The organism is Silanimonas lenta DSM 16282 (genome assembly GCF_000429065.1).
In the GTDB taxonomy this organism is placed as follows: domain Bacteria; phylum Pseudomonadota; class Gammaproteobacteria; order Xanthomonadales; family Xanthomonadaceae; genus Silanimonas; species Silanimonas lenta.
Genome location: NZ_AUBD01000013.1, coordinates 1 through 45810, shown reverse-complemented (window position 1 = coordinate 45810; position 45810 = coordinate 1). Strand labels below are relative to the sequence as shown.

46 protein-coding genes, 1 tRNA gene and 1 rRNA gene are annotated in these 45810 nt (G+C 70.8%); 39 read left to right on the top strand and 9 right to left on the bottom strand.

Annotated elements, in window-relative coordinates:
• Nucleotides 1-12: 12 nt before the first annotated feature.
• The 20 genes from rrf to G408_RS0107720 all read left to right on the top strand — a co-directional run bounded on the left by rrf (nucleotide 13) and on the right by G408_RS0107720 (nucleotide 18429).
• Nucleotides 13-125 (top strand): 5S ribosomal RNA (gene rrf, locus G408_RS0107815).
• A gap of 297 nt (nucleotides 126-422) precedes the next feature.
• Nucleotides 423-815, top strand: a complete 393-nt coding sequence (locus G408_RS0107810; protein ID WP_028770646.1) for an ATP synthase subunit I — start codon at nucleotides 423-425, stop codon at nucleotides 813-815.
• Entirely contained in the window at nucleotides 805-1602 is a 798-nt protein-coding gene (gene atpB / locus G408_RS0107805; RefSeq protein ID WP_028770645.1) for a F0F1 ATP synthase subunit A, read from the top strand. The genes G408_RS0107810 and atpB overlap by 11 nt, the downstream gene beginning before the upstream one ends.
• A gap of 73 nt (nucleotides 1603-1675) precedes the next feature.
• The gene (atpE, locus tag G408_RS0107800) at nucleotides 1676-1954 is read left to right on the top strand and encodes a F0F1 ATP synthase subunit C (protein ID WP_028770644.1); all 279 of its coding nucleotides are present in this window, start codon (nucleotides 1676-1678) and stop codon (nucleotides 1952-1954) included.
• A gap of 106 nt (nucleotides 1955-2060) precedes the next feature.
• Nucleotides 2061-2531, top strand: coding sequence for a F0F1 ATP synthase subunit B (locus tag G408_RS0107795; RefSeq protein WP_028770643.1), 471 nt, complete (start codon nucleotides 2061-2063; stop codon nucleotides 2529-2531).
• A 10-nt stretch (nucleotides 2532-2541) separates the two neighbouring features.
• On the top strand, nucleotides 2542-3069 hold the full coding sequence (locus G408_RS0107790) for a F0F1 ATP synthase subunit delta (RefSeq protein ID WP_028770642.1): 528 nt from the start codon (nucleotides 2542-2544) through the stop codon (nucleotides 3067-3069).
• A 48-nt stretch (nucleotides 3070-3117) separates the two neighbouring features.
• Entirely contained in the window at nucleotides 3118-4662 is a 1545-nt protein-coding gene (atpA, locus tag G408_RS0107785; RefSeq protein WP_028770641.1) for a F0F1 ATP synthase subunit alpha, read from the top strand.
• A 45-nt stretch (nucleotides 4663-4707) separates the two neighbouring features.
• Nucleotides 4708-5571: a F0F1 ATP synthase subunit gamma gene (gene atpG / locus G408_RS0107780; RefSeq protein WP_028770640.1), complete on the top strand. Its 864-nt coding sequence runs from the start codon at nucleotides 4708-4710 to the stop codon at nucleotides 5569-5571.
• Between the two features lie 42 nt (nucleotides 5572-5613).
• A complete protein-coding gene (gene atpD / locus G408_RS0107775; RefSeq protein WP_028770639.1) occupies nucleotides 5614-7017 on the top strand; it encodes a F0F1 ATP synthase subunit beta in 1404 nt (467 codons plus the stop codon).
• Nucleotides 7018-7045: 28 nt separating this feature from the next.
• A complete protein-coding gene (locus tag G408_RS0107770) occupies nucleotides 7046-7471 on the top strand; it encodes a F0F1 ATP synthase subunit epsilon (protein WP_028770638.1) in 426 nt (141 codons plus the stop codon).
• A 121-nt stretch (nucleotides 7472-7592) separates the two neighbouring features.
• Complete coding sequence (gene glmU / locus G408_RS0107765; protein ID WP_156890099.1) at nucleotides 7593-8960, top strand: bifunctional UDP-N-acetylglucosamine diphosphorylase/glucosamine-1-phosphate N-acetyltransferase GlmU; 1368 nt, start codon at nucleotides 7593-7595, stop codon at nucleotides 8958-8960.
• A gap of 177 nt (nucleotides 8961-9137) precedes the next feature.
• Nucleotides 9138-9815 (top strand): tonB-system energizer ExbB, encoded by a 678-nt coding sequence (gene exbB / locus G408_RS0107760; protein ID WP_051282771.1) that lies wholly within the window; start codon nucleotides 9138-9140, stop codon nucleotides 9813-9815.
• 3 nt (nucleotides 9816-9818) lie between these two features.
• Complete coding sequence (locus G408_RS0107755) at nucleotides 9819-10244, top strand: biopolymer transporter ExbD (protein ID WP_028770635.1); 426 nt, start codon at nucleotides 9819-9821, stop codon at nucleotides 10242-10244.
• The gene (locus G408_RS14795; RefSeq protein ID WP_028770634.1) at nucleotides 10244-11035 is read left to right on the top strand and encodes an energy transducer TonB; all 792 of its coding nucleotides are present in this window, start codon (nucleotides 10244-10246) and stop codon (nucleotides 11033-11035) included. Before G408_RS0107755 ends, G408_RS14795 begins: the two co-directional genes overlap by 1 nt.
• A 17-nt stretch (nucleotides 11036-11052) precedes the next feature.
• Nucleotides 11053-13494 carry a TonB-dependent receptor gene (locus G408_RS0107745; RefSeq protein ID WP_028770633.1) on the top strand — a complete coding sequence of 814 codons (2442 nt, stop codon included), beginning with the start codon at nucleotides 11053-11055 and terminating at the stop codon, nucleotides 13492-13494.
• Between the two features lie 3 nt (nucleotides 13495-13497).
• Entirely contained in the window at nucleotides 13498-14631 is a 1134-nt protein-coding gene (locus G408_RS0107740) for an alpha-hydroxy acid oxidase (protein ID WP_028770632.1), read from the top strand.
• Complete coding sequence (locus tag G408_RS0107735; RefSeq protein ID WP_028770631.1) at nucleotides 14619-15302, top strand: Fe2+-dependent dioxygenase; 684 nt, start codon at nucleotides 14619-14621, stop codon at nucleotides 15300-15302. Before G408_RS0107740 ends, G408_RS0107735 begins: the two co-directional genes overlap by 13 nt.
• A 106-nt stretch (nucleotides 15303-15408) precedes the next feature.
• Nucleotides 15409-17235 (top strand): glutamine--fructose-6-phosphate transaminase (isomerizing), encoded by a 1827-nt coding sequence (gene glmS, locus G408_RS0107730; RefSeq protein WP_028770630.1) that lies wholly within the window; start codon nucleotides 15409-15411, stop codon nucleotides 17233-17235.
• A 111-nt stretch (nucleotides 17236-17346) separates the two neighbouring features.
• A complete protein-coding gene (locus G408_RS0107725; RefSeq protein ID WP_028770629.1) occupies nucleotides 17347-17787 on the top strand; it encodes a hypothetical protein in 441 nt (146 codons plus the stop codon).
• 42 nt (nucleotides 17788-17829) lie between these two features.
• Nucleotides 17830-18429 carry an LOG family protein gene (locus G408_RS0107720; protein ID WP_245584288.1) on the top strand — a complete coding sequence of 200 codons (600 nt, stop codon included), beginning with the start codon at nucleotides 17830-17832 and terminating at the stop codon, nucleotides 18427-18429.
• Nucleotides 18430-18437: 8 nt separating this feature from the next.
• On the opposite strand, the gene G408_RS0107715 is transcribed toward G408_RS0107720, so the two are convergent.
• Nucleotides 18438-18920: a GAF domain-containing protein gene (locus tag G408_RS0107715; RefSeq protein WP_028770647.1), complete on the bottom strand. Its 483-nt coding sequence runs from the start codon at nucleotides 18918-18920 to the stop codon at nucleotides 18438-18440.
• A gap of 122 nt (nucleotides 18921-19042) precedes the next feature.
• Between G408_RS0107715 and bioD the strand changes: the two genes are divergently transcribed.
• Nucleotides 19043-19729 carry a dethiobiotin synthase gene (gene bioD / locus G408_RS0107705; protein ID WP_245584287.1) on the top strand — a complete coding sequence of 229 codons (687 nt, stop codon included), beginning with the start codon at nucleotides 19043-19045 and terminating at the stop codon, nucleotides 19727-19729.
• A 22-nt stretch (nucleotides 19730-19751) separates the two neighbouring features.
• On the opposite strand, the gene G408_RS0107700 is transcribed toward bioD, so the two are convergent.
• Nucleotides 19752-20123 carry a 6-pyruvoyl trahydropterin synthase family protein gene (locus G408_RS0107700; RefSeq protein WP_028770626.1) on the bottom strand — a complete coding sequence of 124 codons (372 nt, stop codon included), beginning with the start codon at nucleotides 20121-20123 and terminating at the stop codon, nucleotides 19752-19754.
• 88 nt (nucleotides 20124-20211) lie between these two features.
• Nucleotides 20212-21057: a TlpA disulfide reductase family protein gene (locus G408_RS13740; protein ID WP_037412787.1), complete on the bottom strand. Its 846-nt coding sequence runs from the start codon at nucleotides 21055-21057 to the stop codon at nucleotides 20212-20214.
• 38 nt (nucleotides 21058-21095) lie between these two features.
• Here G408_RS13740 and G408_RS13735 point away from each other — a divergent pair, with 38 nt between their 5' ends.
• The gene (locus G408_RS13735) at nucleotides 21096-21416 is read left to right on the top strand and encodes a hypothetical protein (protein WP_037412785.1); all 321 of its coding nucleotides are present in this window, start codon (nucleotides 21096-21098) and stop codon (nucleotides 21414-21416) included.
• A 13-nt stretch (nucleotides 21417-21429) separates the two neighbouring features.
• Here G408_RS13735 and G408_RS15315 read toward each other — a convergent pair whose 3' ends face one another.
• The 3 genes from G408_RS15315 to G408_RS0107675 form a co-directional block, all read right to left on the bottom strand.
• Nucleotides 21430-21567 (bottom strand): hypothetical protein, encoded by a 138-nt coding sequence (locus G408_RS15315; RefSeq protein ID WP_156890098.1) that lies wholly within the window; start codon nucleotides 21565-21567, stop codon nucleotides 21430-21432.
• Nucleotides 21568-21756: 189 nt separating this feature from the next.
• Complete coding sequence (locus tag G408_RS15310; RefSeq protein ID WP_156890097.1) at nucleotides 21757-22047, bottom strand: hypothetical protein; 291 nt, start codon at nucleotides 22045-22047, stop codon at nucleotides 21757-21759.
• A 282-nt stretch (nucleotides 22048-22329) separates the two neighbouring features.
• Nucleotides 22330-22406, bottom strand: a tRNA-Met gene (locus tag G408_RS0107675).
• 138 nt (nucleotides 22407-22544) lie between these two features.
• On the opposite strand from G408_RS0107675, the gene acnD reads away from it, so the two are divergent.
• The 8 genes from acnD to bfr all read left to right on the top strand — a co-directional run bounded on the left by acnD (nucleotide 22545) and on the right by bfr (nucleotide 30616).
• Nucleotides 22545-25172: a Fe/S-dependent 2-methylisocitrate dehydratase AcnD gene (gene acnD / locus G408_RS0107670; RefSeq protein ID WP_028770624.1), complete on the top strand. Its 2628-nt coding sequence runs from the start codon at nucleotides 22545-22547 to the stop codon at nucleotides 25170-25172.
• Between the two features lie 14 nt (nucleotides 25173-25186).
• The gene (locus G408_RS0107665; RefSeq protein WP_245584286.1) at nucleotides 25187-25855 is read left to right on the top strand and encodes a nucleotidyltransferase domain-containing protein; all 669 of its coding nucleotides are present in this window, start codon (nucleotides 25187-25189) and stop codon (nucleotides 25853-25855) included.
• Nucleotides 25839-26249, top strand: coding sequence for a hypothetical protein (locus G408_RS0107660; RefSeq protein WP_028770622.1), 411 nt, complete (start codon nucleotides 25839-25841; stop codon nucleotides 26247-26249). Before G408_RS0107665 ends, G408_RS0107660 begins: the two co-directional genes overlap by 17 nt.
• Nucleotides 26249-27445, top strand: a complete 1197-nt coding sequence (gene prpF / locus G408_RS0107655; RefSeq protein WP_037412782.1) for a 2-methylaconitate cis-trans isomerase PrpF — start codon at nucleotides 26249-26251, stop codon at nucleotides 27443-27445. Before G408_RS0107660 ends, prpF begins: the two co-directional genes overlap by 1 nt.
• 12 nt (nucleotides 27446-27457) lie before the next feature.
• Nucleotides 27458-29125 (top strand): cation:proton antiporter, encoded by a 1668-nt coding sequence (locus G408_RS0107650; protein ID WP_028770620.1) that lies wholly within the window; start codon nucleotides 27458-27460, stop codon nucleotides 29123-29125.
• Between the two features lie 53 nt (nucleotides 29126-29178).
• Nucleotides 29179-29730 carry an RNA pyrophosphohydrolase gene (locus G408_RS13730; protein ID WP_051282767.1) on the top strand — a complete coding sequence of 184 codons (552 nt, stop codon included), beginning with the start codon at nucleotides 29179-29181 and terminating at the stop codon, nucleotides 29728-29730.
• Nucleotides 29731-29824: 94 nt separating this feature from the next.
• Entirely contained in the window at nucleotides 29825-30016 is a 192-nt protein-coding gene (locus G408_RS0107640) for a (2Fe-2S)-binding protein (RefSeq protein WP_028770619.1), read from the top strand.
• Nucleotides 30017-30142: 126 nt separating this feature from the next.
• Nucleotides 30143-30616: a bacterioferritin gene (gene bfr / locus G408_RS0107635; protein ID WP_028770618.1), complete on the top strand. Its 474-nt coding sequence runs from the start codon at nucleotides 30143-30145 to the stop codon at nucleotides 30614-30616.
• Between the two features lie 55 nt (nucleotides 30617-30671).
• Here bfr and G408_RS0107630 read toward each other — a convergent pair whose 3' ends face one another.
• The 3 genes from G408_RS0107630 to G408_RS0107615 form a co-directional block, all read right to left on the bottom strand.
• Entirely contained in the window at nucleotides 30672-33110 is a 2439-nt protein-coding gene (locus tag G408_RS0107630) for a hybrid sensor histidine kinase/response regulator (RefSeq protein ID WP_028770617.1), read from the bottom strand.
• Nucleotides 33111-35714: an EAL domain-containing response regulator gene (locus G408_RS13725; protein WP_156890096.1), complete on the bottom strand. Its 2604-nt coding sequence runs from the start codon at nucleotides 35712-35714 to the stop codon at nucleotides 33111-33113.
• A gap of 74 nt (nucleotides 35715-35788) precedes the next feature.
• Nucleotides 35789-36382 carry a DUF4126 domain-containing protein gene (locus tag G408_RS0107615; RefSeq protein ID WP_028770615.1) on the bottom strand — a complete coding sequence of 198 codons (594 nt, stop codon included), beginning with the start codon at nucleotides 36380-36382 and terminating at the stop codon, nucleotides 35789-35791.
• A gap of 147 nt (nucleotides 36383-36529) precedes the next feature.
• Here G408_RS0107615 and G408_RS13720 point away from each other — a divergent pair, with 147 nt between their 5' ends.
• The 9 genes from G408_RS13720 to G408_RS0107570 all read left to right on the top strand — a co-directional run bounded on the left by G408_RS13720 (nucleotide 36530) and on the right by G408_RS0107570 (nucleotide 45506).
• Entirely contained in the window at nucleotides 36530-37228 is a 699-nt protein-coding gene (locus tag G408_RS13720) for a DUF6776 family protein (protein WP_051282763.1), read from the top strand.
• Nucleotides 37225-37692 carry a polymer-forming cytoskeletal protein gene (locus tag G408_RS13715; protein ID WP_051282762.1) on the top strand — a complete coding sequence of 156 codons (468 nt, stop codon included), beginning with the start codon at nucleotides 37225-37227 and terminating at the stop codon, nucleotides 37690-37692. The genes G408_RS13720 and G408_RS13715 overlap by 4 nt, the downstream gene beginning before the upstream one ends.
• Before the next feature lie 60 nt (nucleotides 37693-37752).
• Nucleotides 37753-38118: an iron-sulfur cluster insertion protein ErpA gene (erpA, locus tag G408_RS0107600; protein WP_028770614.1), complete on the top strand. Its 366-nt coding sequence runs from the start codon at nucleotides 37753-37755 to the stop codon at nucleotides 38116-38118.
• Entirely contained in the window at nucleotides 38115-39011 is an 897-nt protein-coding gene (gene nudC, locus G408_RS0107595) for an NAD(+) diphosphatase (protein ID WP_051282760.1), read from the top strand. The genes erpA and nudC overlap by 4 nt, the downstream gene beginning before the upstream one ends.
• 28 nt (nucleotides 39012-39039) lie before the next feature.
• Nucleotides 39040-39912, top strand: coding sequence for a cobalamin biosynthesis protein (locus G408_RS0107590; RefSeq protein WP_028770612.1), 873 nt, complete (start codon nucleotides 39040-39042; stop codon nucleotides 39910-39912).
• 67 nt (nucleotides 39913-39979) lie between these two features.
• Nucleotides 39980-41551 (top strand): bifunctional phosphoribosylaminoimidazolecarboxamide formyltransferase/IMP cyclohydrolase, encoded by a 1572-nt coding sequence (gene purH / locus G408_RS0107585; protein WP_028770611.1) that lies wholly within the window; start codon nucleotides 39980-39982, stop codon nucleotides 41549-41551.
• 70 nt (nucleotides 41552-41621) lie between these two features.
• Nucleotides 41622-42920 carry a phosphoribosylamine--glycine ligase gene (purD, locus tag G408_RS0107580; protein ID WP_028770610.1) on the top strand — a complete coding sequence of 433 codons (1299 nt, stop codon included), beginning with the start codon at nucleotides 41622-41624 and terminating at the stop codon, nucleotides 42918-42920.
• Between the two features lie 22 nt (nucleotides 42921-42942).
• Nucleotides 42943-43560, top strand: a complete 618-nt coding sequence (locus G408_RS0107575; protein WP_028770609.1) for a glutathione S-transferase N-terminal domain-containing protein — start codon at nucleotides 42943-42945, stop codon at nucleotides 43558-43560.
• A 32-nt stretch (nucleotides 43561-43592) separates the two neighbouring features.
• Nucleotides 43593-45506, top strand: coding sequence for an MFS transporter (locus G408_RS0107570; protein WP_028770608.1), 1914 nt, complete (start codon nucleotides 43593-43595; stop codon nucleotides 45504-45506).
• Nucleotides 45507-45810: the final 304 nt, after the last annotated feature.

The window sequence follows — 45810 nt, the reverse complement described above, 5'->3', positions numbered from 1 at the left end:
CTCCACCCTCTCCCTGGTGAACATAGCTGCGTGGAACCACCCGATCCCATCCCGAACTCGGAAGTGAAACGCGCACGCGCCGATGGTAGTGTGCAGCCGCATGCGAGAGTAGGTCATCGCCAGGGCCTTACACCAAAACCCCGCCCCACAAGGGCGGGGTTTTCCTTTGCACCACCCCAAAACCACACCAGACGACACGCACCCCAAGGGGCCCAGGGCCGATGCGTCCTCCCCGGCCGTCGGCAGCTCGGGTGCCCGGGATCAGCGGGAGCGTAACCGCCCCCAGTGCCCCGGCCAGCCATCACCCACGCATCGACAGCAAACGGCGAAGCTCCGAAGGCTTCTGGCCGTTGAGGCAGCGGCCGGGGGCATGCTAGACTTCCGCGTCTTGGCAGGAGCCACTTGCGAGTCACTCCACGGCCATGCTCTCCCCCGATGCCCTCTACGCCCTGTCCTCCCGGATCTGGTGGCGGGCCATCGTGGTGCTGGCGGCGGGCGCCCTGCTTCCGGGCGCGCTTTCCGGTCCGGCGGCGGCGCTGTCCTTCCTCGCCGGAGGGCTCGCGCTGCTGCTCGGCACGCTGGTGTCGGGGCGCATCGCCCTGAGGGGCGTGGCGCCCAGCGCCGGTGCCGCGGCTCTGGGGCTCGGCCTCGGCGTGGTGGCGAAGTGGGTGCTGGTCGGCGCGTTGCTGCTGCTGGCCATCCGCTGGCCCGGCGCGCATCCGCTGTGGGTGCTGGCCGGCCTGCTGGCGGGACAGGTGGCGATGGTGCTGGTGGTATTGACGTTCAAGAGGCGACGAGTCGGCGATGGCAAGTGAGAACGAAACGGCGGCGGGCTACATCCAGCACCACCTCGAGAACCTGAAGTTCCAGGTCGATGAGGGCAGCGCCTTCTGGACCCTGCACGTCGATACCCTCGCCACCTCGGTGGTGCTCGGCCTGCTGATGCTCTTCGGCTTCTGGCTTGCCACGCGCAAGGCCACCGCTGGCGTGCCGGGCAAGTGGCAGGCCTTCGTCGAGCTCGTCCTCGAGTTCCTCGACAAGCAGGCGAAGGATGCCTACCACGGCCCGAGCCGGCTGGTCACCCCGATCGCCATCACCCTGTTCTGCTGGATCCTGCTGCTCAACGGCCTGAAGCTGGTGCCGGCCGATTTCATCGCCAAGCCGCTCGAGTTCCTCGGCGTCGGCTACTGGAAGCCGGTGCCCACCGCCGATCTCAACGCCACGCTCGGCCTGAGCATGTCGGTGTTCCTGCTGATGATCGTGTTCGCGCTGCGCGCCAAGGGGCTCGGCGGCTGGATCCACGAGCTGTTCACCGCGCCCTTCGGCAAGTGGATGTTCCCCTTCAACCTGCTGCTCAATGCCGTCGAGCTCCTGAGCAAGCCGGTGTCGCTGGCCATGCGTCTGTTCGGCAACATGTTCGCCGGCGAAGTGCTCTTCCTCCTGATCTGGGCCCTCGGCGGCGCCGGCCTGCTCGGCATGGTGGCCTCGGGCGCGCTCGGCCTGGGCTGGATGCTGTTCCACCTGCTGGTGATTCCGCTGCAGGCCTTCATCTTCATGATGCTTTCGGTGGTCTACCTGAGCCTCATGGAAGAAGGTCACTGACCCTGCTGCACCCGGCCCCGGCCGACCCGTTTTCCTCCCTTTCCCTTCCACCTTCGTCACTTGGAGTAACACCATGGAAACCCTCGCCCTCCTCGCGAACGTCCAGGCCTCGACCGCGCTGGCCATCGGCATCATGGTCGGCCTCGCCGCCCTCGGCGCCGGTATCGGCATGGCCCTGATGGCTGGCAAGTTCCTCGAGTCGGCGGCCCGCCAGCCGGAGCTGATCCCGGTGCTGCAGGTCCGCATGTTCCTCACCGCCGGCCTGATCGACGCCGCCTTCATCATCACGGTCGGCGTGGCGCTCATGTTCGCCTTCATCAACCCGCTCGCCACCGCCTTCGCGGCCGGCTGATCCGGGACCGGGCCGGCGTGGGGCCGTTCCCGCGCCGGCCTTCGAAGCGTCGGACTTGTATGCCGGCCCCTGACGGGGTGGGCGTCTGTTCTCCCAGAGCGAATCCATGAATATCAATCTCACGCTGTTTGCGCAGGCCATCGCGTTCGCCGCGCTGACTTGGCTGATCGCCAAGACGGTGTGGCCGCCGCTGCTGCAGGCCATCGAGGAGCGCCAGAAGAAGATCGCCGAGGGCCTCGCCGCGGCCGAGCGCAGCCAGAAGGACCTGGCGCAGGCGCAGGAGAAGGTCAACGAGGCGCTGAAGGAGGCCCGGGCGAAGGCCAACGAGATCATCGCCCAGGCCGAGGCCCGTGCCGCGCAGATCGTCGAGGCCGCGAAGCAGGAGGCGATCGCCGAGGGGCAGCGCCAGAAGGCGCTGGCCGAGGCCGAGATCGAGGCTTCGGCCTTCCGTGCCAAGGAAGCGCTCCGCCGCGAGGTGGGCGCCATCGCCGTGGCCGGTGCCGAGAAGCTCATCCGCCGCGAGATCGACGCCAAGGCCCATGCGGCCCTGATCGACGAACTGGCCGCCCAGATCTGACGAAACGCCCATGAGCCTGGCCCTGACCCTCGCCCGCCCCTACGCCCGCGCCGCCTTCGCGCTGGCCCGCCAAGCCGGCGCCCTGCCGGCCTGGTCGGCCGCGCTGGCGACGTCGGCACGGATCGCCGCCGACCCGCGCATCGCCGCGCTCGTGGCCCATCCGGGCCTGGAGCGCGCCGAGGCCGCCGGCCTCGTCGCCCCGCCCGGCTGCGATGCCACCTTCCTGCAGTTCCTCGACGTGCTCGCCGAGAACGACCGCATCGCCCTGCTGCCGGAGATCGCCGGCCAGTACGAGCAGCTGCGGGCCGAGGCGGAGCGCGTGGTGCGGGCGAAGGTGACCTCGGCGGCGCCGCTCTCGGACGAGGAGAAGGCCAAGATCGAGCAGGCCCTGCGCCGCCGCTTCGACGCCGACGTGGCCCTCGAGCTGGCGGTGGACCCGGAGCTCATCGGCGGCGCGGTGATCGACGCCGGCGACGTGGTGATCGACGGCTCCATCCGCAGCAAGCTCGCGCGCCTCGAAACCGCGCTCACGCACTAAGTCTTCCCATTCCCCTAACCGGCCACGCGCCGGCAACGAGGCACCCCAATGCAGACGCTCAACCCGTCGGAAATCAGCGAACTCATCAAGCAGCGCGTCGAGAAGGCCAAGCTCTCGGCCGAGGCCCGCAATGAAGGCACCGTCACCTCGGTGTCGGACGGCATCGTCCGCATCCACGGCCTCGCCGACGTGATGCAGGGCGAGATGATCGAGCTGCCGGGCAACACCTTCGCCCTGGCCCTGAACCTCGAGCGCGACTCGGTCGGCGCGGTGGTGCTGGGTGACTACGAGCACCTGCGCGAGGGCGCGGTGGCCAAGACCACCGGTCGCATCCTCGAGGTGCCGGTCGGTCCCGAGCTGCTCGGCCGCGTGGTGAACGCGCTGGGCGAGCCGATCGACGGCAAGGGCCCGGTGAACGCCTCCCTGACCTCGCCGGTGGAGCGCGTGGCCCCGGGTGTGATCTGGCGCCAGTCGGTGAGCCAGCCGGTGCAGACCGGTTACAAGTCGGTCGACAGCATGATCCCGATCGGCCGCGGCCAGCGCGAGCTGATCATCGGCGACCGCCAGACCGGCAAGACCGCGCTGGCGATCGACGCGATCATCAACCAGAAGAATTCGGGCATCAAGTGCGTCTACGTGGCGATCGGGCAGAAGAACTCGACCATCGCCAACATCGTGCGCAAGCTCGAGGAGAACGGCGCGATGGCCTACACCACGGTCGTCGCCGCCTCGGCCTCGGAATCGGCGGCGATGCAGTACATCGCTCCGTATGCCGGCTGCGCCATGGGCGAGTACTTCATGGACCGCGGCGAGGATGCGCTGATCGTCTATGACGACCTGTCGAAGCAGGCCGTGGCCTACCGCCAGATCTCGCTGCTGCTGCGCCGCCCGCCGGGTCGCGAAGCCTACCCGGGCGACGTGTTCTACCTGCACTCGCGCCTGCTCGAGCGTGCGGCCCGCGTCTCGGCCGCCTATGTCGAGAAGTTCACCAACGGCGCCGTGAAGGGCAAGACCGGCTCGCTCACCGCGCTGCCGATCATCGAGACCCAGGCCGGCGACGTCTCGGCCTTCGTGCCGACCAACGTGATCTCGATCACTGACGGCCAGATCTTCCTCGAGACCGACCTGTTCAACGCCGGCATCCGCCCGGCGGTGAACGCCGGCATCTCGGTCTCGCGCGTCGGTGGCGCGGCGCAGACCACGATCATGAAGAAGCTCTCGGGCGGCATCCGCATCTCGCTGGCGCAGTACCGAGAGCTGGCGGCCTTCGCCCAGTTCGCCTCGGATCTCGACGAGGCCACCCGCAAGCAGCTCGAGCGCGGCCAGCGCGTGACCGAGCTGATGAAGCAGAAGCAGTACGCGCCGATGTCGATCGCGCAGATGGCCCTGTCGATCTACGCCGTCAACGAGGGCTACATGGACGACGTGCCGCTGGCCAAGATCGGCGCCTTCGAGGCCGGTCTGCACGCGCACGCCGCCAACACCCAGGGCGCGCTGATGGACAAGATCGTCCAGACCGGCGCGTGGGACAAGGAGATCGAGGCCCAGTTCAAGGCCCTGATCACCGAGTTCAAGTCGACGGGCAGCTACTAAGGCATTGATGGGCCGGGGCGCGCGGCGCCCTGGCCGGAGGACACCATGGCAGGCGGTCGCGAAATCAAAACCAAGATCAAGAGCGTGCAGAACACCCGCAAGGTGACGCGCGCGCTCGAGATGGTCTCGGCCTCGAAGATCCGCAAGGCGCAGGACAAGATGAAGTCCTCGCGTCCGTATGCGCGCCTGATGAAGCAGGTGATCGGTCACATCGCCCAGGCGAACGCCGACTACGTGCATCCGTTCATGGCCACGCGCGCGGAAGTGAAGCGCGTGGGCTACGTCATCATCTCCACCGACCGCGGCCTGTGCGGCGGCCTGAACTCGCAGCTGTTCCGCCGCATCCTCGCCGACATGCGCGAGTGGCAGGGCAGGGGTGTGGAGGTGGACGTGGTGTGCGTGGGCCAGAAGGCCGCCACCTTCTTCCGCCGGCTCAAGGTCGGGATGCTGGCCTCGGTGACCCACCTTGGCGAGAGCCCCACCGTCGAGCAGCTGATCGGCGTGGTGAAGGTGATGATCGACGGCTTCACCGAGGGCCGGATCGACCGCGTGAACCTCTGCTACAACGACTTCGTCAACACGATGTCGCAGAAGCCCACGGTCTCGCAGCTCCTGCCGCTGCCGCCCTCCGAGGCGCTCGAGGCCAAGCACGACTGGGACTACCTCTACGAGCCCGACGCCCAGACCGTGCTCGACGAGGTGATGACCCGCTACGTCGAGTCGCTGGTGTACCAGGCGGTGCTCGAGAACCTCGCCTCCGAGCATGCCGCGCGCATGGTCGCGATGAAGGCGGCCTCGGACAACGCCACCAAGCTGATCGGCACCCTGAATCTGGTCTACAACAAGGCCCGCCAGGCGGCGATCACCCAGGAAATCTCCGAAATCGTCGGCGGCGCCGCGGCTGTCTGATCGCGGCGCGCCCTCTACAGCATCCATTCGAGGAACCCCACCATGAGCCAGGGCAAAGTTGTTCAGATCATCGGCGCCGTCGTGGACGTCGAATTCCCGCGTGACCAGGTGCCGAAGGTGTACGACGCCCTGAAGGTCCAGGGCACCGACATCACGCTGGAAGTGCAGCAGCAGCTCGGCGATGGCGTGGTGCGCACCATTGCGCTCGGCTCGACCGACGGCCTGAAGCGCGGCCTCGTGGCCGAGAACACCGGCAAGGCGATCTCGGTGCCGGTGGGCCGCGCCACCCTCGGCCGCATCATGGACGTGCTCGGCAATGCCATCGACGAGGCCGGCCCGATCGCCGCCGACACCCACTGGGAGATCCACCGCCCGGCCCCGGCCTACGCCGACCAGAGCTCGGCGACCGAGCTGCTGGAGACCGGCATCAAGGTGATCGACCTGATGTGCCCCTTCGCCAAGGGCGGCAAGGTGGGCCTGTTCGGCGGCGCCGGCGTGGGCAAGACCGTCAACATGATGGAGCTCATCAACAACATCGCCAAGCAGCACTCGGGCCTGTCGGTGTTCGCCGGCGTGGGCGAGCGTACCCGCGAGGGCAACGACTTCTACCACGAGATGAAGGACTCCAACGTCCTCGACAAGGTGGCGATGGTGTACGGCCAGATGAACGAGCCGCCGGGCAACCGCCTGCGCGTGGCGCTCACCGGTCTCACCATGGCGGAGTACTTCCGCGACGACATCGATCCTGCCACCGGCAAGGGCCGCGACATCCTGTTCTTCGTCGACAACATCTACCGCTACACCCTGGCCGGTACCGAAGTGTCGGCGCTGCTCGGCCGCATGCCCTCGGCGGTGGGCTACCAGCCGACGCTGGCCGAGGAGATGGGCGTGCTGCAGGAGCGCATCACCTCGACCAAGACCGGCTCGATCACCTCGATCCAGGCCGTGTACGTGCCCGCCGACGACCTGACCGACCCCTCGCCGGCCACCACCTTCGCCCACCTCGACGCCACCGTGGTGCTGTCGCGCCAGATCGCCTCGCTCGGCATCTACCCGGCGGTGGACCCGCTGGACTCGACCTCGCGCCAGCTCGACCCGAACGTGATCGGCGTGGAGCACTACGAGACCGCGCGCAAGGTGCAGGCCACCCTGCAGAAGTACAAGGAACTCAAGGACATCATCGCCATCCTCGGCATGGACGAGCTCTCGGAAGAGGACAAGCTGGTGGTGGCGCGCGCCCGCAAGGCCGAGCGCTTCTTCTCGCAGCCCTTCCACGTGGCCGAGGTGTTCACTGGCTCGCCGGGCAAGTACGTGTCGCTCAAGGAAACCATCCGCGGCTTCAAGATGATCGTGGACGGCGAGTGCGACCACCTGCCGGAGCAGGCCTTCTATATGGTGGGCGGCATCGACGAGGCCTTCGAGAAGGCCAAGAAGATCGCGGCCTGACGGCCGGCAGCCCGACCGGAGCACCGACATGAGCACGACCATCCGCTGCGACATCGTCAGCGCCGAGAAGGAGATCTTCCACGGCGACGCGACGCTGGTCGTGGCCACCGGCGAGCTGGGCGAGCTCGGCATCGCGCCGCGCCACGCCCCGCTCATCACCCGGATCAAGCCGGGCAAGGTCATCGTCACCCAGCCGAACGGCGAGAAGCTCGACTTCTACGTCTCGGGCGGCATCCTCGAGGTGCAGCCGCAGGTGGTGACCGTGCTGGCCGATACCGTGGTGCGCGCCGATGACCTCGACGAGGCCGTGGTGCGCAAGGCCAAGGAGGAGGCCGAGCGCATCCTCGCCAACCGCAGCGAGGCGATGAGCGTGGCCGAGGCCCAGGCCAAGCTGGCCGAGGCCATGGCCCAGCTGCAGGCGCTGGAGCGCCTGCGCAAGAACCTCAAGCACTAAAACCGCCGGGCCGCAAGGCCACTGCCGATCCGCGACGACGCCGGCCCTGGGGCCGGCGTTTTCGTTGTGGCCGGCCTAGAATCACCCACCCCCACGAGGATGCTCCCGGATGAGCCCCACGATTCCCGCCCCCCTGCATGTCGTCGTCCTCGCCGCCGGCGAGGGCAAGCGGATGAAGTCGCCTTTGCCGAAGGTACTGCAGCCAGTGGCCGGCCGGCCCATGCTCGGCCATGTGCTGGACACCGCCCGCGCCCTCGGCGCGGCGCGCATCCATGTCGTCCATGGCCACGGCGGCGAGGCGGTGCGCGCGGCCTTCCAGGCCGATGCCGACCTGGTATGGGTGGAGCAGTCCGAGCGCCTCGGCACCGGCCATGCCGTGCAGCAGGCGGCGCCGGGCCTGCCCGACGAGGCGCGGGTGCTGGTGCTCTATGGCGACGTGCCGCTGGTGCGCGCCGAGTCGCTGCGGCCGCTGGTGGCTGCGGAGGGTGCACTCGCCGTGCTGGTGGCCGAGCTTCCCGATCCCACCGGCTACGGCCGGGTGCTGGTCGATGGGCAGGGCCGCGTGCAGGCCATCGTCGAGCAGAAGGACGCCACGCCGGAGCAGCGCGCCGTCCGGACGATCAATACCGGCCTCGTCGCGGCCGAAGGCGCGGCGCTGAAGCGCTGGCTGGCGAACCTGCGCAACGAGAATGCCCAGCGCGAGTACTACCTCACCGACATCTTCGCCATGGCCGCGGCGGAGGGACGGCCGGCCACGGCGGTTCCGGTCGCGGATGCCGGCGAGGTGGAAGGGGCCAACGATCCCTGGCAGCTCGCCCAGCTCGAGCGCGCCTACCAGCGGCGTTGCGCCAGGCATCTGGCGGAGCAGGGGGTGCAGTTCGCCGATCCTGCGCGCTTCGACCAGCGCGGCAGCGTGGAGGTGGGACCGGGCGTGCGCATCGACGTGGACGTGGTGCTGGAGGGCCGGGTGGTGCTGGGCGAGGGCGTGCGCATCGGGCCTTTCTGCCGGCTCAAGGACGTGGTGCTCGGCGCCGGCACGGTCGTGGCGGCGCACAGTGACCTCGAGGGGGTGGTGGCGGAGGCGGACTGCCGCATTGGCCCCTTCGCCCGCCTGCGGCCGGGCACGCAGCTGGCCGAGGGCGTGCACATCGGCAACTTCGTCGAGACGAAGCAGGCCACGATGGGGAAGGGCAGCAAGGCCAACCACCTGAGCTACCTCGGCGATGCGCGGGTGGGGGCCGGGGTGAACATCGGCGCCGGCACCATCACCTGCAACTACGACGGCGTGAACAAGTGGGTGACCACGATCGGCGACGGCGCTTTCATCGGCAGCAACAGCTCGCTGGTGGCGCCGGTGAGCATCGGCGCGATGGCGACCATCGGTGCCGGCTCGGTGGTGACCAAGGACGCCCCGGAAGGCCAGCTCACGGTGGCCCGGGGCCGGCAGGTGAGCATTCCCGGCTGGCAGCGGCCGGTGAAGCGGGAGTGAGTGAATGAGAATCTGATGCGAATCACTTGCATTTAGATTCGCAACACTCTATCGTCGCCGCCTTCACGGCCCCTTCGGGCTGCTGGAAGGATGTCGATGCTGCGTGTGTCTTTCCGGGCGTTCCGGCCCGTGCTCCTGTTCCCGGTGGCGCTGCTCGCCGGGCTTCCCGCCCTCGCCATGGCCGCCGACGGGCGGCCCCCCGCCCTGACGCCGTGGGCCATGTACCAGCAGGCCGACTGGGTGGTGAAGGCGGTGATGCTGGGCCTGCTGCTCGCCTCCCTGCTCACCTGGGCGGCCCTCGTCGCCAAGAGCATCGAACTCCGGCGGGTGGGAACCCGGCTGCGGGCCCTGGCTGGACGCTTCGAGGCGACGGGCTCGCTCGCCGAACTCGCCAGCGAGCAGGACCCGGCGGGGCTGATCGCCGAACTGCGGGCGGAGCTGGCGCTCTCCGAGGGGGCGCTGGGCGACCGCGAGGGGCTGAAAGAGCGCCTGGTCTCGCGCTTCGACCGCCGCGAGGCCGCGCTGGCGCGGCGGATGGGCCGTAGCGTCGCCCTCATCGGCACGATCGGCGCCACGGCCCCCTTCGTCGGCCTGTTCGGCACGGTGTGGGGAATCATGAACAGCTTCGTCGGCATCGCCCGCGAGCAGACCACCAACCTCGCCGTGGTCGCCCCGGGCATCGCCGAGGCCCTGCTCGCCACGGCCCTTGGCCTGGCTGCCGCCATCCCTGCCGTCGTGATCTACAACCATTTCGCCCGTCGCATCGCCGCGCTTCGCGGCGAGCTGGGCGACGCGGCGGCGGCGCTGCTGCGCCTCGTCTCGCGCGAACTCTCCCGCGGCCGGCTCGGAGCCTGAGCCATGGCCCTCAGGCTTGCCTCCGACCGCGAGGAGCTCGCGCTGGCGCACGAGATGAACGTGACGCCCTTCATCGACGTGATGCTGGTGCTGCTGATCATCTTCATGGTGGCCGCGCCACTGTCCACGGTGGAACTGGACGTGGACCTGCCGGCCTCGAGGGCGGCGCCTGCGCCGCGCCCGGAGCCGGTGGTAGTGCTGACGCTGCCGCGCGAAGGCGGCTGGCGGCTGGGCGGGCGGGCGCTGGACGATGCCCGGCTTGCCGCGGCGCTGCGCGAAGCCACGGGCGGCGATACCGGGGCGCGCATCCATCTCGGCGCCGACCGCACGGTGCCCTACGAGCGCCTGATGGCCGCCATGGACGCCCTGCGTGAAGCCGGCTACACGCGGGTGGCTCTGGTAGGCCTGGAGGCCGGGAAGGCGCGCTGATGGAGCGGCTGTTCCATGGTCGCGGTCCCTGGGCCGCCGGCGGCGTCGTGGCCTTCGTCCTGCATGCGGCGGTGCTGGCCTGGCTGCTGCAGGAATCGCCCCCGGCGCCGCGGCCGGTGCTGCCGGCGCCCATGACGGTGGAGCTGCTGCCCTTCGAGGCCGGGACCGACACCGATGCCGTGGTCCGGCCGGCGCCCGCGCCCGCGGCGGAGCCGCCTCCCCCGGTGCGGACGCGCGCGGCCGCGCCGCCGGCGCAGCCGCTCTCGCCTCCGCTTCCTCCTGCGGCTCCGTCCGAAGCCCTGCCCCCGACGCCGGTCGCGCTGCCGCAGGCCGAGGTCGCGCCGCTGCCGGAGCCCCCCGCCTCCGGGGCCGATGCGGCGGACGCGACGGAGACTGAGGCCCTCCTTGCCGCGGCGGCGACGGGCGTAACGGAGGCCGAGGCGCTCTCTGCCGGCGCGGCGGCGCGGCAGCGGCCGGCCGGGGCGCGCCTCTCGCGCCGCGAGCGGGACTACTTCGCGCATCTCAGCGCCCATCTCAACCGGCGCAAGGAATACCCGGTCGAAGCCCGCCAGGCCCGGCAGCAGGGCGTGGTGGTGGTGCGCTTCGGCATCGACCGCGACGGCAATGTGCTGTTTGCCGAGATCAAGCAGGGCAGCGGCCACGCGCTGCTCGACGAAGCCACGCTCGCCCTGCTCAAGCGGGTATCGCCCCTGCCGCGCATCCCGCGTTCCCTCGATCGCGACCGCCTGACGCTCTCGTTGCCGATCGATTACTCCCTCACCACCGATTGACCCCCCAAGGAGTCTGCATGTCCCGTCCGTCTTCCCCGCTCCGGCGGCCCGCCACCCTGCGCCGCACCCTGCTGGCCGTCGGCCTGTCCACCGCCACCCTCGCCATCGCCGCGCCTGCGCCCGAGGCCGCGGACGAGGAGGAGGTGGAACTCGACACCCTGCGCATCGAGGGCCGGGCCGCCGACGTCAATCCCTATGCCAGCGAGGGCGCGCCCTACAAGGCGCGGATCTCCGGCGATGCGCGCCGGGTGCTGCCGCTGGCGGAGACGCCGGCCACCCTCACCGTGATCACCGAGCGGCAGCTGAAGGATTCCGGCCGCGCCGATTTCCGCGCCATCCTCGACGCCCAGCCCGGCATTACCCTGGGCACCGGCGAGGGCGGCAACCAGTTCGGCGACCGCTACATCATCCGCGGCCAGGAGGCGCGCAGCGACATCTTCGTCGACGGCCTGCGCGATCCCGGCCTGCAGGCCCGCGAGAGCTTCGCCGTGGAGCAGATCGAGATCACCAAGGGGCCGAGCGCCACCTTCGCCGGCCGCGGAGCCTCCGGCGGCTCGGTGAATGCGATCAGCAAGCAGGCCAGCACCGAATACGACTTCCACAACCTCGAGATCGGCGCCGGCACCCAGAACCACGTCCGCAGCACCCTGGACAGCAACTTCAAGCTCTCCGAGACCCTGGCCCTGCGCGCCAACCTGCTCTACACCCGCGAGGACGTGCCCGACCGCGCCCCGGCGAAGCGCGAGCGCTACGGCCTTGCCCTGGCCGGGCGCGCCGATCTCGGCGAGGCGGTCAGCCTGCTGGCCGACTACTACCGGGTGAGCGGACGCGACCGTACCGATCTCGGCCAGGCCATCGCCGGCCTCGATGCCGGCGGCCAGCCCTTCCGCGACATCCCGCCCTATGCCCAGAAGGAGGATTTCCAGGACGGCGATGTCGACATCCTCAGCCTGCGCTTCCAGTGGCGGGTGAGCGATGCCCTGCGGCTGGAGAACATCGCCCGCTGGGGCCGTACCGAGGGCGGCTACCTCGTCAGCCAGGGCGCGCGCTTCACCCGCGGCGCCAATGACCCGGTGGCCCCGGGGGCGGTGGACTACCGCATCAGCAATACCCGCAGCGGCTGGCAGGACATCGACTATCTTGCCGACCGCCTGAACCTCGTCGCCGAGTTCGAGACTGGCGCCCTGCGGCACACCCTGGTGGCCGGCATCGAGTACACCGACTACGATGTGGACGGCCGGCACGGCGCCGGCACCACCGGAGGCTATGGCTTCACCGCCAGCGGCCCCTTCAACTGCGTGATGGGCACGGGCTCGGTGCCGAATGCCTGGTGCGTCACCGATGGCCGCGGCAACCGGCTGGTGGACTTCGATCGCCTCGTCGGCCGCCGCGACATCGTCCGGAACGGCATCCCCACCACGTCCTGGAACGTGAAGACCGTGGCCGGCTACCTGATGGACTCGGTCGAACTGACTCCCTGGCTCAGCCTGGCTGGCGGCCTGCGCTTCGATGACTACGATTTCCGCCTCGTCACCCGCAATGGCAGCACGGGAGCGGTGACCGGCGATTACGCCAGCAGCGACGTGATCCGCGGCTACAACGCCAGCCTCACTGCCAAGCCACACCGGAACGGCATCGTCTACCTTGCCTGGGCCACCGGCGCCGACATCAATGGCGGGGAGTCCGATGTCGGGACCAACTGCGGCTATGGCGGCCTTTGCACGGTCATCGACCCGGTGAGCGGCGAGCTGGTGTTCCAGGGCGAGCCGGAGCGCTCGCGCAATCTCGAGCTTGGCACCAAGTGGAACCTGTTCGACGACCAGCTGCTGCTCACGGCGGCGGTGTTCGAGACGGTGAAGAGCGACCTGTTCGAGGGCGGGGTGAACAGCTATGTGGCCAATGGCGGCCAGCTCAATGGCGGCAAGCACCGGGTGCGCGGCATCGAGCTCGGCGCCACCGGCAATTTCACCGAGCGCCTGAGTGGCCAGCTCTCGGCCACGCTGATGGACTCCGAGGTGCTGGAATCCAGCGACAGCAACTTCACCGCCCAGCAGCGGGCGCTGGGGGCGACGAACGTCGGCAAGCCGCTGTCGAACTTCGCCGAGCGCTCGTTCGATGCCCAGCTGCGCTACCGCTGGACCGAGCGCTTCAGTCTGGGCGCCAATGCCACGTACCAGAGCGAGATGTACGCCGGCCAGCCCGATGCGGCGGCGGCGATCAATACCACCATCATCAACGGCCAGCCGGGACCCAATTTCGGCCGACCCAACATCCGCATCCCCTCGCATACGGTGTTCGGCGCCTTTGCCGAGTACGCCATCAACGAACGGCTCTCGCTCAGGCTCAATGGCCTCAACCTCGGTGACAAGCAGTACTACCTCGCCGGCTACCGCAGCGGCGGCTTTGCCTACCTCGGTGATGGCCGCACCCTCCGCCTCACCCTGAGCGGGAAGTTCTGAGCCATGCCTCCGACGCGGCGCCGGCCACCGCTTTCCGCCCTGCCGGCGGACGTGGTGGCGCTGGAGGACTACGCCCGCCTCGCCCCGGAATTCCTGGCACCGCCGGTGCTGGCCTGGCTCGAGGGGGGCAGCGGTGACGGGCAGGCCTTGCGGGCGAACCGCGAGGCCTTCGCCCGCCACGCCATCCTGCCGCGGCTGCTCGTCGATACGACGGCGGGGCATACCCGCCGTCGCCTGTTCGGGCGCGAGCTCGCGCATCCCGTCCTGTGCGCGCCGATCGGCTACCAGCGGCTCTTGCATCCGGAGGGCGAATGCGAGGCGGCGCGGGGAGCGCTCGACACGCCCTTCCTCATCAGCAGCTTCGCCTCCTGCCGGATCGCCGACATCGCCGCGGCGGCGGCCGGGCCCTGCTGGTTCCAGCTCTACTGGCAGCCCGAGCGTTCCCAGACCCTGGCCCTGCTGCGGGCGGCCGAGGAGGCGGGCTGCGAGGCCATCGTGCTCACCCTCGACGTGCCGGTGAAGCCGGCCAGCCGGGCGGCGCTGCGGGCCGGCTTCGCCCTGCCGGAGGACGTGCGGGCGGTGAATGTGGAGGGCTTCCTGCCACAGGCGCCGGTCGTGGTGCCGCCGGGCGAGAGCGCGATCCTGCGCGGCATGATGCGCTATGCCCCGGGGCCGCAGGACATTGCCTGGCTGCGAGCCATGACCGCGCTGCCCCTGCTCGTCAAGGGCGTGCTGCACCCGGGAGATGCCCGGCGTCTCGTCGAACTCGGCTGCGATGGCCTCGTGGTGTCCAACCATGGCGGGCGGGCGCTGGAAAGCGCGCCGGCGGCACTCGACCGGCTGCCGCTGATCCGCGACGCCGTCGGCCCGGATCTCCCGCTGCTGCTCGATGGCGGCCTCCGCTCCGGGGGTGATGTGTTCAAGGCGCTGGCTCTCGGCGCCGATGCGGTGCTGCTCGGCCGCCCCCTGGCCCATGGCCTGGCCGTGGCCGGGGCCCTGGGCGTGGCCCATGTGCTGCGCCTGCTGCGCGAGGACCTCGAACTCACCCTGGCGCTTGCCGGTTGTCCCAGGCTGGCCGACATCGACCGGGCCTGCCTCGTTCCCGCCTTTCCGGAGCCGTCTGCATGCTCACCGTGATCGAACAGGTGCTCAGCGCCGATGAAGTCGCCCATTTCCGCCAGCGTCTGCGCGCGGCCCGCTGGGTGGACGGGCGCGCCACCGCCGGGACCCGGGCCGTGGCCGTGAAGCAGAACCTCCAGGTCGAGCGCGAGGACCCGGTGGGCCGCGAGCTGGGCCAGGCCCTGCTTGCCCGGCTGGGGCGCCTGCCGCTGTTCGTCTCGGCCTCGCTGGCCGAGCGCATCTGGCCGCCGGTATTCAATGCCTACCGCGATGGCGGGCACTACGGCCTGCACAGCGATGCGGCGCTGATGCTGCTGCCCGGGGCCGAGCGCTCGCTGCGCAGCGATCTTTCCGCCACCCTGTTCCTTTCCCCTCCCGAGGAGTACGAGGGCGGCGAACTGGAGATCGAGACCAGCTTCGGCGCGCAGGCAGTGAAGCTCGCTGCCGGCGACATGGTGCTCTACCCGTCGTCCAGCCTGCACCGGGTGACGCCGGTGACGGCCGGCGAACGGGTCTGCGCCATCACCTGGATCCAGAGCGCGGTGGCCGATGCCTCGGCGCGGGCCCTGCTGTTCGATCTCGACCAGGGGATCCAGGCCCTGTCGGTGGGCCGGCCGGCGGACGACCCCGCCATCGGCCGGCTGGTGCACGTCTACCAGAACCTGCTGCGACGCTGGGCGACCCCCTGAGGCCCTGCCCGGAAACTGCCCGCTCTGGCCGGCGCCGTGGCAGGGCGGGGAGGGCTTCCGCCGTTACACTAGGCGATCTCCCCCCAATCCCCATGGAGCAGACTGGATGTGCGGAATCGTTGGAGCGATCGCCGGCCGTGATGTCGTGCCGGTGCTCATCGATGGACTGAAGCGGCTCGAGTACCGCGGCTACGACTCGGCCGGCGTGGCCGTGCTGGATGGCGAGCTGAAGCGCGTGCGGCGCACCGGCCGGGTGGCCGAGATGGAGGCCGCCGCCAGCGCCGAGGGGCTGGCGGCGGGGCTTGGCATCGGCCACACCCGCTGGGCCACCCATGGCGGCGTCACCGAAGCCAATGCGCATCCGCACATCAGCGAGGGCGAGCTCGCGCTGGTGCACAACGGCATCATCGAGAACCACGAGGAGCAGCGCGAGCGCCTGAAGGCCCTGGGCTACGGGTTCAGCTCGCAGACCGACACCGAGGTGGTGGCCCATCTGGTCTGCCACCACCTGCGCGAGACCGGCGACCTCCTGTCCGCCACCCAGCGCGCCGTGCGCGAACTGCGTGGCGCCTATGCGCTTGCCATCATCGCCAGGTCCGATCCCTCGCGGCTGGTGGTGGCGCGCATGGGCTGCCCGCTGCTGGTGGGCCTTGGCGAGGGCGAGGCCTTCGTCGCTTCCGATGTGTCTGCCGTGGTGGCGCAGACGCGCCGGGTGGTCTATCTCGAGGAGGGTGACGTGGCCGAGGTGCGGCGCGATGGCCTCGCCGTGTTCGACGCCACGGGCGCCGCCGTGCAGCGCGCCGAGCAGGTCTCCGGCGTGTCGCTGGCCTCGCTGGAGCTGGGCCCCTACCGCCACTTCATGCAGAAGGAGATCCACGAGCAGCCGCGTGCCATCGCCGATACGCTCGAGCCGATCCTCGAGACCGGTTTCTCGCCGGCCCTGTTCGGTCCGCGGGGTTCCGAACTGCTGGCGGGCCTCACCGGCGTGCAGATCCTCGCCTGCGGCACCAGCCACTATGCCGGGCTGGTGGCCCGTTACTGGATCGAGGCGCTCGCCGGCGTGCCCTGTGCGGTGGACATCGCCAGCGAGTACCGCTACCGCCCGATCGTGGCGAACCCGGGCACCCTCGTCGTCACCATCTCGCAGTCGGGCGAAACCCTCGATACCTTCGAGGCGCTGAAGTACGCCATCGCCGAGGGCCACCACCGCACCCTCTCGATCTGCAACGTGGCGGAAAGCGCGATCCCCCGGCTCTCGGCGATGCAGTTCCTCACCCGCGCCGGGGCCGAGATCGGCGTGGCCTCGACCAAGGCCTTCACCACCCAGCTCGTGGCCCTGTTCGCCCTGGCCCTGGTGATCGCCAAGGCCCGTGGCCGGCTCACGGCGGAGGACGAGGCGCTTCACGTCGAGGCGCTGCGCCATCTGCCGGGCAGCGTGCAGCACGCGCTCAACCTCGAGCCGCAGATCGCCGCCTGGGCCGAGAGGTTCGCGCCGAAGCAGCATGCGCTGTTCCTTGGCCGCGGCCTGCACTTCCCGATCGCCCTCGAAGGCGCGCTCAAGCTCAAGGAGATCAGCTACATCCACGCCGAGGCCTATGCCGCCGGCGAGCTGAAGCACGGGCCGCTCGCCCTCGTCGACCGCGAGATGCCGGTGGTGGTGATCGCCCCCAACGACGCCCTGCTCGAGAAGGTGAAGTCGAACATCCACGAAGTGCGGGCGCGCGGCGGCGAGATGTTCGTGTTCGCCGATGCCGACAGCCAGTTCGGCGAGGAGGAGGGCGTGCACGTGATCCGTACCCCGCGCCATGTCGGCCTGCTCTCGCCGGTGGTGCATGCCGTCCCGGTGCAGATGCTGGCCTACCACACGGCGCTCGCCCGCGGCACCGACGTGGACAAGCCGCGCAATCTCGCGAAGTCCGTCACGGTGGAGTGAGCCACCTGCCCGCGTTCCGGGACGGACGGCGCAGACCGGGGCGCGAGCGGCCTTGAAGGCCGCCGCGCCGTGGCGCTAGCGTGGAGCCGTGCGGACGCGAGGAGGTGGTATATGGTCGCGGCACGGTTCGAGCAGGGCAGCGCTCTGGCCCTCTGGCAGGGCCTGGTGGCGGAAGGCGAGGACAGCGCCGGCGTGCGCCTTTCCGAAACCACCGAGAGCTATCTCGTGTTCCTGCTGATGCAGCATCTGCGCGACGGCGCCCTGGCCGGGCGGACGATGGCCCTCGAATGGCTCTCGGCCCTGGAGCGCGCGGGCACGCTGCGGGCCGAGCAGCTGCGCGAGGTGGGCGACCGCAGCCTGCTGATCGCCGGCCTCTATCCCGGCCTGGCCGAGCGGCGGCGGGTTGGGCGCGAGTACTACGTGCGCATCGGCGAGCTCGCCTACGACGGCGCGGCCGACAGCGCCCGCCGCTCGGAGCGCCCGCTGTTCGCCGAGCTGGCGGCCACCGTGCGCCCGCTGGTGCGGGTGCTGGCGGCCCTGCGCAAACGCTGAGGACCGCACGCTTCGCGCCGGCCGGCGTTGACGCGCCGCTCCGTGGCTGCTGCCATAGGCGGCATGCGCATCTGTGTCTACGCCGCCTCGAGCGGCAGGGTCGATCCCGTCTATCTCGCCGCCGCCCGCGAGCTCGGCGCCACCCTGGCGCGCGCCGGCTGCACCACGGTCTATGGCGGCGGCGGGCAGGGGCTGATGGGGGCGCTGGCCGACGGCGCCCTCGCCGAAGGCGGCGAGGTCATCGGCATCATCCCGAAGTTCATGGTCGAGCTGGAATGGGGCCACCCCGGCGTCACCACGCTGGAGCTGGTCGAGGACATGCGCGAGCGCAAGCACCGCCTGCTCACCGGCAGCGATGCGGTGGTGGCCCTGCCCGGCGGCTGCGGCACGCTGGAAGAACTGTTCGAGGCCATCACCCTGAAGCGCCTCGGCCTGTACTTCAACCCGATCGTGCTGCTCAGCGTGAACGGGTTCTACGAAGGGCTGCAGGCCTTCATGGAGAAAGTGGTGGCCGAGCGCTTCATGAACCCCGAGCACGCCGCCATGTGGTCCCTCGTCGACCGGGTGGATGCGGTGCTGCCGCGCATCCGCGCCACCCCGCGCTGGCACGAAAACGCCCGCGACTACGCCGTGGTGCGCTGAGCGCTGCGTCAGAGCGTGTCGAGGAAGGCCCGCGCCAGCGCCTCGAGGCCGCGCTGGTCGTCGGCGTCGAAGCGGTCGGGCACCGGGCTGTCGATGTCGAACACGCCGATGAGCGTCTCGCCGAGGAACAGCGGCACCACCACCTCCGAGCGCGAGGCCGAGTCGCAGGCGATGTGACCGGGGAAGGCGTCCACGTCCGGCACCACCTGGGTCTGGCGGGTGGCGGCGGCGGTGCCGCACACGCCCTTGCCGAGCGGGATGCGCACGCAGGCCGGCAGGCCCTGGAAGGGGCCGACCACCAGCTCCCTGCCGTCGAAGAAGTAGAAGCCCACCCAGTTGAGCTCGGGCAGAGCGTGGTAGACGAGGGCCGAGAGATTGGCGGCGTTGGCGATGCGGTCGCGCTCGCCGTGCATCAGCGCCCGCGCCTGCTCGACGAGTTGGGCGTACTGCTCGGGCTTGCTGCCGGTGAGGGCGGTGGCGGTGAAGGACATGCGGAAAACCAGGGGCAGGCCGCGGCGCGGCCGGGAGCGCCACGATGGGGGCGGCACCCGCGCTTGGCAAGCCTTGCCGGCTTCGCCATCGCGTTCACCGGAGCATGGGCGACAATGCCGTCATGACACGCGCCTTCTTCGTGACCGGCACCGACACCGGCGCCGGCAAGACCTTCGCCAGCACCGTGCTCCTGCACGCCTTGCGCCAGCGCGGCCTGCGCGCCGTGGGCATGAAGCCGGTGGCGAGCGGCAGCGAGCCGACGCCCGAGGGCCTGCGCAACGAGGACGCCCTGGCCCTCAGGGCCGCCAGCGATCCTTCCCCCCTCTATGCCCTCGTCAATCCCTTCGCCCTGCGCGAGCCCACGGCGCCGGAGATCGCCGCCCGCCTCGATGGCGTGCAGGTGGAGCTGCCGCCGATCGCGGCAGCCTTCGCGCAGCTTGCGGCGCAGGCCGACGTGGTACTGGTGGAGGGCGTGGGCGGTTTCCTCGCGCCGATCCGCGAAGGCCTCGACCAGTGCGAGCTGCCGCGTGCGCTGGGCCTGCCCGTGCTGCTGGTGGTGGGCCTGAAGCTCGGCTGCATCAACCATGCCCGGCTCACCCTCGAGGCCGTGCAGGCCCGCGGCTTTCCGGTGCTGGGCTGGATCGCCTCCGAGGTCGAGCCGACCATGCTGTTCCCCGACGACTACTTCGAGGCCCTGAAGGCGGCGCTGCCAGTGCCCTGCCTCGGCCGTCTGCCGCATGCGCCGGGGGGCGATCCGGCCACGCTCACCCGCCACCTGGCGCTGCCGCCGGGGTTCCCCGGGGCCTGATCGCGGACGGCGCGGCGCGCCTTTAGCCGAGGTGCAGGGTGGCGCGGTCGCCCGAGGCCGGGCGGAACACCGAGACCCGCACCAGGAGCGGCAGGGCCGGGGCCAGCGCGCGGGCGATGAAGCCGCAGAGGTTCTCCAGCGTGGCAGGACCGATGCCTTCCACCTCGTCGAGGAAGCGGTGGTCGAGGCGCTCGCGCAGGGCCGCGAGCTCGCGGCGCACGAGGCCGAGATCCATCACCATCCCGGTGGCCGGGTCGGGCTCGCCGCGCAGCGTGACCTCGGCGTGGTAGGTGTGGCCGTGGATGCGCCGGCTGGCCTCGCTCTCGCCCTCGACGTAGCGGCGCAGGGTGTGCGCGGCCTCGAAGTAGAAGGACTGGGTGAGCTCGACAGGCATGGGAATGGCGGACGGGGCAGGCGCGTATTCTGCCACGGGCGCCCGCGGGGCCCGGGGCCGGTGGCAGGTTCCGGAACCTGCCGGAGCGCTAGCGCACGGGAGCGGCTGCGGCCTGGGCCGGCATGGGCGGTTTTTGGGAATACCCGGCAAGGCGTGCGGCGATGCCGGCACGCGTGAGCTCGCCCACATGCACGTCGATCAGGCGCCCGGTGGCGTCGAAGAACAGGGTCGTCGGCAGGCCGCGCGCGCCCGCGTCTTCGGAAAGCCGCGAGAGTCGGTCGACCAGCACGAGTTCGAGGTCCAGCCCTGCGGCGTCGAGGTAGCGCTGGATGGTGGCGGGGTCCTCGCCCTGATTCGCGAACACGATGTGCACGTCGTCGTACCAGGCCTGCGCCGCCGCCAGCGCCGGCATCTCCCGCCGGCAGGGCGGGCACCAGGTGGCCCACAGGTTCACCACGATGGGCTTGCCCGTGAGCGCCGCGAGGCGCGTGCTGCGCCCGTCGAGCGTGGTCAGCACGGCCTCGGAGAGGCCGATGGCCCGGGACTGCCAGTGCTGCAGGCCGAAGGCGAGCGCGCCGTAGGCCAGCGCGGCCGTCCCGAGCCCCGCAGTTAGCGGGCGACGCAGTTCCGGCCGCCGCCAGGCGCGCCAGCCGGCGAAGGCGAGGGCGGCCAGCACGCCGGCCATCGGCACATAGCCGCCGTCGCCGGGGCGCAGCATCGCCCAGGGGTCGGAGGCGTACTGCGGCCACCACGCCACAATGAAGGCGAGGCGGGCCGCCACCAGGCCCACGAGGGCGGCATCGAACAGGGCGCCGCCGACTGCGGGCTTCGGCTCCGGCCGGCCGCGCAGCATCCAGCGCCCCGCCACCGTGCCCGCGCCCCAGGCGGCGAGCAGGATCAGGACGGTGAAGGGCAGGGGGCCGAGGCTGGTCATGGGTCCATAATGGCGGCATTGCACTGAGGAGCGTGTCGATGGCCGCGCCACCGCCGGGCAACGAGCCCGGCCTCGAAGCCCGCCTCATCCGCGCCTGGCCCTGGGCCCTGCTCGGCGGCAGCGTGCTGCCGGCGCTGATCGCCCTGCTGATCGCGGCCCTGGCGCCGGATGCCCCGTCGGCCGAGGAGGAGAAGCGCCTGTGGATCGCCTGGTTCACCCTTGCCGGCGCCGTCGTCTTCTACTGGACGATGGTGTTCACCATCGCCATCGGCTGCTGGGTGGTGCGGGTGATGAAAGGCCCGGTGCGCGAGGGGCGCGATCCTTACCCGATGCCGGAGCAGGACCGGTTCGAGGTCTGAGCCCCCGTGCGTCTCAATCGCCGCGCGCGGCAGGCACCTTCCAGCCGTGCCGGATAGCCATCAATCGCGGCGCGATGCAGATGAGGTCGCCGGCCATCGCGGCGACCGCGTAGAACTCCTGCACGACGAGCGCGCTCGGGATCTTCGCCACCAGCACATCGCGGGCGTGACCTGCCGGCCTTTTTCAGACCACCGATTAGTTGAGGACGGCTCGTTGGGTTGATGCGGGTTGTTGCTGCTGGAACTCGTCCTTGAACTGCTTGGATGTCTTGTCAGTTCCCGCAGTCGCGCGGGTATTCGAACATCCCGCCGGCATCGTCGGCCTCGTTCGAGGGGATGGTCACTCAGAATCTCCTTTCAGATCAGTGCGCGGGGCGACCTTCGGCATAGGGATATGCAGGGTCTTGAAGAGCCGTCGCACTGCACGCGACGCGGCGATCCGCTGTGGCGTGTCGGGCGGGTTCACCGGGTTTCGAGGCCGCTTGATCCGCTTCGGTAGCCGCCCTTGGCCGCCCTGGATCAAGCCGGGGTGCCAGGGCCGCTCAATACGGACGGCAGCGAGCAGCCGATGGAGCAGGGAGAGCAGGGGGTGCAGCGTCATCAGGGCTTCCTCGCAGGCGGTGGGGCTCATCCACCCTCCAACGACGTCGGCCACAGCGAAGTTGGGGGCGAAAGTTTCGGCCGGCGCGTCCTCTCGCAGCTCATCTGGTCGAAGGCGCGGACGATCGTTCTGATCGCCAGCGGGTAGGTGCTGTCCCTCGGGGCCTTCGGGCCGCCCAGCAGTTCGGCGAGCCGTGCCTCGTCGCGCCCCTCGCGGGCGCGTGGATGTCCTGGGCACGGCTTTTGGAGTCGCCGGGCCGAACTGCGGGCACAAAAAACCCCGCAGAATCGCGGGGTTGGATGGGGTTCCCGATGGTGGCTATGGGTGGGCTCGAACCACCGACCCCAGCATTATGAGTGCTGTGCTCTAACCGGCTGAGCTACATAGCCACGGGGACCGCGCATTCTCCGTGCTGCCAGGCGGGGCGTCAAGCCCGCGGCTGAACCGGCGGTGAGGCATGGGGCGGGGAGTGACAGATCGCCGATAATCGGCCTTCACGCCCGCGTTCCCGAAGGCCGACGCCCGCCATGAACACCGCCCACCGCAAGCCGCTGCCCGGCACCCCCTACGACTACTTCGATGCCCGCGAGGCCGTGGAGGCCCTGCAGCCCGGGGCCTGGGCGCGGCTGCCCTACACGGCCCGGGTGCATGCCGAGAACATCGTCCGCCGGGCCGAGCCCGCGCGTGTGCCGGACTACCTGCGGCAACTCGTGGAGCGCCGCCGTGACCTCGATTTCCCCTGGTTCCCGGCGCGGGTGGTCTGCCATGACATCCTCGGCCAGACGGCCCTGGTCGATCTCGCCGGCCTGCGCGATGCCATCGCCGCGCGCGGGGGCGACCCGGCACAGGTGAACCCGGTGGTGCCAGTGCAGCTGATCGTCGATCACTCGCTGGCAGTGGAGTGCGGCGGCGACGATCCCGCGGCCTTCGAGAAGAACCGCGTCATCGAGGACCGCCGCAACGAGGACCGCTTCCACTTCATCGAGTGGACGAAGCGCGCGTTCAAGAACGTCGACGTGATCCCGCCGGGCAACGGCATCATGCACCAGATCAATCTGGAGAAGATGTCGCCGGTGATCGGCGTGGAGCGTGATGCCGCGGGCCGCGGCGTGGCCTACCCGGATACCTGCGTCGGCACCGATTCGCACACCCCGCACGTCGATGCGCTAGGTGTCATCGCCATCGGCGTGGGCGGCCTCGAAGCCGAGAACGTGATGCTGGGGCGTGCCTCGTGGATGCGCCTGCCGGAGATCGTCGCCGTCGAGCTCGCGGGCAAGCCGCAGCCGGGTATCACCGCCACCGACATCGTGCTCTCGCTCACCGAGTTCCTGCGCCGATCGAAGGTGGTGGGGGCCTATCTCGAGTTCCGTGGCGAAGGCGCGGCGGCGCTGTCGATCGGCGACCGCGCGACGATTTCGAACATGGCGCCGGAGTACGGCGCCACCGCGGCGATGTTCTTCATCGATGGCAATACGCTCGACTACCTGCGCCTCACCGGCCGCACGGACGAGCAGGTGGCCCTGGTCGAGGCCTATGCGAAGACCGCCGGGCTGTGGGCGGACGACCTGAAGACCGCCGAGTACGAGCGCACCCTGCACTTCGATCTCTCCACCGTGGTGCGCAGCCTGGCCGGCCCCTCGAACCCGCATGCCCGGGTGGCCACCACCGACCTCGCCGCCAGGGGGATTGCCGGCAACCTTGCTGCCGTGCGCGAGCAGGAAGCGCAGGGGCTCATGCCCGATGGCGCGGTGATCATCGCCGCCATCACCTCCTGCACCAACACCAGCAATCCGCGCAACGTCATCGCCGCCGGCCTGCTGGCGAAGAAGGCGAATGCGCTGGGCCTCGTGCGCAAGCCCTGGGTGAAGAGTTCGCTGGCGCCCGGCTCGAAGGCGGTGGCGCTCTACCTCGAGGAGGCCGGGCTGAAGACCGAGCTGGAGCGGCTGGGCTTCGGCATCGTGGCCTTTGCCTGCACCACCTGCAATGGCATGAGCGGGGCGCTCGATCCGAAGATCCAGCAGGAGATCATCGACCGCGACCTCTATGCCGTGGCCGTGCTTTCTGGCAACCGCAACTTCGATGGCCGCATCCATCCCTATGCGAAGCAGGCCTTCCTCGCCTCGCCGCCGCTGGTGGTGGCCTATGCCATTGCCGGCACCATCCGCTTCGACATCGAGAAGGACGCGCTGGGCCATCGCGCCGACGGCACGCCGATCCTGCTGAAGGACCTGTGGCCGACGGACGCCGAGATCGATGCGGTCGTGAAGGCGTCGGTGAAGCCCGAGCAGTACCGCCGCGTCTACGAGCCGATGTTCAGGGCGTCGGTCGAGCACGTTGATGCGGTGAAGCCGCTCTACGACTGGCGGCCGCAGAGCACCTACATCCGCCGCCCGCCCTACTGGGAGGGCGCGCTGGCCCGGCCGCGCACGCTCTCGGGCCTGCGCCCGCTCGCCATCCTCGGCGACAACATCACCACCGACCATCTCTCGCCCTCGAACGCCATCCTGCCCGACAGCGCCGCCGGCGAGTACCTGGCGAAGATGGGCCTGCCGCCCGAGGACTTCAATTCCTATGCCACGCACCGAGGCGACCACCTGACGGCGCAGCGCGCCACTTTCGCCAATCCCACCCTGCAGAACGAGATGGTGCGCGATGCAGACGGGAAGGTGCGCAAGGGCTCGCTGGCCCGGCTGGAGCCGGAAGGCACGGTGATGCGCATGTGGGAGGCCATCGAGACCTACATGGGGCGCGGCCAGCCGCTGATCATCATCGCCGGCGCCGACTATGGCCAGGGCAGCTCGCGCGACTGGGCGGCCAAGGGCGTGCGCCTCGCCGGCGTGGAGGCGATCGTGGCCGAGGGCTTCGAGCGCATCCACCGCACCAACCTGATCGGCATGGGCGTGCTGCCCTGCGAGTTCCTGCCCGGCACCACGCGCCTCACGCTGGGCCTCGATGGCACGGAGACCTACGATGTCGTCGGCCCCCGCACGCCGGGGGCGACGCTGACCCTGGTCGTGCACCGCAGGGACGGCAGCACCACCGAGGTGCCGGTACGCTGCCGCCTCGATTCCGACGAGGAGGTCGCCATCTACGAGGCCGGCGGCGTGCTGCAGCGCTTCGCCGAAGACTTCCTCGAGGCCAGCAGGGCGGCGTAAGCCGGAGCTTGCAAATGCCCAATATGGGCATTAATGTGCCCCATATGGGCATGAAGGCGGCTCCCAAGGTCAGCGAAGCGGCGGCGATCTACGCCACCGCCAGCCTGTCTGATGCCTTGTTCACGCACACGCAGCAGCGGGTGCTTGGCGCCCTGTTCGGCGCCCCGGGTCGCAGTCTCAGCGTCAGCGAGCTGATCCAGTGCACCGGCGCCGGGAGCGGTGCCGTCCAGCGCGAGGTGGCGCGGCTGGCCGGGAGTGGTTTGCTCGCCGTCGAGAGCATTGGCCGGCAGAAGCGCTACCGCGCCAATCCCGAGGCCCCGATCTACGCCGAACTGGTCGGCATCGTCCGCAAGACCTTCGGACTTGCCGCACCGCTGCGCGAGGCCCTGAGTCCGTTCGGGCCGGCAGTGCGCGCCGCCTTCGTGTTCGGTTCGGTGGCAAAAGGTGAGGACACCGGGCGCAGCGACATCGACCTTCTGGTGCTGTCCGATACTCTGGCCTATGGCGAGCTGATGGCGGCGCTGGAGCCGGTGTCGGAGGCGCTGGGTCGGCGCGTCAATCCCACCCTGTACACGGTCGAGGATTTCACCGCCAGGCGCCGGTCTGGCCAGACCTTCCTTGCACGCGTGATGGCCCAGCCGCGGATCTGGGTGATCGGAGGCGAGCATGCGCTCCCCGCTTGAGCGTCTTGCCTCGACGGGTGGGACGCTGGCCGCCGAGGCGCCGGATGTCAGCGAGATCGCCGGTCTGCTCCGGTCGGGCCGCGCCCGGCTCGCGGATGCGCGGAACACGGGGCTCTCGCCGGAAAGCCGCTTCGATCTTGCCTACAACGCCGCTCATGCCTTGTGCCTTGCTGCGCTTCGCCGGCACGGCTATCGGCCGAAGCATCGCTATATCGTGTTCCAGGTGCTCCCGCACACTCTGGGCTTGGGGCCCGCTGTGTGGCGCGTGCTCGACAAGGCACACCAGGTCCGCAACCTTTCCGAGTACGAAGGGCATACAGACGTGGATCTGCGCCTTCTGGACGATCTTCTCACCGCCTGTGCCGCCGTTTCAGCGGCGCTTGGAGACCCCTGATGACGACCTTTCGCCCCCAGCTCCGCATCCCCGCCACCTATATGCGGGGTGGTACCTCGAAGGGTGTGTTCTTCCGCCTTGCCGACCTGCCGGAGGCCGCGCGCCTGCCCGGCGCCGCGCGCGATGCCCTGCTGCTGCGGGTGATCGGTTCGCCCGATCCCTACGGCAAGCACACCGATGGCATGGGGGGGGCCACCAGCAGCACCAGCAAGTGCGTGATCATCGGCCCTTCCACGCAGCCCGGGCATGACGTGGACTACCTCTATGGCCAGGTGTCGATCGACAGCGCCTTCGTCGACTGGAGCGGCAACTGCGGAAACCTTTCCAGCGCCGTCGGGCCCTTCGCCATCGCGAACGGCTTCATTCCTGCAGGGCGCATTCCACGCGATGGCGTGTGCACGGTGCGGATCTGGCAGAAGAACATCGGCAAGACCATCGTGGCCCATGTGCCGATCGCGAACGGCGAGGTGCAGGAGGACGGCGATTTCGAGCTCGATGGCGTCACCTTCCCGAGCGCCGAGATCCCGCTCGAGTTCCTCGATCCGGTGGACGAGGGCGACGAGGGCGGGGCGATGTTCCCGACCGGGAATGTCGTCGACACCCTGGATGTGCCCGGGGTCGGTACCCTGCAGGCGACGATGATCACGGCGGGCATCCCCACGGTGTTCGTGCGGGCGGCAGACGTGGGCCTTGCCGGCACCGAGCTGCAGCCGGCCATCAATGAAAGCCGCGAGCGCCTCGCTCTGTTCGAGGCCATCCGCGTGGCCGGCGCCCTGCGTATGGGCCTGATCGCCGCGCCCGAGGAGGCGGTAAGGCGCCAGCACACGCCGAAGGTGGCCTTCGTCGCGCCGCCGGCCGATTACGTGGCCAGCAGCGGCAGGCTGGTGCGCGCCGCCGAGATCGATCTCCTCGCCCGTGCGCTGTCGATGGGCAAGCTGCATCACGCCATGATGGGCACGGCCTCGGTGGCCATCGCCACGGCAGCGGCCATCCCGGGCACGCTGGTCAACGAAGCCGCCGGCGGTGGCGTGCGCGAGGCGGTGCGCTTCGGCCACCCCAGCGGCACGATGCGCGTGGGCGCGGCGGCCGAGCAGGTCGATGGCCAGTGGGTCGTGCGCAAGGCGCTGATGAGCCGCAGCGCCCGCGTGCTGATGGAGGGCCATGTGCGGGTGCCGGCCTCGGTACTCGGGAGCTGACGGAGCCTGCCCATGCATTCCGCGGCCTTCAGCGAATTCGCCCTGATCCTGCTGGTGGCCGCGCTCGCCGGCCTCGTCTTCGTGCGCCTGCGCCAGCCGGTGCTGATCGCCTACATCGTGGTCGGCATCGCGCTCGGGCCGGCGGGCTTTGGGCTTGCCACCGCGCAGGACCAGATCGCCCTGCTGGCGCAGGTGGGCGTGGCGGTGCTGCTGTTCATCGTCGGCCTCAAGCTGGACCTCACGCACGTGCGGCACATCGGGCCGGTGGCCCTGGCCACGGGCCTGGGGCAGCTCGCCTTCACCATCCTGCTGGGCTTCGGCATCATCCTCGCGCTCGGCAAGGACCTGATGACGGCGCTCTACGTGGCGGTGGCGCTCACCTTCTCGAGCACCATCATCATCGTCAAGCTGCTCTCCGACAAACGCGAGCTCGACTCGCTGCACGGCCGCATCGCCATCGGTTTCCTCATCGTGCAGGACCTCGCCGTGGTGCTGGCGATGATGGTGATGAGCGCGCTGGGTGGCCCGGGCGGCGAGGGCGCGGCGCCCGATGCGGCCAGCGTGGTGCTTTCGCTCGCCGGCCGGGTGCTGGCCGCGGCGGTGGCGGTCTTCGTGCTGATGCGCTACCTGCTGCCCTGGCTGGTGGCGCAGATGGCGCGTTCGCAGGAGCTGCTGCTGATCTTCGCTCTCAGCTGGGCAGTGGCGCTGGCCGCGCTCGGGGCCTGGGCGGGCTTCAGCATGGAGGCGGGCGCTTTCATCGCCGGCTTCACGCTGGCCTCCACCAAGTTCCGCGAGTCGATCAACGCCCGGCTCTCTGGCATCCGCGACTTCCTGCTGCTGTTCTTCTTCATCCACCTCGGCCTCGAGCTCGAGCTCTCGACCCTGGGCGAGGAACTGGTGCCGGCCCTGCTGCTCTCGCTGTTCGTGCTCATCGGCAACCCGCTGATCGTGATGGCCATCATGGGCTACATGGGCTACCGCAAGCGCACCGGCTTCATGGCCGGGCTCACCGTGGCGCAGATCAGCGAGTTTTCGATCGTCTTCGTGGCCATGGGCATCAGCCTCGGCCACGTCGACCGCGCGGCGCTCGGCCTCACCACCCTGGTGGGCCTCGTCACGATCACGCTCTCCACCTACATGATCCTGTACTCGGGGCCGCTCTACGAGCGCGTCTCGCGCTTCCTCGGCGTCTTCGAACGCCGCATGCCGTTCCGCGAGCTGGCCGAGACCGGCAAGGACGAGGGCGGCCCGCCGGTGGAGGTGCTGGTCTGCGGCCTTGGCCGCTACGGCCGGCGGGTGCTGGAGCGCCTGCACCTCGAGGGGGTGCCGGTGCTGGGCGTGGACTTCGACCCGGAGAATGTCGAGCGCCTGGCGCGGCGCGGCCTGCCGGTGCGCTTCGGCGACGTGGAGAGCCCGGAATTCCTGGAGACCCTGCCGCTCTCGCAGGTGCGCTGGGTGCTCTCCACCCTGCCGCTGCTGGAGGGCCAGTGCGCCTTGCTGGAAGGCCTGAAAGGGGCCGGCTACGGCGGGCGGGTGGCGGTGGCGGTGCGCGAGCAGTTGCCGGTGCGCGAGCTCAAGGCCCTGGGCGTGGACCGGGTGTTCCAGCCCTTCCTCGACGCCGCCGACCATGCCGGCGAACAGCTGCTGGCCCTGCTGCGGGGGCGCGCCCCCGCGACTTGAGGCGGCCAGCGCCGCTGTGGCATGGTGGCCCGAGTGAATTCGGAGCCCGACCGGTGATCGATCCGGACGGATACCGCCCCAATGTCGGCATCATCCTGATGCGGGACGACGGCCGCCTGTTCTGGGCGCGCCGCGTGCACCGCGATGGCTGGCAGTTCCCCCAGGGCGGGATGAACAGCGACGAGACCCCGCTGGAGGCCATGTACCGGGAGCTCGGCGAGGAAACCGGCCTGCGCCCGGAGCAGGTCGAGGTGCTCGGCTCCACCCCGGGCTGGCTGCGCTACCGCCTGCCCGCGCGCTGCGTGCGCCCTGGCGAGAAGCCGCGCTGCATCGGCCAGAAGCAGGTCTGGTTCCTGCTGCGCCTGCTCTGCGGCGAGGAGGCCCTGCGGCTCGATGCCACGCCGAAGCCCGAGTTCGACCGGTTCCGCTGGGTCGATTACTGGTACCCGGTGGAGCACGTGGTGGCCTTCAAGCGCGAGGTCTATGCCCGGGCGCTCGGCCACATGGCCCCGGCCGCCCGGCAGGTGGCCGGGGAGCTGGCGGTGCCCCTGCCGCAGTTCCCGCTGCCCGGCCGCGAGCCGCCCCGGGCCCGGCGCCGGGCCTGAGCCTGCCCCGGCCTGAACCGCCGGTGGGGGAGGCTTGACAGCCGGCGGGCAGCGTCTTGTAATGCGAACTGTTCGTATTCCGAGGTGCCGGGCCGTGTACGTCTGCGTCTGCAACGGGGTGACCGAGCGCGATATCCAGCGTGCCGTCGAGGAGGGCTGCGACAGCCTCGAGGCCCTGGCGGCGCGCACCGGTTGCGGCAGCACCTGCGGCTGCTGCCGCGAGTACGCCTTGGAGGCCCTCGAGCAGGCCAGGGCGCGGCCGCTCGGCCTGCCCGTCGCCGCCTGAGCCGGGGCCGCCCACGCCCTTCACGCCATTTCCATTTCCGGCAGCGCAACGCGCACGCATTCGCATTCCGGCAGCGCGCGCTCAGCTTCGCTAGGCTGGGCGCGTTCCATCCACAGGAGGCCGGCCATGAAGGGCGATCCCCAGGTCATCCAGCACCTCAACAAGGTGCTCTACAACGAACTCACCGCCATCAACCAGTACTTCCTGCATGCCCGCATGCTGAAGAACTGGGGCTTCAAGGAACTCGGCGAGCACGAGTACCACGAGTCGATCGACGAGATGAAGCACGCCGACTGGGTGATCGAGCGGATCCTCTTCCTCGAGGGCCTGCCGAACCTGCAGAACCTCGGCAAGCTGATGATCGGCGAGACGCCGAAGGAAGTGTTCGAATGCGACCTCAGGCTCGAGCAGATGGCGATCCCCGATCTGAAGGCGGCGATCGCCCATGCGGAGTCGGTGGGGGATTACGTGAGCCGCGATCTCTTCGCCAGGATCCTCGCCTCCGAGGAGGAGCACGTGGACTGGCTGGAAACGCAGCTCGACCTGATCCGGCGCCTGGGCGAGGGCCCCTATCTGCAGAGCACGCTGTCGAAGGACTGAGGCCCTGCCACGATGGCGGGTGCGCGACGGCCGGGGCGACCCGGCCGTCGGCGTTTCAGGCCACCAGCTTTCGCAGCGATTCGCTGGCGCGCTGGAACTCGGCTTCCAGCACCGCCACCGCCACCGCCGGGCGCGGCAGCACGCCCTCGCGGGCGCCGACCTCGATGCGCTTGGCCGCCGCCGAGACCGCCATCGCCCCGAGGTTGGCGCTCGAGGACTTCAGGGTGTGGGCCGGGGCGATCATCCGCTCGAGGGCATTGTCGGCCGCCGCCGCCTCCAGCTCGTCGATGTACTTCTTGGCGTCGGTGAGGAACATGCGCACGAGGTTGTCGAACTCGGCGCCCATCACTTCCTTCAGTTCGGCGAGGATTTCCTGGTCCAGCACGGGGGTCTCGGCAGGGCTGGGGGTGGCGGGAGCGGCCGGGGCGCCGATGGCGGGCTCCGGACGTTTCAGGCTGGCGACCTCGGGCAGTACCGGAGCATCGGCGGGGCTGGCGGGCGTGGCGCCGGGCGGCGGCGCGGCAGGCGCGCTGCGGCGGGCCGCGGCCCCGCGCTGCAGCCAGCGCTTGATGGTTTCCTCCAGCTGGGTCTTGTCCACCGGCTTGGAGAGGTAGTCGTCCATGCCGGCGTCGAGGCATTTCTGCCGGTCGCCGGCCATGGCATTGGCGGTCATGGCGATGATCGGCAGCCGCGGCAGGCCGTGCGCCGCCTCGTACTGGCGCCACTCACGGGTGGCGCTGTAGCCGTCCTTCACCGGCATCTGGCAGTCCATCAGCACGAGGTCGAGATTGCCGGCGGCCATGCGCTCCAGCGCCCGCTCGCCGTCGCCGGCCGATTCGCAGATCAGATCCATCTGCGAGATCAGCTTCTGCGCCACCAGCATGTTCACCGGGTTGTCCTCGACCAGCAGCAGGCGCGCGCGGCGGCCGATGGCGGCCTCGGCGAAGGCGCCCACCGAGCTGCCCTGGGGCAGGGCGGCGAGCGCGGCGGTCGGGGGATCGAGCGGGGCCTCGAGCCCGAAGCCCTCGGCCTCGCCGGCGGACAGGGCCGAGGCGCTGGCGGCCGGCACCAGCAGGGCGGCGAGCGCGGTCTTGAGATCGGCCGGCGCCACCTCGCGGCGCAGCAGGGTGGTGCGCTGCGAGGCGAGCGCCTCGGGGGGCGGGCTCTCGGTGCCGGCGAGGAAGACGATGGCGAGGTCCTCGAGCTCGGGCGAGCGGCCGAGGGCACGCTGCAGCACCACGGCGGCCGAGGCGCCATCGCGCAGGTCGGCCACCAGGGCGTCGAAGGCGCCGGCATTGCCGCGCGACACCGCCGAGCGCAGCATCTGCAGCGCTTCCGGTGGCGAACTGCAGTAGGACAGGCGCAGGCCCCAGCCCTGCATGGCGGTGGCGAGGCGGTCGCGCAGGGCGGCGTCCGGGGTCATCAGCAGCAGCCGGGCGCCGGAGAGGTCGGTGCGGGCCGCCGGCAGGTCGCCCACCGCCTTCAGCACCGGCACCTCGAACCAGAACTTCGAGCCCTGGCCCGGGGTGCTCTCGACATCGATGCGGCCGCCCATCAGGGTGACGATGCGCTTGCAGATCACGAGGCCGAGGCCGGTGCCGCCGTACATGCGGGTGGTGGAGGCATCGGCCTGGGAGAAGGCGACGAAGAGCTGCGAGCGCTTCTCCTTCGGGATGCCGATGCCGGTGTCGATGACCTCGAAGCGCAGCGTGTGGTGCAGCCGGTCCTCGCCGATCTTCTGGATGCGCAGGGTGACGCGGCCGCGGTCGGTGAACTTGATGGCATTGCTGAGCAGGTTGGTGAGCACCTGGCGCAGGCGGGTCGGGTCGCCGCGCACCGGCAGGCGCACCGAAGGCTCGATCTCGAGGTGCAGCAGCAGGCCCTTGGTCTCGGCCTGCTTGGTGAGCAGGCGCACCACCGACTCGGCCAGCTCGCGCAGGTTGAAGGCGGTGGTCTCGAGGTCGACTTTGTTCGCCTCGAGCTTGGAGTAGTCGAGGATGTCGTCGACGATGCGCAGCATCTGCTTCGCGGAGCCGTGCGCCGTGCGCAGCAGGTCGGCCTGGTCGGGGGTGAGCCGCGCCGTCATCAGCATGTCGAGCACGGGCAGGATGCCGTTGAGCGGCGTGCGGATCTCATGGCTCATGGTGGCGAGGAACTCGCCCTTGGCCATCATCGCCGCTTCGGTCTGCTTCTTCGCCTCCTTCAGCTCGGCTTCCAGCCGGCGGTGGCGCTCCAGCTCCTGCTGCAGGGTCTCCAGCATGCGCTGGTTCTCGCTGGTGAGCCGCTGGTGCTCGGCCAGCAGTTCGCGGGCCTGGCGCAGGCCGCCGGGCACGCACCAGGCGGCGGCGGCGGTCAGCAGGGTGGCGGCGATGACGATCGGCAGGAAGCCGCCGGTGGGCAGCAGGCCGAGCACCAGGGCCAGGAGGAGGCCGCCGGCGCCCGCGAGCAGCAGCCAGCCGGCGAGGAGGCGGTTGGGGATGCGCGGCGGCAGCACTCAGAGGATCGCCTGGTTGAAGTCGAAGTCGAGGCCGTCGGCCGCCTGCTGCACCAGGTTGCCCTGCACGAAGTCGACGCCGCTCATCCACAGCGTGGCGGCGGCCTGCGGGTCCTCGACGCCGTGGCCGATCACCTCGAGGCTGCGGCGGTGGGCGCGGTCGATGATCACCCGGAGCTCGTCGCGCACCGCGGTGGAGAGCGCCCCGGTGCTGTACTTGCCGGCGAGCTTGATCAGGGACAGCGGCAGCTGCTCCAGGATCGACTCGACCTCGGGTCCGGGCTCGAACTGCGAGAGGCAGAACTGCACGCCGTCGGCCACCATGGCCGAGCAGAACTCGCGCAGGGTGCCGGTGTGCACGCTGGCATCGGCGAGCCGCAGCTCGATCACCAGGGCGCTTCCCGGCACGCCCAGCGCGCGCAGCTCGTTGCGCAGCCACTCGGCCTGGCCGCCGTGGGCCAGGGTGTAGGGCGACTGGGTGACGAACAGGGTCATGGCCGTGCCGCTGGCGCGCGCCTGGGCGATGCGGGCGATGGCCTCGCGCATCACCCAGCGGTCGATCTCGACGATGAAGCCGGAGCGTTCGGCGGCGGGGATGACCTCGGCGGCGGTCATGCGCCTGCCGCTGCTGGTGTCGAGGCGCAGCAGGGTCTGGTAGCGGCTCTCCTCGCCGCCGGCCACGGCGACGATCGGCTGGTAGAGCAGCGAGAGCCGGCCCTGGGCCATGGCCTGGCGCATGTCCTCGATCAGGGCGGCCTGGCGGGCGGCCTCCTCGGCGGCCAGCGGACGGTAGAGGTCGATGCGGTCGGGGCGCTTGCGCGCGCCATGCGCCACCTTCTCCACCGCATTGAGCAGGGCGCCGGCATCGGTGAGCTCGGGGGCGAAGGGCGCCACGCCGGCCACCGCCGGGGTCATCACGCTCTGGTCGCCGAGGCGGAATTCGTGGGCGGCCAGGGCCTCGCGCAGCTGCACGCCGAGCATCAGCAGTTCCTCGGGATCGAGGCTGGCATCGAGCACCAGGAAGCCGCCGTCGGCGAAGCGGCAGACGAGGCGCTCGCCGGCCAGCGGCAGCAGCAGGTCGAGGGCCTCGACGTGCAGGCGCTCGAACTGGCTCAGGCCGAGCCGCTCGCGCAGCTTGGCGATGGTCTCCATCTCGAGGAAGACCACGCCGCCCTTGCCGCGGCCCTCGGTGATGAGCTGGTCGATACGCGCCATCATCCGGCCGCGCTCGACGATGCCGCTGTCGACGCTGGCCAGCGGCGCGGCCGCCGTGCCGGCCTCGCCCTCGCGTTCGCGGATCTGCTGCACGTCGCGGTAGCGGCGGATGCGGCCCTGCACGCTGGCGATCAGGTGCTTGGGGCGGATCGGCTTGGAGAGGAAGTCATCGCCGCCGGCGTCGAGGGCGTTGAAGCGCACTTCCTGGTCCTGCTCGCCGGTGAGGAAGACGATCGGCGTGTGCACGAAGGCCTCGCGCTCGCGGATCAGGGCGGTGAGCTCGATGCCGTTGGCCACCGGCATGTGGAAGTCCATCAGGATCAGGTCGGGGTGGAAGCTGTCGAGCGCCGGCAGCACGTCGAGCGCATCGAGCACGATCCGGGTCTCCATCCCGGCGTTGCGTAGCACGCCCTCGGCGAACAGGGCCTGGGCGCGGTCGTCCTCGACGATCAGCACGCGGTAGGAGGGCTCGCCGGTGCTGAACAGGTCGCGCAGGCGGTTGGCGATGTCGAGGCCGCCGTGTGGGCGCACGATCACCGCGTCCACGCCGGCGCGGCGCGCGGCGAGACGCGCCATCACGTCGTCGGTGTCGGAGACCAGGGCCATGCGGATGGGCTGGCTGGCGCGAGCGCGGATCGGCTTCATCGCCTCGCCAATCGCTTCGATGGCGGCGGCATGCGGACGGTCGATCAGCACCACGTCGGCGGGCAGGGCGCCGGAGAGTTCCACCAGCTCGTCGATGCCGGTGAGCAGGTCCACCTCGAACTGGCGGCTGCGCAGCTGCTCGGCGAGGGCCGCGGCCTCGGGGCCGTCGTCGGAAAGGAGGTAGAGCCGCAGCGTGCCCATGGCCAGCGATCCGTTGCCGATGGAAAGACCATCGAGTGTAGTCGCCTCGGGCGCGGCCGGGCGTGCCGGAGCGGGGGCGGGCCGCGGGGCGGCGGGCACCCGTTCAGGCGCGGCGGCATCCGCCACCCAGCGGCGCCAGAAGCCGAGCGGCAGCGCTTCGGCGCGCGGCGGGTGAGGGATCAGGGCGTAATGCCGGGTGCCCTCGCCCTCGCCGCTGGCCGGCAGCTGTTCGATCAGCGATTCGATGAGGGCGCTCAGACGCGCGCCCAGCACCGGGTCGGGCAGGGCCTGGGCCTCCAGCGGTACGGCAAGCGCGTCGGCGAGCGCGAGCACGGTGCCGACTGCCGGGGCCTGACCCAGGGCGTGCAGGCCTTGGGCCAGTGGGCCGAGCTCCTCGCGTAGCTGGGCCACGGCATTGATATCCCAGCCGCTGCGCCGGGCCCCGCGCACCCGCCGCTCCATGCGCCGGCAGCGCTGGCGCAGCAGGGGCGCCAGGTCTTCGGCGGTGAGCTGGCCGGTCTGGATGGCGGTGGCGAGGGTCACGGGCGGCGGCACCACGGGGGGACCGCCGCATTCTCACGTCCACCGCCGCCGCCGGGACGGTGGTTCAAAAAAGTTCACACTTGTGACGGGGCTAACGGTTTTCTTTGTCGGCGTGAGGTGAAGCGGCGCAGCAGGCGCCAGCCCAGCCAGCCGGCCAGGGCCAGGGCGAGCAGGATCAGGCCCAGGGCCAGCACCGGTGCCACCAGGGCGAGGGCAAGACCGCCCACCACCAAGCCGTCCTCGGCACTGGAGGCAAGCCAGTTCGAGAGGGGCTCGGGCGAGGCATTGATCGCCACCCGGGTGCCAGATTTCAGGGCGTGGGTAGTGAGGGCCGCGGTCCCACCTAGCACGGCGGCGGCCAGGCTCCATTCCCCTTCCGGGCTGAAGGCGGCGGAGGCGAGGAAGGCGCCTACCGGGATGCGGGCCAGGGTGTTCACGAGGTCCCAGGCCGAATCGACGCCGGGGATCTTGTCGGCGGCGAACTCGACCGCGGCGAGGGCGGCGGCGGTGCCCAGCACCCAGGGCGACGTGAGCACCGCCGTCTCGGGGCTGGCCGGCAGCCAGCCGAGCAGGGCGGCGATGCCGGTGCCGAGCACGGTGAGATAGGCGCGGACGCCGGCGAGGCAGGCCAGGGCAAGGCCGAGGGCGAATACGGGGGCATCGGGCATGGCGGGACTCCACGTAAAGGCCTCGGGCTCGCCGCGAGTATGCGCCCGCCGGCTTGACCCTGCCTGAAAAGGGCCGCTATACCGGGCGGCCCTTCCGCAAGGCCGCCGCGAGACGTGAACAGCCCCCGCCCCGACGACCGAGGCTTCATGGTGGTGCCGCGCCGTGCCTCCGACCGCCTGCGCCGCTGGGCGGTGCGGATCGGCTGGCCGGCGAGCCTGCTGCTGCTCTGGGCCTTCATGGCCTGGCGGGCCGAGCCGGCGCTCGTGGAACTGCGGGCCGAGCATGCCGCCCTGCGCCGCGAGCATGCCGAGACCGCGGCCCGGCTCGAGACGCTGGCCCAGGAGGCAGCGAACCTGCGCCGCTCCGACCAGGTGAGCCGGGCGGCCAACATCGAGCTGCAGCAGACCCTGGCCGAGCGCGACGAGGAGATCTCGGCCCTGCGCGCCGACGTGGAGTTCTACGAGCGGCTGGTGGGCGCCACCGGCCAGCGTCGTGGCCTTTCGGTGCATGCCGCCGAGTTCCAGCGCGAGGCCGGCGGCAGCTGGCGCTACACCCTCACGCTCACCCAGAACCTCAACCGCGGCGCGATCAGCCGCGGGCGGATGCGCTTTGCCGTGGAAGGGGTGGAGGGCGGCGCGCTCACCACCCTCGACTGGCCATCCCTGGTGCCGGCCGAGCTGGCGCCGGGGCAGGAGTATTCCTTCCGCTACTTCCAGAAACTCGAGGGGAGTATCGTGTTGCCCGAGGGCTTCACGCCGCAGCGCGTGCGGGTCACCCTCGACGCGCCGGGCGGCGTGGTCGAGGCCCGGGTGCCCTGGCCTACCCCCCAAGGAGGAACACCATGAGCTTTTTCGGCGACGGCAAGGGCCGTGCGCAACGCAGCGGCGCCTGCGTGGACACCCTGATCGGCCACCCGGTGGTGCTGAGCGGCGAGCTGCGCTTCTCGGGCGGCCTCTACGTCGAGGGCCGCCTGGTCGGCAAGGCCGTGGCCGAGGACGGGGCCGCGGCCACCATCACCGTCGCCCCCCGCGGCGTGGTCGAAGGCGAGCTGCGCGCTCCGGTGGTCATCATCAATGGCCGGGTGAAGGGCGTGGTGCATGCCGGCGAGCGCCTCGAGCTCGGCCCGGAGGCCCGGGTGGAGGGCGACCTGCATTACGCGGTGGTGGAGATGGCGGCCGGGGCCGAGGTGAGCGGCAAGCTGGTGCACCTGGCGCCGCCGGCGGCCGGCACCCCGCCTGCCGGGGGCGGCCGCAAGGCCGCCAGCCCCTCGCCGCGCAGCACCGGCGAGCGCGAGGCGACGCCGGCCTGACGCCGGCTCTGCTGCAATCGCCCGGTTGAATCCCGCCGCCTGCGACGCCATCTCCCGGACATGACCGCGACCGCCACCCCCAGCTACCGAGACCTCGATGCCCCGCTCGTGTTCACCGAGGCGGCGGCGCGCAAGGTGGCGGCCCTGATCGCCGACGAGGGCAACCCGGCGCTCAAGCTGCGGGTGTTCATCACCGGCGGCGGCTGCTCGGGCTTCCAGTACGGCTTCGAGTTCGACGAGGAGCGCGGCGAGGACGACGTGGCGGTCGAGCGCGATGGCGTGACCCTGCTGGTCGACCCCCTGAGCCTGCAGTACCTGATGGGGGCCGAGGTGGATTACCGCGAAAGCCTCGCCGGTTCGCAGTTCGTGATCCGCAACCCGAACGCCAAGACCACCTGCGGCTGCGGCAGCAGCTTCTCGGTGTGAGCCTGTCCGGCTTCGCCTTCGCCGAGGGCGGCTTCGACCGCGCCGGCCACCTGCGCGAGGCGGAGGAGGCGCTGGATGCCCTCTGGCCGCGGGCCCGGGTGCTGCTGCTGGACGGCGAGTCGCGGGCCCTGGTCCCGGGCGAGCTCCCGGCCTGGCCGCTGGGGGCGGCGCTGCGCGGCGAGCGGCCCCGGGCGGCGCTGTTCCTCGGCATGGCCGGCGATACCCCCTGCTTCGCGCTCGAGGAGCGGGCCGAAGGCCGCCCGGCCTGCGACCTGCGCGAGGCCGGCATGCGCTGGCCGGGGCGCGAGGCCAGCCTGTTCGCCGCCGCTGCCGGGGTGCTGAACTGGCAGCGCCGCGCCCGCCACTGCGGGGGCTGCGGCGCCCGGGTGGAGCTGCGCCAGGGCGGCTGGTCGGTGCGCTGCCCGGCCTGCGGCCTCGAGGCCTACCCGCGCACCGATCCTGCCGTGATCGTGGCCGTGTCCTCCGGCGAGCGCCTGCTGCTGGGGCGGCAGGCGCGCTGGCCGGCCGGGCGCTGGTCGGTGATCGCCGGCTTCATCGAGCCGGGGGAATCGCTGTCGCAGGCGGTGGCCCGCGAGGTGTTCGAGGAAACCGGCGTGCGGGTGCAGCAGGTGCGCTTCGCCGCGGCCCAGCCCTGGCCCTTCCCCTCGGCCCTGATGCTGGGCTGCTTCGCCGAGGCCGCGCCGGACGCGCCCGATCCGGTGGTAGGGGAAGAACTGGAGGATGCCCGCTGGTTCAGCCACGAAGAGGTGGCGCAGGGCCTCGCCGCCAGCGATGCCCCTGCCGCCGGCGAGCCGCCGCCGATCGCCTTCTCGCCGCGCCTGTCGATCGCCCGGTCGCTGATCGAGGCCTGGCATGCCAGGGCCTCAGGCTAGACTGGGGGCCGATTCCCGTCCGTTGCCCATGGCCACCACCCTCGTCGCCGTCATCCTCGCCCTGCTGCTCGGCCACTTCGTTCGGCCGCTCGCCAGCCTGCGCCAGTACGGCTGGTTCGTGGCCTGGCTCGGCTGGCTGGGGCGTGAAGGCTCGGCCCTGCGCGGCTTCGTCTTGCCGCTCGGCCTGTTGCTGCCGCTTACCGTGCTCGGTCTGCTGCAATGGGGTTGGGCGGGCTGGGCCTATGGCCTGTTCGGCCTGCTCTTGGGAGTGGCGGCCCTGTTCTATGCCTGGGGGCCGCGGGACCTCGACCTCGATGTCGAGGCCGTGGTGGCGGCCGAGGGCCTGGAGGCCCGGCGCGAGGCCGCGCGCCCGCTGTTCCCGCAGCGCGAGACGGTATCGGTGGAGGGGGGGGCGCTGGTGGAGGCGGTGTTCCGTTGTGCCCTGTGGCGCTGGTTCGGCCCGCTGTTCTGGTTCCTGCTGCTGGGGCCGGTGGGGGCGGTGGGCTACCGCCTGGTGACGCTCTCGGCGCAGGGCGCGGCGCGCGAGCGCCTGCCGGAGGCACAGGGCGGGGCGGCGGCCACCCTGCTTGCCCTGCTCGACTGGCCGGTAGCGCAGCTGATGACCCTGACCCTGGCCCTGGCCGCGGATTTCGACGCCGTGATCGGCGCCTGGCGGCAGTGGCATGCCGAGGGCGTCCGCCTCGGCCTCGGCCATCTCGAGGCCGCCGCCCGCGCCAGTGTGGCGGTGGAACTGGCGGAAGAGGACGCCTGCGCTGCCGACGGCCCGGCGCAGGCTCCGGCCCTGCTCGAGCTGCGCGATGCGATGAGCCTGGTCTGGCGCATCCTGGTGATCTGGATGGGCGTGCTGGCCCTGTTCGTGGTGGCCGGCTTCGTCGGCTGACGGGCCGCGCCCGCAGCCGCCCCGTATAATCCGCCGCTTTCCGCCCGCGAGGGGCGAGGGAGCGCGCATGTCCGAGATCCGCCAGCCCGTCCGCCGGGCCCTGCTGTCCGTTTCCGACAAGACCGGTCTCGTGCCGCTGGCGCAGGCCCTCGCGGCGAAGGGGGTCGCCCTGCTTTCCACGGGCGGCACGGCCAGGGCCCTGCGCGAGGCCGGCCTCGAAGTCACCGATGTCTCCGCGGTGACCGGCTTCCCGGAGATCATGGATGGCCGCGTCAAGACCCTGCACCCCAGGGTGCATGGCGGCCTGCTCGGCCGCGCCGGCACGGATGAGGCGGTGATGGCCGAGCACGGCATCGAGGCGATCGACCTGCTGGTGGTGAATCTCTATCCGTTCGAGGCGACGGTCGCCAAGCCCGGCTGCAGCTACGAGGATGCGGTCGAGAACATCGACATCGGCGGCCCGGCCATGCTGCGCGCGGCGGCCAAGAACCACGCCCGGGTCGCCGTGCTCACCGATCCTTCCGACTACGAGGGCTTCCTGGAAGCGCTCGCTGCCGGCGGCACCACCGCGGCGCAGCGCCGCGCCTATGCCGCGAAGGGCTTCGCCCATACCGCGCGCTACGACGGCCGGGTGGCGATGTGGCTTTCCGAGCGCGTCGAGGACGTGGAAAAGCCCGCCGAGTGGCCCGCCACGCTGAACCTGCAACTCGATCTCATGAGCCCGCTGCGCTACGGCGAGAACCCGCACCAGCGCGGGGCGCTCTATGTCGAGCGCGGCGCGCCGGCGGGCATCGTGGCCACCGCAAGGGTCCTGCAGGGCAAGGAGCTCAGCTACAACAACCTCGCCGATGCCGACGCGGCGCTGGAGTGCGTGAAGCAGTTCCAGCAGCCGGCCTGCGTGATCGTGAAGCACGCCAACCCCTGCGGCGTGGCCGTGGCGCAGGACGTGTTCGCCGCCTACGACCGCGCCTACGCCACCGACCCCACCTCGGCCTTCGGCGGCATCATCGCCTTCAACCGTCCGCTCGATGCCGGCACCGCCGAGGAGATCCTCAAGCGCCAGTTCGTCGAGGTGGTGATCGCGCCGGTGGTCAGCGAGGAGGCCGTGGCGGTGTTCGCCAGGAAGCCCAATGTGCGCGTGCTGGCCTGCGGCGCGCTCGATGCGCCGGCCGCCGCCCTCGACTACAAGCGCATCGCCGGTGGCCTGCTGGTGCAGGATGCCGATGTCGCTCCCTGGGCGGCCGGCGATGGGCGCATCGTGACGAAGCGCGAGCCCACGCCGGAGGAGATGGCCGACCTCGTCTTCGCCTGGCAGGTGGCGATGTACGTGAAGTCGAACGCCATCGTCTATGCGAAGGACGCGCAGACCATCGGCATCGGCGCCGGGCAGATGAGCCGGGTGGTGAGCGCGAAGATTGCCGCCCTGAAGGCGGCGGAGGCCGGGCTTCCAGTGACCGGGGCGGTGATGGCGAGCGATGCCTTCTTCCCCTTCCGCGACGGCATCGATGCCGCGGCCGAGGCCGGCATCCGCGCGGTGATCCAGCCGGGCGGTTCGATGCGCGACGCCGAGGTGATCGCCGCTGCCGACGAGCACGGCATGGCCATGGTGTTCACGGGCACCCGCCATTTCCGCCACTGAACAAGGCGGCTCCCGTGGGCCCGCACCCTGCGAGCCGCCCCGCAACTGCCTGCGAGATGGAGGTTTTCCGGTGAAAATCCTGGTGATCGGCAATGGTGGCCGCGAGCACGCATTGAGCTGGAAGCTCGCGCAGTCGCCCCGCGTCTCCGAGGTCCTCGTCGCGCCCGGCAATGCCGGCACGGCCGCCGAGCCGAAGTGCCGGAACGTCGATGTGAAGGCCACCGACCTCGAGGGCCTGCTGGCGCTCGTGCAGCGCGAGGGGGTGGCCCTCACCGTGGTCGGCCCCGAGGCCCCGCTGGTGGCCGGGGTGGTCGACCGCTTCCGCGCCGCCGGGCAGCGCATCTTCGGCCCCACGGCCAAGGCCGCGCAGCTCGAGGGCAGCAAGGCTTTCGCCAAGGCCTTCCTCAGGCGCCATGGCATCCCCACCGCGGGCTACGAGGTATTCACCGAGGTCGACGCCGCGATCGCGTACATCCGCGCCCGTACGGCCGAACGGAACGACCCCCGGATCGTGGTGAAGGCCGACGGGCTCGCCGCCGGCAAGGGCGTGATCGTGGCGACGGACGTGGCCGAGGCCGAGGCCGCGGTGCGCGACATGCTGGCCGGCAATGCCTTCGGCAGCGCCGGCTCGCGCGTGGTCATCGAGGATTTCCTCGAGGGCGAGGAGGCCAGCTTCATCTCGATGGTGGACGGCGTGCATGCGCTGCCGATGGCCACCAGCCAGGACCACAAGCGGGTGGGCGATGGTGATACCGGCCCGAACACCGGCGGCATGGGCGCCTACTCGCCCGCGCCCGTGGTCACGCCGGAGGTGCATGCCCGCGTGATGCGCGAGATCGTCGAACCCACGGTGCGCGGCATGGCGGCCGACGGCATTCCCTTCACCGGCTTCCTCTATGCCGGGCTGATGATCGACGCCCAGGGCGCGCCGCGGGTGATCGAGTTCAATGTGCGCTTCGGCGACCCGGAGACCCAGCCGGTGATGCTGCGGCTCGATTCCGACCTCGTCGATCTCCTCGAGGCTGCCATCGACGGCCGGCTCGATACGGTGCAGGCCCACTGGTCGGCCGAGGCCGCATTGGGCGTGGTCATGGCGGCGAAGCCCTACCCGGAGCCCCCGATCACCGGCGACGTGATCCACGGCCTCGATGCCGTGCCGGCTTTCGCCAAGGTCTTCCATGCCGGCACCGTGCGGGACGGCGAGGGGGTGAAGACGAGCGGTGGCCGCGTGCTCTGTGTCTGCGCCAGGGGGGCTGGCATCGCCGAGGCACAGCGCCGGGCCTACGAGGCGGTGGCGAAGATCTCGTGGACCAACGAGCTGCACCGCAGCGACATCGGCTGGCGCGCGGTGGCGCGTGAACAGGGCTGAGCGCTGCGCACCGGAGGCGACCATGAAGCTCTTCTGCTCCCTGCCTTCGCCCTTCGCCCGCAAGGTGCGGGCCCTGGCGGCCGAGAAGGGCCTCCCTCTCGAACTCGTGCTGGTGGACGTGCTCGACCCGGCGAGCCCGGTGGCGGCGCTCAACCCCCTGCGCAAGGTGCCCTGCCTCGTCGATGAGCGCGGCGAGGCCTGGTTCGATTCGCCGGTGATCTGCGAATGGCTGGACGCCATGCCCGGCCCGCGTTTGATCCCGGACGCCTTCGAGGCACGGATGCGGGTGAAGCGGATCGAGGCCCTGGCCGATGGCCTGATGGATGCCGGAGTGGCGATCCGCCTGGAATCCGTGTGGGCCGGCCGCACGGCGGAACAGCGCAGCGCGGCCTGGATGGACTGGCAGTGGCTGAAGGTGGAAGGCGCCATCGATGAGCTCGAGCGCCGCCTCGCCGGCCGCGCCCACTTCGAGGGCGAGGCCCTGACGCTGGCCGACCTCGCCGTGGCCTGTGGCCTCGAATGGCTCGACTTCCGCCTCCCCGACCGGCCGTGGCGGCCGCGTGCCCCGGCGCTGGCTGGGTGGTTGGCGGGCATGGCCGTGCGGCCCTCGCTGGCGCAGACCGCCCCCACGGCCCTCTGATAGTGTCTCCGGGGGCCCCACGGATCCCCCGGATGCCACGCAACCAGTTCGAGCTGCTCGGCCAGCGCCGCTTCGCCCCGTTCTTCCTCACCCAGGCCCTCGGCGCCTTCAACGACAACGTCTTCAAGCAGGCCCTGATCATTCTGATCACGGTGAAGGTGGTGGGCTTCACCGACGCCGAGCGCAGCCTCTGGGCGAACATCGCCAGCGCCCTGTTCATCCTGCCTTTCTTCCTGTTCTCGGCCAGTGCCGGGCAATGGGCGGAGAAGTACGAGAAGGCGCGCTCGATCCGCCGCATCAAGCTGCTCGAGATCGGCATCGCCCTGCTGGCGGCGCTGGGTTTCTGGCTGGATTCCCTGCCCCTGCTGCTCGGCGTGCTGTTCCTGCTTGGCGCCCAGAGCGCGCTGTTCGGGCCGATCAAGTACGCCATCCTGCCCCAGGCGCTGAAGCCCGAGGAACTGACTGGCGGCAATGGCCTGGTCGAGATGGGCACCTTCCTCGCCATCCTCGTCGGCACCCTGTTCGGCGGCTGGCTGGTGGCTGGCTTCGAGCAGGGCGAGCGCTACGCTTCGCTCGCGGTCATCGCCATCGCCCTCCTCGGCTACCTCGTGGCCCGCGCCGTGCCGCCGGCCCCGGCCACGGCCCCCGATCTCGCCATCGACCGCAACCCGCTGCGCGCCACCTTCGCCACCCTGGGCGTGCTCAAGGGCCAGCGCGTGGTGCTGAACGCCGTGCTCGGGGTGAGCTGGTTCTTCTTCTTCGGCGCGCTGGTGCTGGCGCAGCTGCCGAACTACGCGCTCAAGGTGCTGGGCGGCGATGCCTCGGTGATCTCGCTGCTGCTCGCCCTGTTCTCCATCGGCATCGCCATGGGCTCGCTACTCTGCGAATCGCTGTCGCGGCGCACGGTGGAGATCGGCCTGGTGCCGCTCGGGGCCATCGGCATGACCCTGTTCGGCATCGATCTCTACTTCGCCCAGCCGGCGGCCACCGAGACCGCGCTGCAGGCCGCAGCCGGCCTTGCCGCTCCGATCGACTGGCGCGGCTTCCTCGCCGCCGAAGGCCAATGGCGGGTGGCCCTCGACGTGGCGATGATCGGCCTGTTCGGCGGCTTTTACATCGTGCCCCTGTTCGCCCTGATCCAGCAGCGCAGCCCGCGCGAGCAGCTCTCGCGCACCATCGCCGCCAACAATATCCTCAATGCCGCCTTCATCGTCGCCGCGGCGCTGCTGGCCATCGGTCTCATCGCCGCAGGCTTCTCCATCCCGCAGGTCTTCCTCGTCGGTGCCGTGCTGAACGCCGTGGTGGCGGTCTACATCTTCAGCCTCGTGCCCGAGTTCCTGATGCGCTTCCTGGTCTGGCTGCTGACCCTGGCCATGTACCGCATCGAGATCCGTGGCGTGGAAGAACACGTGCCCGACGAAGGCCCGGCGCTGGTGGTGTGCAACCACGTGGGCTACATGGATGCCCTGCTGCTGGCCGGCGCCATCCCGCGCCCGGTGCGCTTCGTCATGTACTACAAGATCTACCGCCTGCCGGTGCTCAACTGGGTGTTCCGGGTGGCCGGGGCGATTCCGATCGCCGGCAGCAAGGAAGACCCTGCGCTGATGGAGGCGGCCTTCCGCCGCATCGATGCCGCCCTCGCCGCCGGCGAAATCGTGGGGATCTTCCCCGAGGGCAGCCTGACGAAGGATGGAGAGATCGCGCCCTTCCGGCCCGGGGTGGAGAAGATCCTCGCCGCCCGTCCGGTGCCGGTGGTGCCGATGGCGTTGAAGAACCTCTGGGGCAGCATGTTCAGCCGCCGCGATTCGCGCCTCGGGCGGATGCGCCTGCCGCGGCGCTTCCGCGCGCCGATCGGCATCGTGGCCGGCGAGCCGGTGCCAGGCACCGAGGCCAGCGCGGCGCTGCTGGAGGCGAGGGTGCGGGAACTGCGCGGGGACGCGGCGTAGCGGGGGCGTCCGGCGTCGATCGGCGCGCTGCGTCTCCTGAGCGTGCGCCTGTCTGCTCTGCGCGGCATGTCGTGCTGCAGCGCCTGCCTCGTGCGGACGGCGGTCGCGGCTGGCGAGCCTGCCTGCCGCGTGCGGCATTTCACTATGGAGCGCCTGCCCTCGCGTGGCGTGCGCCCCCGTGCCGCTCAAACTCTGCGTCCAGCGCCGTATTCGCGGACGCTCGGCGTCGTGCCTCGCTCACGGGGGCGCACTCCCCGCGGGCGCGGCGCTCCGGGACGGTCGCGGCGAGCCGCGACGCCGCGGG

What these genes read in the sequence shown, in the direction of transcription:
- G408_RS0107810 (WP_028770646.1), top strand. Translation starts at nt 423, where the DNA reads ATGCTCTCCCCCGATGCCCTCTACGCCCTGTCCTCCCGGATCTGGTGG.
- atpB (WP_028770645.1), top strand. Translation starts at nt 805, where the DNA reads ATGGCAAGTGAGAACGAAACGGCGGCGGGCTACATCCAGCACCACCTC.
- atpE (WP_028770644.1), top strand. Translation starts at nt 1,676, where the DNA reads ATGGAAACCCTCGCCCTCCTCGCGAACGTCCAGGCCTCGACCGCGCTG.
- G408_RS0107795 (WP_028770643.1), top strand. Translation starts at nt 2,061, where the DNA reads ATGAATATCAATCTCACGCTGTTTGCGCAGGCCATCGCGTTCGCCGCG.
- G408_RS0107790 (WP_028770642.1), top strand. Translation starts at nt 2,542, where the DNA reads ATGAGCCTGGCCCTGACCCTCGCCCGCCCCTACGCCCGCGCCGCCTTC.
- atpA (WP_028770641.1), top strand. Translation starts at nt 3,118, where the DNA reads ATGCAGACGCTCAACCCGTCGGAAATCAGCGAACTCATCAAGCAGCGC.
- atpG (WP_028770640.1), top strand. Translation starts at nt 4,708, where the DNA reads ATGGCAGGCGGTCGCGAAATCAAAACCAAGATCAAGAGCGTGCAGAAC.
- atpD (WP_028770639.1), top strand. Translation starts at nt 5,614, where the DNA reads ATGAGCCAGGGCAAAGTTGTTCAGATCATCGGCGCCGTCGTGGACGTC.
- G408_RS0107770 (WP_028770638.1), top strand. Translation starts at nt 7,046, where the DNA reads ATGAGCACGACCATCCGCTGCGACATCGTCAGCGCCGAGAAGGAGATC.
- exbB (WP_051282771.1), top strand. Translation starts at nt 9,138, where the DNA reads ATGGCCGCCGACGGGCGGCCCCCCGCCCTGACGCCGTGGGCCATGTAC.
- G408_RS0107755 (WP_028770635.1), top strand. Translation starts at nt 9,819, where the DNA reads ATGGCCCTCAGGCTTGCCTCCGACCGCGAGGAGCTCGCGCTGGCGCAC.
- G408_RS14795 (WP_028770634.1), top strand. Translation starts at nt 10,244, where the DNA reads ATGGAGCGGCTGTTCCATGGTCGCGGTCCCTGGGCCGCCGGCGGCGTC.
- G408_RS0107745 (WP_028770633.1), top strand. Translation starts at nt 11,053, where the DNA reads ATGTCCCGTCCGTCTTCCCCGCTCCGGCGGCCCGCCACCCTGCGCCGC.
- G408_RS0107740 (WP_028770632.1), top strand. Translation starts at nt 13,498, where the DNA reads ATGCCTCCGACGCGGCGCCGGCCACCGCTTTCCGCCCTGCCGGCGGAC.
- G408_RS0107735 (WP_028770631.1), top strand. Translation starts at nt 14,619, where the DNA reads ATGCTCACCGTGATCGAACAGGTGCTCAGCGCCGATGAAGTCGCCCAT.
- glmS (WP_028770630.1), top strand. Translation starts at nt 15,409, where the DNA reads ATGTGCGGAATCGTTGGAGCGATCGCCGGCCGTGATGTCGTGCCGGTG.
- G408_RS0107725 (WP_028770629.1), top strand. Translation starts at nt 17,347, where the DNA reads ATGGTCGCGGCACGGTTCGAGCAGGGCAGCGCTCTGGCCCTCTGGCAG.
- G408_RS0107715 (WP_028770647.1), bottom strand. Translation starts at nt 18,920, where the DNA reads ATGTCCTTCACCGCCACCGCCCTCACCGGCAGCAAGCCCGAGCAGTAC.
- bioD (WP_245584287.1), top strand. Translation starts at nt 19,043, where the DNA reads ATGACACGCGCCTTCTTCGTGACCGGCACCGACACCGGCGCCGGCAAG.
- G408_RS0107700 (WP_028770626.1), bottom strand. Translation starts at nt 20,123, where the DNA reads ATGCCTGTCGAGCTCACCCAGTCCTTCTACTTCGAGGCCGCGCACACC.
- G408_RS13740 (WP_037412787.1), bottom strand. Translation starts at nt 21,057, where the DNA reads ATGACCAGCCTCGGCCCCCTGCCCTTCACCGTCCTGATCCTGCTCGCC.
- G408_RS13735 (WP_037412785.1), top strand. Translation starts at nt 21,096, where the DNA reads ATGGCCGCGCCACCGCCGGGCAACGAGCCCGGCCTCGAAGCCCGCCTC.
- G408_RS15310 (WP_156890097.1), bottom strand. Translation starts at nt 22,047, where the DNA reads ATGAGCCCCACCGCCTGCGAGGAAGCCCTGATGACGCTGCACCCCCTG.
- acnD (WP_028770624.1), top strand. Translation starts at nt 22,545, where the DNA reads ATGAACACCGCCCACCGCAAGCCGCTGCCCGGCACCCCCTACGACTAC.
- G408_RS0107665 (WP_245584286.1), top strand. Translation starts at nt 25,187, where the DNA reads ATGCCCAATATGGGCATTAATGTGCCCCATATGGGCATGAAGGCGGCT.
- G408_RS0107660 (WP_028770622.1), top strand. Translation starts at nt 25,839, where the DNA reads ATGCGCTCCCCGCTTGAGCGTCTTGCCTCGACGGGTGGGACGCTGGCC.
- prpF (WP_037412782.1), top strand. Translation starts at nt 26,249, where the DNA reads ATGACGACCTTTCGCCCCCAGCTCCGCATCCCCGCCACCTATATGCGG.
- G408_RS0107650 (WP_028770620.1), top strand. Translation starts at nt 27,458, where the DNA reads ATGCATTCCGCGGCCTTCAGCGAATTCGCCCTGATCCTGCTGGTGGCC.
- bfr (WP_028770618.1), top strand. Translation starts at nt 30,143, where the DNA reads ATGAAGGGCGATCCCCAGGTCATCCAGCACCTCAACAAGGTGCTCTAC.
- G408_RS0107615 (WP_028770615.1), bottom strand. Translation starts at nt 36,382, where the DNA reads ATGCCCGATGCCCCCGTATTCGCCCTCGGCCTTGCCCTGGCCTGCCTC.
- G408_RS13720 (WP_051282763.1), top strand. Translation starts at nt 36,530, where the DNA reads ATGGTGGTGCCGCGCCGTGCCTCCGACCGCCTGCGCCGCTGGGCGGTG.
- G408_RS13715 (WP_051282762.1), top strand. Translation starts at nt 37,225, where the DNA reads ATGAGCTTTTTCGGCGACGGCAAGGGCCGTGCGCAACGCAGCGGCGCC.
- erpA (WP_028770614.1), top strand. Translation starts at nt 37,753, where the DNA reads ATGACCGCGACCGCCACCCCCAGCTACCGAGACCTCGATGCCCCGCTC.
- G408_RS0107590 (WP_028770612.1), top strand. Translation starts at nt 39,040, where the DNA reads ATGGCCACCACCCTCGTCGCCGTCATCCTCGCCCTGCTGCTCGGCCAC.
- purH (WP_028770611.1), top strand. Translation starts at nt 39,980, where the DNA reads ATGTCCGAGATCCGCCAGCCCGTCCGCCGGGCCCTGCTGTCCGTTTCC.
- G408_RS0107575 (WP_028770609.1), top strand. Translation starts at nt 42,943, where the DNA reads ATGAAGCTCTTCTGCTCCCTGCCTTCGCCCTTCGCCCGCAAGGTGCGG.
- G408_RS0107570 (WP_028770608.1), top strand. Translation starts at nt 43,593, where the DNA reads ATGCCACGCAACCAGTTCGAGCTGCTCGGCCAGCGCCGCTTCGCCCCG.